This window comes from Sphingomonas sp. Leaf9 (assembly GCF_001421355.1).
Lineage (GTDB): Bacteria > Pseudomonadota > Alphaproteobacteria > Sphingomonadales > Sphingomonadaceae > Sphingomonas.
Map to the genome: position 1 here is coordinate 282,656 of NZ_LMKC01000004.1, position 56,173 is coordinate 338,828.

Sequence of the window (56,173 nt, forward strand, 5' to 3'; positions counted from 1 at the left end):
GCGAACTGCTGGGCTTCGTCGACGGCCGCACGCTCGACCTGGACTGGTCGTTCAGGCTGATCCGCGAGAGCGTCTTCGCCGACATGGTGGATCACGGTGTGTCGCTGCACGTGGCGCAGGCGCAGGCCGGACTCGGTTTCGGCGAAACGGACGACCTACGTGAACAGCGCGCCGCTGCGGACTGGTGGTCGTACCGCATGGGCATAGTGCCGCCGCCCGCATTCGCCCTGGTCGATGCATTGAGAAGGAATGGGACCTGGTCGCCTCGCGGAGACGGCATATCGCCGGAGCGGGGCGGCGGTACGCGCTGAGCCGTCCTGCGGAGGCTCCGCCCACACGGTCCTGCGACCGGTCGCGGAGTGATCAGCGGCGGGACCATCTGTCCCGCCGGCAGGAACTTCGAGGAAAGCGGCGGAAGCGGAGGGCCGAAGAAAATCTGGCCCCCGATCCACCGAGAGCGTCGCGAGTGACGTGAGATCTAGAAGGATCATGACATGAAGAACGGATCGAACGCGTGGACCGTCGGTCTGCCGGCACGCTACGTCAGGGCGGACGGGTCGGTCGACACCGCCAGGCTGAAGGCGGAGGTGTCGATCGCGGAGATCGCGGCGGAGGCTACCGACCTCAAGCGTGTCGGCAGCGAGATGCGGGGACTGTGTCCCTTCCATCAGGAGGAGCGGCCCAGCTTCTTCGTCAACGACGACAAGGGCGTGTACCACTGCTTCGGCTGCGCGCGGCACGGCGACGCCATCGACCTGCTGTCCCGCATTCAGAAGGTGGATTTCCTGGAGGCCTGCCGCAGGCTGGTCGGAGCGGAGCATGCGGGGCTAAAGCGGGCAACCGACAGGAAGCAGGATGCGGCGACCAGAGCGGTGAACCGTGGTCGGGCTCGCGACGAATGGCGCAGGGCGACCGCGAGCGAAGGCACGCTCGTCGAGACGTATCTGATGGGCCGCGGCATCGGACATTCCGTGCCCGGCAGCATCCGCTACGGCAGAACGCCCCGCTACTGGCGGGAGGACGGCGCCGAAGGTCCGCGCCATCCGGCGATGATCGCCGCCGCGCAGGACGCGCAGGGCAGGATCGTCGGCATACAACGCACCTATTTGGACCGTGAGGGCAGGAAGCTGTGCGGCGTATCGCCCCGGCTCAGCCTCGGGCGGGTACGCGGTGCAGCACTGCGGCTGGGTCCGGTGGCGCCGCGCATCATGCTAGCGAGCGCCGTGGAGGATGCGTTGTCGCTGCGGCGGATGTTCCCCGGTGCGGTGGTCTGGGCGGCGTTCGGGGACGCCAACCTCCCCTACGTCGAGGTGCCGCGCGGCATCTGGCATGTGACGGTGTGTGGCGACGCCGACGAGTCCGGCAGGGCGGCGGTGGCCGCGACGCGCAAGGCGCTGGGCGGTCGGGGGATCGTGACCGACGAGCTGTTCCCGCGTGCGGGCAAGGACTTCAACGAGGAGTGGCTGCTGCTCCTCGCCTAAGCAGGCCGTCCAATCACAAAGGAGGACGACATGAGCGTCGCAGCCGGACCCGGCCGCGGCGGACGCCCGGGCCATGCCCGCGATCCGCCGAACGCCGACGACGAAGACCAGAGTAATCGACCATCCGCGCATCGTCTCGGACGTGCGCCCAACGAGGACATCGAAATGGGTAAGAAGAAGAACACCACGGCGATCACGACGACCGGCACGTCGTCGAACGCGCTGGTCGTCAAGCGGGACGTGCCCTTCCGCTTCGAGCGGCGGCTCGTCGTCGCGGAGGCCGTGTACCGCGTGTCGGCATTGCGCCCCACCGAGGCCGGCCCGTGGTCGCAGGAGGCGGACAAGATCGCCTGGACCGACGCCGACACCGGATACGGAATCATCATCCGCCGCTCGCCGCTGATGCTGAACCTGTGCGGCTACGTCGGCGTCAACCCCAATCACCCGCTGTTCGGCTTCGATCGGTCGTCCATCCGGGCGGTCGGCGTCGATGCGCACGGCGGGATCGACTATGCGTCTCCATGCCAGAAGCACGAGCCGGAGCACGTCTCGATCTGTCATGTCACCGAGAGTCTGCTTCCAGCGGGACAGACGCAGCGGGTATTCGCCAACGAAGCGGCAGACCATGACGACGCCTGGTGGATCGGTTTTTCCTGCGACAAGGCGGGGGACCTCGTGCCGCGGCCGAACGGCATCGGACACGGATCGATGGCCGATGCTCAGGCGGGGCTGCTGGAACAGGCCTACCGTGACGAGGCGTACGTGTACCACCAGTGCATGTCGCTCGCCATGCAGCTGCGCGCCATCGAGGAGGGGCGTGCGCCCGAACCCCATGCGATCGACGTGCCGCCCGTCGGCATCGCCTTCGGTGCTGAGAGGGGCTGATCATGGACAGGACCAACACCGCCGGACCGATCTGGGGCGAGCACCTCGTGGTCGATTACGTCAACACCACCACCCCGTTCGTCGACGCACACGGCAATCGCTTCCGCTCGATCAGGGACGCATTCTGGCGGGGGCGGCTCGGCATGGGCGATCACAGCCGGGAAATCGCCGAGGCGATCATGGAGACGATCCATGCCGCCCTCGTCGCCCGCGCGTTCCACAGGCGGCTCGGCAAGAGCGAGGCGACGGACATCTACGGAGGGAGCATCCCCTTCGGCCGTTTCGTCTTCCAATGGCTGTACAGCGTCGGGTTCATCGCGGACAAGGGTTCCGGCGATCCCGCCCACGGTGACGTGTCCGAGGAGGGGATGGCCGTCATCCGGATGCTGGAGGCCACCAGACCGGTGAACCTCGCGTTGCAGCCGCTCGGGCGCACCTCGGTCGCCGCGCTGAACGACGCCATCGACGGCCCCGAGGTCGGCGAGGAGCGTCGCATGCGGGTCGAGGAGGTGTCCGCCGGATGGCCGAGCCGGTTCGTCCGACGCACGATCGCCGACAAGCCGATGATCGTCCTCGTCTGTCACCCCGAGGAGCGGAGCATGCGGATCGCGCGTACCGTGTGGACGGTCGCGTTCGAGAACGAAGCGATCCGCAACGACCTGTTCGACTGGCTGTGCGATCACGTCGATCGATGGGACGAATGGGCGCGTACGGCCTATCGGGGCGGCGGAGCGGCGCTGACTCGTCACCTGCTTGTCGTGATGTCCTCGCAACAGTCGTCGTACAAGGTCGACGCGTGTTCGGCGGTGCCGACGGACCCTCGTCTCCTGCCGAACGGCGGATAAGTCATCAATCCAGACTAAGGGCCGATGCGACACGATGTTGTCGCATCGGCCTGACGATCATGTTCGAGTTTGGTGAATCCCTTTGAACTTGGCGTTCGAGAAATCGTCATCTCCGCTGTCAATTCCGCTCCTGAGAAACACCGATGGTCAGGGTCGGCAAGAACCCACGATCACGTTGCTGATCATGGATTAACAGTGGAAGATCGGCTTTGGGCATCCAGACGCGTCCCGCTTCTACGGCCAACGACGCGGGCAGCGCCGGAAACACGTTGATGACGGCCGCTTCGCCGTGCCTCGCCTTAATCTCGTCATAGAGGGATCGCAGGGTCGTCCTGAATGCGGCAAGGTCCTCAGGCCTACGCACGACATCGTTGCCGGGTATTGCGATCGTGACCGACCAGATCGCCGCGTTTTCCCCAAGTACGGCCGTTAGACGCTCATCGTTGACCGTGGCGCTCACGGCCAGCTTCAAGGCGACCTTGCCATCAGCGCCGCTCGGCGGGCGTGACACGATGTACTCAAGCGGTGGACGATCTCGCTGCCAATTCCAGGTGGCGGGTTCACGATGCCGGTTGTGTACGGTGATGGGCACGATCTCGTTCAAGAGACGACCCAATTCGATAAGGAGCGGTTGGGGCGCAAGCGCGAAGACGCTGAGATGCCTGATCTCCTGACGTTCGATCCTGCCCCCGACCTTGTCGGCGAACAGCCGATCAAGATTGCGCCGCTGCAGTTCCCAGTATTCGGGTTCATCATCCCGGAATGCCTGGTTCAGCATCTCCAGATCAATGGTTTGGCTTGATGCGGGATGGCGGTCAGGCGGCATCGCCGAGAAGATCGCCTGAGTGGAGACCAACGCCTCATGGTTCCCGATCGTCGCCCCGAAACGGAGCACATGGGAACCGTACTCCTCAGCGATGCCGGTGTTGATGGCGATCCGGGTCTCGTGGGCGTCCTTCATTGCCAGCAGGACGTCGACCGGGTGGTCGTCCACGCCATCCACATCCACCACCTTGTGGTGCTTGCCGCACAACAGCATCAGATTAGCGAGATCCTTCGCCAGTTTTGGTGATTGGACGGGGTCGCCTCTCGGACCATCAGGACTGTCAGCGACGATGTGGGCAATGAAACCGAACAGTGCGTTCTTCCTGTTCGAGATCAAGTCGCCGACTAGATCCTCGTTGCATCCACGATACTGGCACCTACCGCCCGCCCGCGCCCACAATGCGGCAGCTATCCTAGGCGGTATGCTCGTCTTCGACATTCCTACTCTCCTTCCCCGTTACATGGCAGGTCGCACATCGTCACAGGTACGGGTCTTTTGCCCCTCTCGAAGAGGGTCGCGGAGGAGGCAAGCGTTGCGCTCGCCGCTTGGACGATCAGTAGCACCGCGAAGGGGATGTCGCGTTCGCCGCAAACCAAGCTCTCCATCGAGGTTATGTCCTCGAAACTCGGGACAGGCGGATGGTTCGGATGTGAGTGCCACTCCCCGAGATAGTTGAAGCGTCCGAAGTCGGATCCCGTCCCACTGAAGAACTCCGTCAGCGCAGCGCGGTGGTCATCGACGGATCGGACGAAGTGCGCGGCACCGCCCGTCCGACCATCGACCGTGAAATCCACGATGTGGAAGTGTCCCGGTGCGATCTGTTCCGCCATCAGGACCCCTCCGATCTCCAGGCATCCCGCCGCACGGACTGAGCTGTGCAGCCGTTGTCGGACGTCCGCGAGCAGCGCCACCTTCATAGAGTGTGGTCGACTTGCACGGTGGGAAACAGTTCCGCCGCCAGAGCAGCGAATTCACCGTTCAGGTCATCATCCTTCTGGGAGCCCCAGCATCCTTCTTCGCGCAAAGCGATCGGCCACGTGTCGAAGGGGCCGTCGAAAATCCATTCGCGTTCGAAACCAATGGCGTATGCCGATTGTGGGAAGGCGCTATCATCGCGCATTAATGAATCTATAGCGTAACGAGCCATGTGGGCGGCTACCAGGCTCACGGCCGCATCGTCGGCTATCAATGGCAGAGAGCCTTCTTCCGGCGCCAAACCGTACCCGGCCTCGGCGGCGTGCGGGAACGACCTTCCATGATCCGTACACCAATCCATGATCTGGCGCCGCGCCGCATGAGGCACCGGGTCACCTTCGGGGCGCAGTCGCATCACCAGTCCGCCGATCCCTCCTGCGAGCACCTCCCCCCAAACCATGATCTTCTTCTCATTGCGGGCGACTGCGCCGCAAAGATTGAAGATTTGCCCATCGGCGGTGGCGTCGATGATCACGTCGCATTTGCCGATGGCGACCAGCGCCGCATCAGTGGCGGCGGAACTCTCCTGTCCACCCAGCAGGACGCGCCTCGTCTCTACAACGATCGCAGGCCCGATGTCGTGAATTCGCTGGGAAACCGCGTCCGGTTTGTTGAGGCCGACCGCCCCCCAGTCCAAGTCGTTACGGACCAAGTTTCCGGGATAAAGGATGTCACCGTCGACGAGGACGAACCGTCCGATGCCGGCACGGGCCAACGTCGCGGCAATCTTTGAGCCTACCGAACCACAACCTACGATGGCTATGGATGCCCGAGCCAAGCGGTCGTACCCAGCTGCCAGCCGCCGCTCGGCATCGGGGAGGTTGATCAATTGGTACTGATACACGTACCGCCTGCCGTCCCCTGGTGCCAACGACATGACGTGTATGTCGCCGCCGCACTCGATGAGAAACACGTTCTCCTCGATCGAGGAAGCGACGATCCCAGCAAGCGCTTCGTAGCTGGCGACGCTTCCGAGCGTTACGAGGAAATCGTACGTCGGCCTGACTCTGTCCTGAAGCTCGTCCGGGAGCCTGACCACGTAGCCGGTGCGGCGTCGGTTCTGCGGTGTTTCAGGGCCGCATGACCACAATGGTGCGATCTCCTCGCCGAATCGGCGGGGAACGGCGAGCCAATGCCCTGCCTCGTAGCGTTCGGACATCTCGAACGACACCAAAATGAACTCGGGTAGGCTTTCCAGCCCGATACGGGCATCCGGAGAAAGCATGAAACGGTACTTGGCGCTTCGCACCTCCTGCGCGGTCGTGACGCGGTGCGCCGTATCGACAACGGCGGTAACACCCTCGGAGGGAGTTTCACCGCTTAGCAGCCGATGGGCGCTTTCGATCATCATCGCGCCCGTATAGGCCGGATCCCAGTTGTCCGGTCGGTATTCCAGACACAGTTCGCCGCCGCTGCCGTACTGATGACCGGACAGCCTGACCTCCTCCCGCGGACACACCTGTGGTGGTACGTCGGGGAAGAAGCTCGGAAAGGTGATCGTCATAGCGATCGACCGTCCTAGATGTTCGATCTCGAAGTCAGCGGCGAGACGAGCCTCCTGCCTGACCTCCCACTTCACGCCCCGCAGCCAGCCGTGCCGCTCCTCCAGCTCGGCGATCGCCAAGCGCTCGCTGCGAGCACGGCTCGGCTGCGAGAGCCACCAGATCATGCGAATCCCTTGGGCTTGCTCGGAACCCTGGGAACTGAGCCGAAGGACGGAGACGAACTCGCAGCGGCCGCCGTAACCCCTCTCAGAAGCGGAGACGACCCACCACGAAAGCGTGTTTCGGCTCGCTTCGCCAATGCCGTACCCATCTGCGGTGAAAGCGTCTCCGTGATCAGTGCGCCACTCTCCAGCCCGGCGACTTTCAGATAATCAGCCTGAGCCTGACGAAGCCATTTGAAGAAGGCCCTCTCCCGTTCGGGATGCTTCTCCCACTTGTCCGCGAAGTTCTCCATCGGATCGGTCGGGTTTGGAATAAGCGCCCGCCCATTCCGGTCACGCAGGATGTACGTCTCCATGCCGGTCAGAATGGCCAGCAGAGCATCGCCGACGTCCTCCTGACCACCATATGCGTGAGCCGCCAACGTGGTTATGATGATAGAGATCGGACAGCAGTTGATTGCATCCTTCTCAAACATAATGTCCCGATGCCTCTTCAAGATCATGATCGAAGCCTGAAGCGGTGTGCGAACCTTATAGTCGGGGATCTTCTCGACGCTGGCGTTAAGCGATTTGGCGAGAACCCGCTTGCGCTCGTTGAGGACGACGATTATCCGTGACTTGAACCATTCGAGATAACCTTTCGGGTTCGATCTCGGCCAGTCGTCGGTAATCTGACGGTAGTCGGACCGCTCGTTGTCGGTGATTGCGATGGCAGTTCCGGTCCACTTGGCATCCATCCGGTATGTCTCGAGGAGCTTCCGAACAGCAGCGCCGTTCGGAAGAGCGGGTACAATATCCATGTGGAATTGTGCCTCATCCGCGTAGTTGAGCGTCCAACAGCGCCTTCCCTCATGCAAGGGCTTCACCATGGTCTTCGACTTCCTGTAGGCTTCGATCTCCAATCCGAGCAGCATCTTCAACTGCTGCTGAGTCTTCTGGTTCTTCGACAGGAGCTTCAGTTCGCAGACCGAATCAACATCGTACTCCTCAGCCTCATTTAGCGGCCGGATGACCGTGCCCAGCCCGAACGAGCCCTGCACATACACGACAGGATCATAGCGACTGATCGTCGAATCCGGCCGGTTAAGCCACTGCCCGAGCGACATGTAGCTCTGCTCAGCCTGCCGATAGCGGGTGTCGCTGATGTCGAGTTCGTCGGCCAAGGCTTCAATGTATCGTCTGGATGAAGCGGTTAATGAGTTGGGCACGATGAGACTCTCCAAAGCAGATTCATTTTCCTGCTTTGTTCTATGCTCCGCCGGCAAACGCCCTGCAACCATCATTTATAATCAACGACATGAGGTGAATGACTAGGTCAATCGGCCGGAAAGCATACCGGATGAACCCGAGTTTCGTAGGAATGCTATCGGGTGGCTAGAGGCTTCTCAGGCCGCATTCCGCTGCGGCATCTCGTTCCATTCCCTACCATCCAACTCGCGTCCCCCCGTCTTGGGCCGCAGACCGCCCCATTGCTTGAAGAAGAACGCGACGCCCTGCCGTGAACATTCGTTCCTGACCTCGCGAGCCCAGTCGATGTGCATGGGGCGGGCGCCAGGGCCACTCTCACCTCCCGCGATGACCCAGTGGATGCCGGTTAGGTCCATCGGGCCGACCTCCGCGATCAATGGCTCTATGGATAGGAATCGTACAGCCGCGGGTGCTTGGCGCAGATGTTCGATTCTGGACTTGGCCGCCGCCGCTTCGACGGAAACCCCGAACCAGATGTTCGCTGGCGGCGACCGATCCGAATACCGCCGCTGGAGATAGTCACGCATCAGAGAGCTGCGCTTTGTCAGCACCTGGAATACGTGCCAGTCCGCCTGCTCCATCGTGTCGAACACCTGGTCGACGAAGGCGAGAGGCACCTCCTTATGGAAGAGGTCGCTCATCGAATTGACGAAGATCATGCGCGCGCGACGCCAGGATAGCGGCTGGCGAAGCCGCTCGGGTCGAAGCGTCAGGTCGAAGCCGCTTTCGAAGGGGTGACCCGGCACTCCCCGGAAGCGCTCCGAGAAGCGGGCGGCATAGCAGTTGTCGCAACCGGCCGTGATCTTCGTGCAACCCGTCACCGGGTTCCAGGTCGCATCCGTCCATTCGATCGCGCTGCCGTCCGCCACAAAGGTCCTCCAGAGAACATTGTGCGAACGATGGCATATGCCGAATCGTGACGCAACACGCAAGTCGCTCGAGCGGGTCGATCGTGCGGTGATCCGCGGGTACTGGACAAAGCGGCTCCGATGGTTTTCATTCTGTTCTGGATCAGGGCTAAGTCCTTGGCCGTCGGAGACATCCAGTTGTCATTACCGCCAACGCCGTCGCTGCCCTTCCTCGACCTCGGTGAAGTCGCAAGACCACGCAGGACCGATGGCGATGGGCGCAATGCCCAATACCATTGGCGTACGGGCCACCCGTTGCCGGATCTGGGCAAGCACAGCGTCGCCAAGCACAACATCTACGAGCATTACCTGGGCCGCTACATCGATACGCTGACGCGACATCATTCGCAGACCAACCTGACGTTGACGATCATCGACGGCTTCTGCGGCGGCGGCCTGTACAATCTGGACGGCGTCGAGGCAGATGGATCGCCCCTTCGGATGCTCGCGGTCGTCGATAATGCCCAGGCGAAGCTCGCCGAGGCGCGGGCGAAGGGCTTCACCATCAAGTGCGACTTCATCTTCATCGATCAGGACCCGGATCATCTGGCGTTCCTGCAAGAGCTGCTGAAGCAGCGAGGGTATGGGGATCGTATCGGCAAGGACATCATTCTCACCAGATCGACGTTCGAGAACGCCGCTCCCGGCGTGATCGAGAGGATCAAACGTCGGGGCACCTCTCACCGCTCGTTGTTCTTCGTGGATCAGTACGGCTGGAGCGCGGTGAAGCTGGTCACGATCAAGAGGATCATGGAGGAACTTGCCAATCCCGAAGTCGTGCTGACGTTCATGGTCGATGCCCTCATCAACCTGATGCACGAGAAGTCCTCCGTTCGGGCGCTGGCGGCGATCGAGCTGGCGCGTGGCGATGTGCAGGAGATGATCCGCGAGCGCGGCAAGCCGGGGTGGAAGAGCCTCATCCAGAACACCCTGTACCGGCACATTCAGGCGCACACCGGCGCCAACTTCTATTCGCCGTTCTACATCCATCCCCCGGAATCCCATCGTGACTATTGGCTGCTGCATCTGTCGAAGCACCACACCGCCCGCGAGGAGATGGGCAAGGTATACTGGGCAGAACAGAACACGATGGAGCATTTTGGCGGCCCGGCACTGAACGCTCTGGGCTACGATCCGCTCGTCGACGTGCGGCAGGGAGAGTTCGCGTACGTCTTCGACGATGATGCGAAGCAGCGGTCGGAGAACAGGCTGCTCGAGCAGATACCTCGATTACTACATGCTCTAGGATCGGATGGTCGATCCGTTAGCAGGCGCGACCTGTTCGCGGGCCAGGCTAACGACACCCCTATTATCACAAGCATGTTGGATAGCCGCTTGGCGCTGCTGCGCGACAGCGGTGAGATCACCATCCAGGGGCGACGGAAAACCGCTGATGGTGCGATCCTCCCGACCGACCGGGTAAGCGCCTCCTCATACGAATGGCACGACGAGTTCACGCTCACGCCCCAACCCGCGATGTTCCTGATGCCCCGGATGCGCGGTCCGGCAGACAAGCACTGAAGGTGGGTTCGACAGTCGGTCGGCCTCAGGCGGCAGGAAGACCCGCATCGGCGTCGCGATCAGCTAGGGTCGCGGCAGACGCCCCTTTTGGACTCGCAATGTGTAGTCGTGCTCGCTTCCGCCGGCCAGAAGAGCCTGGCAATTCACCAAGTCATTCGTCCAATCAGTTGGTTATGGTTGGACGGCAATGAATAGCGAGGATGACTAACAGGTGACATTCGAATCCAGCTGGCTTTGGAGAACGGCGTTCGTCGAGGAGCGATCGGATGCGTCCACCGCCGAGCAGATCTTCTTCGCGGAACGCTATCGCAGTCTGCGCGACAAGGCGGGGGCGCTGGTAGGCAGAATCTCGACCGATATGCCGGACATGACCGTCCACGATCTCACTCATCTCGATGCCTTGTGGGAGATGGCGTCCATCGTGGCCAAGGGATCGGTCGATCTCAATCCACCGGAAGCCTTCGTGTTCGGCGGCGCCGTGCTTCTTCACGATGCGGCCATGACGCTGTGCGCCTATCCGGACGGACTGGTCGGCCTGAGACGTGAGACCGCTTGGCAGGACGCATTCGCTCGGCTCCGTCTCGCGGTCGAGGATGGTGGCAGGCTGGCCGCATCCCCTGAGAAACTCGCCGATGCCGAGGCGTTGCGGAAGCTGCATGCGCGCCAAGCCGAGGCGCTGCCAACGATGTCGTGGTCGACCGGAACCGGTCACGTCGAACATCTCATCGACGATCCGGAGGTCAGACGCTTCTATGGCCCGAAGATCGGGCGCATCGCCCACAGCCACTGGTGGCCGATCGCCCGCGTGGAGGAGGAACTGTCGAACGACCTCGGCCCGCTCGGCGGGCGGACGGGCAACCGGATAGACCTCGTCAAGATCGCCTGCCTGCTGCGGGTCGCCGATGCGATGCATCTCGATCGCCGGCGCGCTCCTGCCTTTCTGCGGGCTCTTCTGAACCCAGCCGGGGTATCCAGCGATCACTGGGCTTTTCAGGAGCGCATGGCGGTCCCCTACGTCGAAGCGAAGGCGCTGGTCTATTCGGCAGCACCTGCCTTCGATGTCTCCGTCGCGGAAGCGTGGTGGCTCGCATACGACGCGGTGAACATGGTCAGCCGAGAGCTCCGAGGTGTCGATCTGCTGCTCCAGAAGCGAGGGTCCGACCGATTGCTCGCCAACCGAGTGGAGGGAGCCGATCTGCCGACCGATCTCGCACGCTATGTCGAGACGGAGGGCTGGTCGCCGGTGGATTCGACCGTCCGTGTATCCGACGTTCCCAAGATCGTCTCCAGCCTGGGTGGTTCGAAGCTCTACGGCGACAACCCGCGGGCGGCGTTGCGGGAACTCGTCCAGAACGCGGCCGACGCCGTATTGGCGCGAAGGCAGCTACAACGGCGTGGAGCTGATTGGGGAACGGTGACCGTATCGATCGAACGACGATCGGACGAGCATTGGCTGGTCGTTCAGGACGACGGCATCGGAATGTCGCCAGCGGTTCTGACGGGACCCTTGATCGACTTCGGAAACTCGTTCTGGCGATCGCCGATGGCGGCGGAGGAACTACCGGGACTGCAAGCCGGAGGGATCGCCGCCGTCGGAAAGTACGGCATCGGATTCTTCTCCGTCTTCATGCTGGGTCAACACGTTCGCGTCACCTCGCGGCGCTACAACATGGCATCGGACACGATCCGCTCCCTTGAATTCCGTAACGGCCTCGGATCCCGCCCGATACTCTATGATCCCAATCAGCCTGATCTTCTGCCGGATGGCGGCACCCGCGTCGAGGTGCTGCTCGAGAGCGATCCTAAAGAAGAGAATGGGTTGGTAAACTTCAAGAGGGGCTACCAGCCGGGGTCTGACGCACGTGCACTTAGCATCGTGCTCGCCGCGCTTGCGCCTGCGGTTCCCGTACGGCTGATGACCGTGGAAGATGCAGTGCCCACCCAAGTCGTCAGTGCCGATGACTGGCTGACCATGCACGAACCCCACCTTCTCGCCCGAGTGGCGGGCGCTGATCCGAAGAAGATCGGAGAACAGGAAAGCCAATCGCGACTTCGCCCGGTGGTCGGGGCGGACGGACAGATTTTCGGACGCGCGATGATCGAAACGACGATCTGGGGTAGTCAACGTGCCGGATGCTTGACGGTCGGTGGCCTTCGCGCATCCGAATTGAATGTGATCTGCGGCGTCCTCACCGGACGGGAGACGACCGCTGCTCGCAACGAAGCTGAGCCGCTGGCCTCCGGTGAAGCCATGGCGGCCTGGGCGACCGAACAGGCCGCACTCCTCGAGGAAGCACAGCTCGACGAGGAGGACAAGGCTCGTGGCGCGATGGTGGTCCTGCTGTGCGGCGGCGACATCGGTGGTTTACCCATGGCCCGCCTCGGTGGAAAATGGCTATCGAAGGATGATCTCGCGTCCGCTCTTCAGGGTCTCGACACGATAGACGTCTTCACGGGTCAAATACGCTACGATGAGGACGTCGACGACGTGCATCCGCGTGATTTCTCACACCACTTCGAAGAAGCGGAGGATGTTCTGTTCGTCCCCGACGCGCTCCCCGGTTTCGGCTCTGCCTCCGCCCAACGTATCCTTGCGAAACAACTTCCAGCCGAACATCCCGCAACGCTCATCTCACTCGTCATCATGGTGATCAAAGCCAGTTGGGGCCACATGCCGGACGAGGGGGATGCGAACGCCGAGGTCGGACGTGTGAACGGGGAGACGATCCGCCGTGACGTCACCTCCTACTGCCGAGTCGATGCTTCAACGCAATAAACGTCCGAAATGCCGGCAATCTGCAACGACGTCGCCTGCGGTTGCTGCAGGCGACGGCATCTGGCGGGACGGACATCGTTGGAACGCGTCGGATCCGGCTAGCTCTGCCGTTCATGACCCGCAGATCATCGAGCCTCTCGTCTTGATGATGCGTCCCCGCAAAACGACGACCAGGGTCGCGTCGGTGGTCACCGTCTCGTCGCCCATGGCGCGCACGACGGCGGTATCCAGAATCCTTATCGTCAGCCCGGGGCTCCTCCAAGCATCATACGTGAAGGGGAAGAGCTCTCGGGCGCCGGGTGCAGGCTCCAGCACGACGACGCGCCCCGCCACCCTAGTGATGCCCGTACGCCCGTTGGCGGCGAACAGGACCGGACCGTTCCTTCGGGCCGACCAGTAGCAGCCGGTTCCGTCCATGCCCGCCGCGCGCCAGTCGCGCATGGTGGTGGCTTGAAGCGGCCCGTTCCGCTTCAAGGTCGCAGCGGACGACGTCGCGGTCGTGGCGAAGCATGCCATCGTCATGAGAAGAGTCTTCAAACGCATCTGCTCCCCGTTCAGAACGCCGCGCGAGCCTTCTTCGGCACCAGCCGGTCGGCCGTCGCCATGACGGCGGCATCGTCCGCCTTCTCGGCGCGGGTGCCCCTAGTGGCGTTGATCATGACGGCGTCCGAGGTGTCGATGATGACGGTCGGCCCCTCGCTGAAGACGATGCTCTCGCCGCAGCGGTAGCCCGCGTCGCACCACGATCCCCGCAGCTCCGTGCCCACCATGGGACGCCCGTATTTGGCCGCCAGTTGTCTGCGCAGCGCCGGCAGATCCACCGTCCTGCCGTCGATGCGCAACGAGAAGTCGTCGACGATGGAGCCCGACTGCACCTGAGCGAAGTGGATCGTCAGCCCTTCGCCGTTCGGCCCGGTGCAATCGATCTGCATCGTGCCGGTGGTGTAGGGAACGGGACCGCGTGCACGGGTCCGGTCCTTGACTTCGGCGGCGACGCGAGCGGCGAAGTCGGCCTCGTTGCCGAACGGCTTGCAGGTGTAGTTCGCGGCCGTGAGCGCGGTCCGGGCGTGTTCGATCGGCATGCCCAGGCGGACGCCCGCGACGTCCATCCTCAACGGACTCATACCGGTGGCTGCCGGCTTGATGGGTGCGGCCGGCGTCAGCGGCATGGCGGCGGCGAGCAGGACGGCGATCATGGGGATCATGGCGTGGTTCTTTCGGAATATGGTGGATGAAGGTCGGAAAGAGGTGCGTTTCAGCGCATCGACGAGGCGACGAACCCGACGATGGCGGCGGCATCGGCGGCGTGGCGAGCATCCGAGGCGCGGGCGCTGCCGAACCATGATGGGGCATCCACGGTCGGCATTGCCTGCAGGGCCGTCACAGCGCGTCCCAACCGGCGTTCGTTCGTATGAGCGTGACGGTCCGTTCCTCGGGCTGAGTGATCTTCGAGCGCACGCTCTCGGGCAGGCCCGGCAACGGTTCGAGACCCCGATAGGTGAAGGTGACCTGCGACACCGTGCGGCCCAAGGCATCGGCGGGGTCGGTCCAGCGAACCACGTCGACGATCTCGCCCCTGGCGGCACAGACCCCCGGAAACGCGCGCATGCCGCTCGACGTCTTCGCCTCGATCGGGCGGAAGTACGCCTTGCCCCGGTCGGTCGGCGTGTAGCTGATCAGCGCCTGCCGGGTCAGCGGCAGGGTGAAGTCGGCACGCTTCGCTGGCGCGTTAACTTCAGTGCGCTTCAGCAGGCCGTCGCGTGCGGCCTCCTCGACCAACGTGCGGCTCCGGGCGTCGTCCAGTTCGGCCCCCTCGACGGGAGCGACCGGCACGATGATCGGAAAGGGCTGCGCCAGGCCGTCGTTCAGGCTCATGCGCTGGATCGGGATCGTGCGGCAGAAGATGTCGCTCACCACCGGTTCCAGCGCCTTGCGGAAGTTCGCATCGTTCGGCGTCTTCGTATCCGAGCAGGCGGACAGCGCGAGCACGGCCGCCACCGTGCCGGTGAGCGGTGGAAGAGCGTGTTTCATCGGTGACATGCGTGGTTTTCCTTTCCGATCGGGTACGGTCAGCGGATGGTCAGGGTCGCGAAGCCGGCGGTGTCGACGGCACCGGCCACGTGACCGGCATCGAAGGCATGGGCGACTCCGAACCGGACCGAGGAGTTCGGCGACAGCGCACGGGACCAGCCGAACTCAAGGTCCAGCTCCCGCGCGTCCGGGGTCAGATCGATGGTGCCGGTCCTGGTCGTCAGCGTGCCGGAGACAAGATCGTACGATACAGGCATCAGCATCATGACGCGGGCGCGCTCGACGCGGAGCGGCGATGACAGGCCGAACGTCGCCGTGCCGCCGAACAACCTGTGCGTACCCTCCACCGCGAAGGCGGTGCCGATGACCGGACCGGTGAAGCGCATCGTGTCCGATCCGCCCTCCACTCTGGTGGTGGCTGCGGTGACGCGTGCGGAGACGGGGATGCCGACGACCATGCGTCGCACCGTAAGCGAGGCCATGGTGGTCCTCGCCCCACGCTGTCCAACACCGACGTCCTGGCTCATGCCCAGCACGCGACCGTGTTCGGCAAGATCGGAAAGTTCGAAGCCGAAACCGGACGGCATGGCGAAGGAGGCGGAGCGCAACGATGCCCGTCCGTCGCGCGACGAACCGGACGAGAAGCCGGCGGACCATCCGTTGCCGGACCATGCCGAGGACATGCCGACCGGGGCCGCGACGACCGCGCGCAGCGGAGATCCGGCGACGCCGCCGCTACCGCCGACGACGACGTTCGCGCCCAACGTCACCGACTGGCCGGGGGCGGGCGAGAACGAGAGCATGGCCGGCCGGTTCGGGCGGGCCTGCCGCCAATAGTCGGGAACGGTGGAGGTGAAGCCGAGACGGGCATCGGTGCTCGTGGAGGCGGACGTCAGCCACAGCGGGTCGATCGGCGCGAGCATGCCGCCGGCCAGCAGCCCGGTGCCGCGCGTGCGGACGCGGGTCGCCCCCGTCATCCGGTAGTCGCGGCCGTAGCGGTCGAACACGGTCATGCCGCCGACGCTGCGGCCGATCACGGATGCGCCGCCGAACGGTGCCGACATGGTCACCGAGGAGAACTTCGCCAGCGCCGTCTGCGCAGCGACGAAGGAAGCGGCGGGCGCCTGCGCCTGCATCGCCTGCCCGACGTCGAGCAGTCCCACTCCATAGAGTTGATCGACGCCGGGGGTTCCGAGATCGGTGGCCGTGTCCAGAAGGATGCGACTGATGGCTTTGCCGCCGAGCTGCGGCCAGTGCTGCTTGAGCAGGGCCGCCGCGCCGGCGATCGCAGGTGCCGCGAAGCTGTTTCCCGTGACGGTCGTGATGGAGCCGTCCTTGTCCACGACGTCGATGTTCGATGCGACGACCGCGAGCGTGCGATCGGCCAGCGCGCCGGGGGTGCCGTTGCGGCTGGGGGCCTGCAGGTTCCGGTCGACACGGATGCCGAACAGGAACCAGTCCTTGTTGGTCATGTCGGTGCCGACCATGTTCTCGGTGACCTGACCCGCGAAGCTGTCCACGCCGACGTCGTTCGAGACGGATTGCACGAACAGACGGTCGCTGGTCCGCACCAGATCCATCGCCTTGCGCTGCTCGATGGCAATCTGGCCGCCAGCGAAGCCGTTCAGGCTCATGGTGATGACGAACGCGCCCTTCTCGACCGCGTAGGTGATCGCGGGAGCGATCAGCGCCGAGTTCGGACCGCCGCCCTCGGGAACGGGGCCGGACGTCGGACTGACGTTCGACATGTCCGGGCCTGCGATCTTGAGCGCGAGCAGGGTCGCCTCCGGCGCTACGCCCTGAATGCCCTTGGCGTCACGGGCCGCCAAGGCGACCGATGCGGTCCCGCTGCCGTGACCGTTGTTGTCCTTCAGGTCGTAGCGGACGATCTCAGCGTCGCAGGTGGCGCAGCGGGCGATCTTCTGGTCGAACGAGGTGCTGTCGGCCGAGATGCGGCCCTTGAATTCGGCCTCGCCGACGTTGATGCCGGTGTCGATGACGGCGATCGTCACTCCCTTGCCGGTTATGCCGCGATCATAGGCATAGGCCGCTTTCATGCCGACCACTGCACCCGACGCCCTGTACTCCGCCGTATCCGCAGCCGAGGTCGGCGTGGGTGTGGGTGTGGGCACCGGAGTGGGCGTCACCGATGGGGTGGGAGCCGGCGCAGCTCCGCCAGCCGAGTTGACGCCGCCACCGCCACCGCAAGCGGCGAGCAGCATGGCCGCGGTCACGGAGGCTGAATTCCTGATGATGGCGAGCCGCCTGCTGCGGCATCCGATGAGTTCACCCACGCGCGAGTCCCCGTTCGCGTCGGTGCCGATCGGCTCCTCCAGCCGGCGGCACCGCCCTGTTGCCGAGGCGCGGTGCCGGCCCGTGAGCCGGAAGTTGAGAACCCGTGACAAGACGAGCGCGGACGTCTTTAAGCCGAAGCCCTGGACATACACGTCCGCCTCCCGGCCGAAACTGGTTCGGGCCGGGCATACGGCTACTTGTCATCGGGGTTCTCACGCCCCGGTCCGCCTGCTGGCGAACGGACCTGCAATACGCGGAAGGTGTTAACAGGATCAATCCGCGAAACGTTCAACCTCGCGTATTCGTGGCGCCTCCCTCTTCCCGTAGTCGATGCACGACCATGACTGCTCCACCTGGGAATGGATCACCCGCTGATCGCAGGGTTATCGATCATGTGGCAGGGTCCCAACGGGACGAACTCCCGTCCGGTCCATACCAACGAATCCGACCAGGTTCACGTTCACGATGATGGAACCGGGCGCACATCTAGCCGAAGGCGGTACGGCCGAGGTACGCGAACCCGACTCAACCCGATCCGATGACTTTGTTCTGTTAAGGGTGACATGTACGTCACCCTAGGGCGACATGCGTGTCACCCCTCTCTTCGGATGCGAGGCGGACGGGTCTCAGCCCTTAGGCGCCGACCTTCGTTGATCCTCTCTGCATAAGCCAAGCGCGTTTCTGCGACATGGTCCAGCGAGTCATTGTCGGACGACCCTGGTCGTGCTCGGACGACGTGATCGCGTCGTCCGCTCCCGTCCTTCCCGAGGAAAATCCTCTTGGGCACTGGAATGGACGAACTGTGCGGACTGTGATTCCTCGAATACGGCTCTATAGTGAAGTGATGAATACTGGCCCGGAACTGGCGGACACCCTCACGTCCATCGAGAGCATCAGGACTTATCTCGCGGGCGCCATCGGCGCCGCGTCGCAGGCGCGTTCGGGTGCGCCGGTTCGACTGACCTTCATCGGAGGGGAGTTCAGGAAGGCGGTGGGCGCGCCCTTCGAGGAACATCTCAACCGTCTAGCGGATGAGAAGCTCGTTTCCCTACCACGGAGCTCCCGTAAGCTGGCCACTTTCGTGAAGGTCCACTGCAGTGATCTGATCGCACTCGACGAGGATGCCGGCGGCATTCATTTCGTCAGCCCCGCAGCTGCGGAGCAGCACGGAAGGCAGCCGTTACCTGAGCCGGTGCAGACCACCGCGTCCTTACGGTTCAATCGTGCGGTATGGGCCGCGTTCATCCGCCCCCTCGAAGGCAGGAGACGATTTCTCAATCTCGACAAGATCGGTTTCACCGATGCGGCAGAACCGCCCCCAGGTGAGGGCTGGCGGGAAATCGAGGCGCGGTTCGTCCTTGGGCTGCCAGCACGCGCTCCGGTGGACGGAATAAGGCTACAGAGGAACATAGAGGATTGGGCGACCCACGCCGGTGTACCAGTCTCAACCCTGGTGCTCGAACAGAAGACTCCTACCCGCAAGCGTACCCGACTGGACCATCTGCTGGAACTCATAGATCTGCTGCCGACGTCGGTCGCCGCGACGTGGAGCATCCCGGCCAGCGTTCTGATCCATCTGAATGATCGCGACTAGCCGCGGCCATACGGCGAGCCCACGACCATGCTGAGACGACTCTACATCCTCGCCGGTTTCGACGATCGTGACGTTGAGCGCCGCGCATCGACGCTCCAGAACAGCTATGAAGAAGGGGGCGTACGCGTCCTCGCACGTCCGTATCCTGCCAAGAATCATCTGCGCGACCAGCATCTTCGCGGTTTGATCCGTGACGCGAATGACATCATATTCGGGGTCGATGGCGCGACGAACTTCTGCCGCAAGCTCGATCAGCGCTGCTCGCGTCAACCACCGGGTGAGGGACCGCGTGGCAAGGCATGCGAACCGCATCCTGCCGGTCCTACCGCATGCGCGAGAGCCCGGCCTCAGATGGTCGTGACCGTGTGTGCAGAACATATCGAAGCGGAGGTATTCGAAGTTCTGGGACGTGCGACGCTGATGCTGCGGTTACCCGGCCGCGTATTGCCGTCGGATGGGCAGTTGCGCGCCGCTTTTGACGATTTTGATGAGACCGTCCGAGCGGTGCTCCTTTCCTCTTCGAACAGGCCCAAGTCGCTCCACGCGCCCCTTATGCCCGATCGCAACTTCCAGAAGCTCGGAGGACATGGGATCGCCCGTGACGTTCAGGCCGATCCCGCGAAGTTCGATGAGATTGTTAGGGGATATCACGGCGATCTCTACAAGTCCGACTTCAGGAACCCGGAGAAGCGCAAGCTAAGGGGTGCCTACATGCTAGATGAGGACACCGCGTTTCAGGCCGACCGCCTACACACTAGCGTCCAGACGATCGGACAAGCCAGCCGCATGGACGCGTTCCACCTCTTCAACGCTCACCACTCGTTCGGAGCCAAGACCGACCCCGGCCTGCACTTCGATGTCATGAACAAGGATGGAGACGGTATTGGACACGTACTGCGGGACGTTCTTACCGGTATCGCCGACGGAGGTGACACCAAGCACCTCAACGCCACTCCCTGCGACCGACTGGTATGAAAACAGTGGAGTCCTTCTCGAAGGACTAAGATGAGCTTCTGAACTGTGCCTGCATGGCGTAGCCCCCGCGGAAACGCCCTATGTGTCGGAATCCCGACTACGACGCTCCACAGGACACCCACAGACGGCCCGAATCGCAATCCGAACCGACCGAACGTCCACTCTTGTATTCCCTTAGTGGTGGAACAAGCCCCGAAAGTCAATAAGTCGGGAGGATTCTAATTTTCGGAAGGAAACCGGACTCTCGCCACTTGAATCTGAGAATGCGGTCGACCCCGATCGCCACCACTGAAGCGGGTCGGGTTCATCGTTGCTCACCTCCAAGACCTGCTCGCAACGGATATGCACATCGCCCCAAGAGCCCTGTGCGCCATGTGGCCGCCCCTTCAGTCATCGTCACCACATTGGGGGTACCATGTCGTGAACCCATAACATGTAAGTGTCGGGCAGCCTTGAGTGCGCGACGCAGGGGGCCTTGCGGGTGAAGGAGGACGGGGATGATCGGCCTTTGGGCCCGATGGAGGACGTGAGATGAAACCCAAGGTCAGGATCGAAGCAACGCGCGGATACCCGCATCTGGTTACTCTGGGAGTGGGGCGGAACATCCGCTGGGCGATCGACGTCGCCAATTCGCTGGTCGCCGCCGATGACCGCCGGGCGCATGCCTTCCATGCGCCCGGAGCGATCTCCGCCGACGGACGGCTGACCGACACCGGTCGACGCGTGATCATCGATGCGCTCGCACGGAAGGCGCCTACCTCCAAGTCGACGATGTGCATGGTATGGGCGCCCGACGACTGCACCTACTTCATGCCGGACGGGACCACCGTGGACGGTCGCACGCCGCCCGAGGGCGAGCCGATCTATCCGGAGGAGTACGAAGCCGTGGCCGCCGCCATCCGCGACGTCCGTTACATCGTGCTGCCGGACGATTGCGATGTCCCGTACGTCTGCATCCGGCGTATCGATGCCGACCACGTCGAGGTCGCTTCGGGTGCGCGGATGATCCTCGGCCACTTCGACGAGCTTCCCTTCGAGGGACCCGGCAGCGAACTGCGCCGACATCTGGATGCCTCCGGCTCGCTCGTGCTGCCGGACACGTTCCGGGGAACGCGCCCGACCGGCGTAGGTGGGGACGCCACGATGCTCGGACCGGTGCAGCCTGACGGGGGCACCGTGACGATCGTGCTGCCTTGGCCGCAGAAGGTGTTCGAAGCGTGCGAGACGATCGCCGGCCGGCGACTTCCGGCAGAGATGCTGCAGGCGGCATGGCGCGCCGTGGATCCGCCCGAAAAGGGCATGATGCTGGTCGGCGCGCTGGAGGCGGCCTGAAACCATTCCAGGATTTGGTCGCCGGCAAGACCAAGAAATCGGCAGTTCTCGGCAGTCGATAGCCGAGTACTGCAACGATCGACGGGTCGATTTGATGGCCCTGAAGATGCTCGGCCCATCGTCCGAAAACCTTCGAGAACGAGGTAGAGATAGGGAGGTGCAGGAAGTCGACGGGAACGATTTGGCAAGGGAAAATCAGCAATGACATCGGAATGCGTATCCCGATCAAGACCATCGCCTCCGCCGCCGCGGGTGCGGTCGTGAGCTATCATTTCTCGGCCGCTCTCGACCTGTTCGGTGGGAAAGAACACATCAATGCATTGATGGATTGGCTTCCCGGCGCTTTCTTAACTTTCATCGCCATGAAGTGGGTGCTGGCGATTTCAACCTTCGTCTTGGGAATGATATTTGCAGACTGGATGATCCGGCGAACGGTCAAGAGCGAGACCAGGCCGGATTTCTTCACGGGACTCTGGTTGAATCACAAGAAGCGCATGCTGCTGCTGGGCCTCAAACACCCCAGCTTCGTGCCGTTGGACCTGCGCTACGAACTGCTCACCATGAACGCCGCGCTCATCTCTTCCGGCATCGATATGCCCGCTCTGCCGACAACGAACCCTGCCGACCCTCGCATCAGCGAGACGCGCATGTACCTTTCATCGATCGGTTCGCTTCGTCCGGGGCGACTTCCCGAGGCAAGAAGAATTGCTCTGGCGATGGTCGAGGCTTTCCCGCCGTCGAACTCCGCGCCACCGGGCATCGTGCGGAGGTTTCGCCAGAAAATCGGTGGGCTGCTTGGGCGACAATCAGGTCGTCCCTGACTTGATCTGATCAACGATGGCGGTTTTTTCAGAACCGCCACATAGTCAGAGGGACGTGGACGAAGTCGCCCGGGGGGGCTGCAGGGCTGACGACTCGATCGGCATCGGACGACGTTGACATGATGAACAGCTAGAACGCCAGGATAAGGCAGTCGTTAACGTCTACAGGCCTACCGACCCTACCGTGAGGCCGGCTCCCGTCAGTGGGACCCGAAAAGGGCTCGGGACCGACCGCCTACTCCAGACCCGTCATGGCTTTTCACGTCATGCCGGACTACGTTTGATGCATGACCACGGGCTTCATCTCATACACCCACGCCGACAGCGCCCTGAAGGACCAGTTCGTCCGGCATCTCGCCCCGCTTCGTCGCGAGGGCCTCATCGACATCTGGCACGACGGCATGCTGCGCCCGGGCGAACATCTCGATCCGACTGTGCAGGCCGCGCTGGCGGCATCCGACATCGTGATACTCCTCGTATCCTCCGACTTCATGAATTCGGAATACTGCTACGAGCAGGAGATGCTGAGGGCGTTCGAACGCCAGCGGGCCGGAACCGTCCGGGTCGTTCCCGTCATCCTGCGCCCCTGTCAGTGGAAGGGCGTCCCGATCGGCCACGGACAGACCCTTTCGGAGTTCGTGGCGCTGCCCAAGGACGGCAGGCCGGTCACTCAATGGCCGGATCTCGATGCCGCGTTCGACGATGCCGTCGGAGCGATCCGCGCCATGCTCAAGGCAGATCATGCCGCCGCCGGCACGGGCGACGGGGGAGTGAAGGCCACAGTTGTCACCCCTCCACCACGTTCGGCGGTGTCCGTCCCTTCCAACCCGCTCGGCATCCCGGTCAAGCCCACCGATCTGGACCGCGATCGTTTCCTGCGCGCCGGATTCGCTGCGACGGCAGGCCTGTTCGAGCGAAATCTGACGCAACTGAAGGCGTCCGATACTCGGATCGATACCGACTTCGAGCGCATCGACAGCCGATCGTTCGCCGCGAGCGTCTACCTCGACAGCAAGCGCGTGGGACAGATCGGCATCTGGTACGGCGGAGGAACCTTCGGGAACGCCCTCTGCCTCAGCTACGATGGCATCTCCAGTAGCCGGAACTCCATGAACGACTGGCTTCCGGTGGAGGACACTCGGGAAGGCCTGGCGTTCAGCGCCCGCAGTGCCATGTCGCACAGGCACGTGGACGGACCGCTCGATGCGGAGGGTGCCGCCGCGTACTTCTGGGACGGCTTCCTCGACCACGTCCGGGTCCGCATCGGCTGAATGTGCCGCCGCCAAGCCGGCGGTGTTGGTGATGCTGCACGACGCGAGCACCTTAGGCAGGAAGCGTCGGGGGCAATTTCAGGTGATCCGTCCGGCATGGTCTTTGTCGCCGCAGAAGATCGACAATGGCGAATACAGCGGAAACTCGTGTCAGTTAGATCGCAATTCAGCCGCGACACACGATTGCCTGATGATTGCTCGGTAATCTGACCAAGCTGGTCGCCACGCAAAACCCGCGGAAATTCGCGCTTTCTGAAGCGCTGATCAGCGCGATACGTAGAAGGCGTCCATGTCGACATGGATGATCTTGCGGGTGGGGTCCGACATTGCGTGGGGTTACAATGGGCTGACGCGAGCGGCGGCGCAAGAACAAAAGGCGAATGGATTGCCTTCGCCACTCCGGGCTTGACCCGACGTTCCGCTTCTTACCGACGCTGGAGAAGAAGAAGCGGGACCCCGGATCAAGTCCGGGGTGACGGAGTGGCCTGGTCGTGCGTCTCAGCTGTTCGTCAGGTTGAGGAACACGTCCTCGAGGTCCGCCTCGCGGGTCACCACGTCGACGATGCCGTAGCCTTGCGCGCTGACCGCCGCGAGGACTTCGCCGGCATTGGCCACATCCTTGCGATAGGTGATGGCGAGCAGGCGGTCGCCCTTGCGCTCGACCTTTTCGAAGCAGTGCGCGTCGGGCAGGTCAGTGAGGTCGCGGTCGAGGGTCAGTTCGACCGCCTTTTCCTGCGCCATGCCCAGCAGTTCGCGGGTCGGCTGGTTGGCGACGACGCGGCCATGGTTGATGATGGCGATGCGGTCGCACAGCTGCTCGGCTTCCTCGAGGTAATGGGTGGTCAGCACCACCGTCACCCCGTCGGCATTCAGTTCGCGCACATAGTCCCACAGCTGGTTGCGCAGCTGGATATCGACGCCGGCGGTCGGTTCGTCGAGGACGAGGACGGGCGGCGCATGGACCATCGCCTTCGCCACCATCAGCCGCCGCTTCATGCCGCCCGACAGCGTGCGGGCATAGGCGTTGGCCTTGTCCGCCAGATGCACCGCGCGCAGCAGGTCCATCGTGCGGCGCTTGGCCTTCGGCACGCCGTAGAGGCCGGCCTGGATTTCCAGCGTTTCGGCAGGCGTGAAGAACGGGTCGAACAGGATTTCCTGATTGACGATGCCGATCGACGCCTTCGCATTGCGCGGATGCTGGTCGATGTCGAAGCCCCAGATCGACGCGCTGCCGCTGGTCTTGTTCACGAGGCCGGCGAGGGTGTTGATGAGCGTCGACTTGCCCGCGCCATTGGGGCCGAGCAGGCCGAAGATCTGCCCACGCGGCACGTCGAACGACACGCCGTCCAAGGCGACCTTGGCAGGCGCGCCGCCCTTCCCCGCTGCATAGGTCTTGCACAGGTCGCGGATCGAGATGGCGGCTTGGGTTTCCATGGGATCGGCCGATACGCCGGTGGTGCGGCCAAGGGAAGCATCGACTTGTCGAGGACGATGGCGATTGCTATTCGCGGGGCCATGTTGCCTCCGCCCGAACTCCTCCGCGTCACCACCCCCCGCGTCGCCTGTGATGGCGGCGGCGAGATCGCCCCTGCGCTGGGCCACCCGCGCGTGTGGTTGCAGATCAACGACACGGGCTATGTCGATTGCGGTTATTGCGACCGGCGTTTCGTGCTGGTCGGTGGGCCGGCGGATGGGGCGGATCACAGCCAGTTGAAAGACCATGGGGACGGCGCGGGCCGGTAAGGCCGAACGCAGTTCGGACGACCGACCAGGCCCGCGCCCGGCCGGCGGCGGGCAAGCTCGCCCTTGCCTGCCGACCGACGACGCGGCTTTGCCGCGGCGGTGCTGCACCCGGCCGCGCCACGACACCAGCCAGGACTCCGCTTTACGACGATGCGGAGAAGAAGCGGGACCCCGGGTCAAGCCCGGGGTGACGACGAGAGGGCGCTTTCCCTCAGGAGCCGTGCGGGAAGGTCGATCCGTCCTGTATCCGCTCGTTACTTATGGCGGGCAAACAGCGCCCGCTGCGCCGGATTGATGGAGGACGGGTCCCAATCGACCTCTCGCTTGCTAACCGGAATCTCGCGATCCGCGTTGTCGTAGAACAGCGTTCCGTGAATACCCTGCGCGTCGCGCTTCAGGATGGGGCGTTTCCATAGCGGCCCGAGGACACGTCCCGCTTCCTCCTGACCCAGCCGGGCGAAAAGGTCTTCGCTCAATTCCATGTCCGTTCCACCGGGAAAGATCGCTGCGAATTCCTCGTCGGTTGCCTAGAAAATGCTGAAGGTCGCATTCAATGCGCCGTCGATGACCTGAATATTCTTCATGCAGACAGTGTGACGGATATCGGGCTGCTCGCAAGGGTGCAGCCATGCCCCCCATTCCCCCACGCCGCCGCCGCCCTATATTGGCCGGATGACCCCGACCGATCCCCGCTCGTATCTCTATTCCGGCGACCTCGACCCCGCCGCCGCCTTGCGCGCCACGCAGGCGACGCTGGCAAATGCCGAGGATGGCGAACTCTATCTCCAGTATCGCCGATCCGAAGCGTTCGGGTTCGATGACGGACGGTTGAAGACCGCATCCTACGACACCCATGCCGGGTTCGGCCTGCGCGCGGTGTCGGGGGAGACAACCGCGTTCGCCCATGCCAACGAGCTGTCCGAGGCGGCGATCCGCCGCGCAGGCGAGACGATGGCGCTGATCGATCCGGCGAAGGGGGCGAAGGCGCCGCCGCCGCGGGGCAACAACCGGCACCTCTATACCGCCGCCGATCCGCTCGACCTGATCCCGTTCGCCGACAAGGTGGCGCTGTGCCAGTCGATCGACGCCGCGGCGCGGGCGCGGGACCCGCGCGTCGTGCAGGTTTCGGCGAGCCTGCTGGGATCGTGGACGGTGGTCGAGATCGTGCGGCCCGATGGCTTTATCGCGACCGACGTGCGCCCGCTGGTGCGGCTGAACGTGTCGATCGTGGTCGAGGCAAACGGACGGCGCGAGAGCGGCAGCTTCGGGATCGGCGGGCGATACCTGTACGAGTCGCTGTTCGCGCCGGAGACGTGGAACCGGGCGATCGACGTGGCGCTGCGCCAAGCGCTGGTGAACCTGGAGGCGGTCGATGCGCCGGCGGGCGAGATGACCGTGCTGCTGGGCGCGGGCTGGCCGGGGATTTTGCTGCACGAGGCGATCGGCCATGGCCTCGAGGGCGATTTCAACCGCAAGGGCACCAGTGCCTTTTCGGGCCGGATCGGCGAGCGGGTGGCGGCACCCGGCGTGACGGTGATCGACGATGGGTCGATCGCCGACCGGCGCGGGTCGCTCAGCATCGATGACGAGGGGACGCCGACCCAGGAGAATATCCTGATCGAGGACGGCATCCTGAAAGGCTATATCCACGACCGGCTGAACGCGCGGCTGATGGGCGTCGCGCCGACCGGCAACGGGCGACGGCAGGATTTCTCGCACGCGCCGATGCCGCGCATGACCAACACCTTCATGACCGGCGGCAGGGACGATCCGGCCGAGCTGCTGTCGCGGGTGAAGAACGGCATCTTCGCGAAATCGTTCGGCGGCGGACAGGTCGACATCGTGTCGGGCAAGTTCGTATTTTCGTGCACCGAGGCGTACCGGGTCGAAAATGGCCGGATCGGCGCGCCGATCAAGGGCGCGACGCTGATCGGTGACGGGCCGGAGGTGCTGAAGCAGGTGCGGGGCATCGGCAACGACTTCGCGCTGGACGAAGGGGTCGGCATGTGCGGCAAGGCCGGGCAGTCGGTGCCCGCCGGCGTCGGGCAGCCGACATTGCTGATCGATGGCCTGACCGTCGGCGGCACCGCCTGATGCCGCTGGCCGAACTGGGGCGGTTTCCGCGCGTCGAGGCGCAGATCATCGTCGGGCGGCTGGAAAGCGAGGGCGTACCGGCGGTCGCGTTCGATGGCGAGGCAAGCATCGGTGACGGCAGCTGGCTGCTGATCCCGGTGCGGGTGATGGTCGACGAAGACGATCTGAACGCGGCGCGCGCGATCGTCGACGCGGCAGATGGCACTGCCTGAAAAACGGGCAGTTTTGACGCGCTGCACAAATTAACCGCTCGTTAAGCTGCCTACCGGGGCGATAACCCCCGGTAAATGCTGTTGCGCGTATTTGGCACGGTCGTTGCGATACTCCTTGTCGAGCAACATGCGACACGGGGGGCGACATGAAATTAGTCATCGCCATCATCAAGCCGTTCAAGCTGGATGAGGTACGCGAAGCACTGACCGAGATCGGCGTCGCCGGCATGACGGTGAGCGAAGTGAAGGGGTTCGGGCGGCAGAAGGGCCAGACCGAAATCTATCGCGGGGCCGAATACAGCACCAACATGGTGCCCAAGATCAAGATCGAGGTCGTGTGCGACAGCGACATCGCGCCCCGCGTGGTCGAAGCGGTGCAGGCCGCGGCGAACACCGGCGCGATCGGCGACGGCAAGATCTTCGTCCTCGACGTGGGCCAGGCCGTGCGCATCCGCACCGGCGAAACCGATCTGACCGCTTTGTGATGGGGGGCATCATGCAACATCCGAAGACCTTGCTGGCCGGGCTGAGCCTGGGCCTGTTCGCCGCGCTGCCGGCCTGGGCGCAGACCGCCGCCACCGCCGCGCCCGTCGCCACCGTGAACAAGGGCGACACCGCGTGGATGATGGTGTCGACCGTCCTCGTGCTGATGATGATCGTGCCGGGCTTGGCCCTGTTCTATGGCGGTTTGACCCGGACCAAGAACATGCTGTCGGTGATGACGCAGATCGGCGCGGTCGCGTCGCTCGCGATGCTGATCTGGGTGATGTACGGCTATTCGCTGGCGTTCGGCCCCGATGTCGCCAACGCCACGCTGTCGGGCTTCATCGCCAGCCCGGGCAAGGCGTTCCTGGCCGGCGTCACCGCCGCGTCACAGGCGGCGACCTTTACGCCGGGCGTCGAAATCCCCGAATATGTCTTCATCAGCTTCCAGATGACCTTTGCCGCGATCACCATCGCGCTGGTGCTGGGGTCGGTGGTCGAACGCATCAAGTTCGCCGCCGTCATGGTCTTTGCGATCGTGTGGCTGACGATCACCTATTTCCCGATCGCGCACATGGTGTGGGCGACCAGCGGCTATTTCTTCAAGGCGGGTGCGCTCGACTTTGCCGGTGGCACCGTGGTGCATATCAACGCCGGCGTGTCGTCGCTGGTGCTCGCCCTGCTGCTGGGCAAGCGGCTGGGCTTTCCGACCGAGCGCATGGCGCCGCATTCGCTGACGCTGACCATGGTCGGCACCGGGCTGCTGTGGGTGGGCTGGTTCGGGTTCAACGCGGGTTCCGCGCTGGAAGCGAACGGCACCGCCGGTCTGGCGATGATCAACACCTTCGTCGCCACCGCTTCGGCTGGCCTGTTCTGGATGCTGGCCGAGAAGTTTTCGGGGCACAAGGGGTCGGCGCTGGGCTTCTGCTCGGGCATCATCGCGGGCCTCGTCGCGGTGACGCCGGCGGCGGGCAATTCGGGCCCGTTCGGTGCGATCGTGCTGGGTGCCATCGCCTCGATCGTCTGCTTCTTTGCGGTGACCGTGCTCAAGCCAAAGCTCGGCTATGACGACTCGCTGGACGCCTTTGGCATCCACGGCGTCGGCGGGATCATCGGCGCGATCGGTACCGCGGTCGTCTGTGCCCCGTCGCTGGGTGGGCCGGGTGCGGCCGACTACGACATGGGTGCCAAGCTCGGCGTGCAGGTGTTCGCGGTGCTGGTCACCATCGTCTGGGCCTCGATCGGCACCACCATCGCATGGTTCGTCGCCAAGGCGCTGACCGGTGGCCGGGTGTCGAAGGAAGTCGAGCTGGAAGGCCTCGACCTCGGCGAGCACGGCGAGCGCGCCTATAATTACTGAGTTTCTCCTCTTCCGGGCGGCGGCCTAGTCCCCTGCCGCCCGGTCACCACTTTCCTCCTGCGGAAAACACCTGGGCCGGTGCGGCGACGCATCGGCCTTTTTTTGTGCATCGAACCGGTTGGATGTGTATCCGCTACACACCCCGTTCGTGCTGAGTAGGGGCTGAGCGCAGTCGAAGACCCGTATCGAAGCATCCGACCACTCGCGGTCCTTCGATACGCCCTTTCGACAGGCTTAATGGCTACTCAGGACGAACGGCCGACCAGACGCAGGTGCCCAATGACCCCCTATCTCGACCTGATGCAGCGCGCCTTGACCGACGGCGTTCCGACCGATGACCGTACCGGGGTCGGCACGCGCTCGGTGTTCGGGCACCAGATGCGTTTCGACCTGTCGGCCGGGTTTCCGGTGCTGACGACCAAGAAGCTGCACCTGCGATCGATCATCATCGAGCTGCTGTGGTTCCTGCGCGGCGATACCAATGTGCGGTGGTTGCAGGAACAGCGGGTCAGCATCTGGGACGAATGGGCCGACGCCAATGGCGACCTGGGCCCGGTGTACGGCAAGCAGTGGCGCGACTGGGTGGCGGCCGACGGGCGGCATATCGACCAGATCGCCGAGCTGATCGCGACGATCCGCAGCAATCCCGCATCGCGCCGCCAGATCGTGACCGCGTGGAATCCGGGCGAACTGCACGCCATGGCGCTGTCGCCCTGCCACTGCCTGTTCCAGACCTATGTCGCCAATGGCCGGCTGTCGTTGCAGCTGTACCAGCGCAGCGCCGACATCTTTCTGGGCGTGCCGTTCAACATCGCGAGCTATGCGCTGCTGACCCATATGCTGGCGCAGCAATGCGATCTGGAGGTCGGCGAGTTCATCTGGACCGGCGGCGATTGCCACCTGTACGAGAACCACCTCGATCAGGCGCGCGAGCAGTTGGGGCGGACGCCCGGCCCGCTGCCCCGGCTGGAGATTGCGCGGAAACCCGATGCGATCGATGGCTACGTCCTCGAAGACTTCGTGCTGCACGATTATGTCGCGCAGCCGCATATCAAGGCGGCGGTGGCGATATGATCGACGTGATCCTCGCGCGGGCCGATAATGGCGTGATCGGGGTCGATGGCACTCTGCCGTGGCACCTGCCCGCCGACCTGAAGCGGTTCAAGGCGCTGACCATGGGCCGGGCGATGGTGATGGGGCGCAAGACGTTCGAGAGTTTCCCCAGCCCCCTGCCCGGCCGGCGGCACATCGTGCTGACGCGCGATCGCGACTGGCAGGCAGCGGGCGCGGAGGTGGCGCATGATCCCGATGCCGCGCTGGCGCTGGCCGGGCCGGATGCCGCCGTGATCGGCGGGGCGGAGATTCTCGCCCTGCTGCTGCCCCGCATCGAGCGGGTCGAGCTGACCGAGGTCCATGCCGCGCCCACGGGCGATGCGATCGTCCCGCCCTTCACCGGCTGGGTCGAGGCGTGGCGCGAGGACCACAGTGGCGAGGGAGAACGCCCGGCGTACAGCTTCGTCACATTGCTCCGCCCCGCCCCCACCGCGTAAGGGACCGGCGGCCCCGCAACGGGTGCCGCAAGGGGGAGCGGATGCGCAGGGCGATCTGGTGGGGCGTGGCGTTGCTGGCGATCGTGGCCGCCGCCTTCTTTACGCTGGCGCCCGGCATCGTCGAGCGATCGATGAACAAGGTCGAACCGACCCCGGCACTGGCCCAGCGCATGGCCGCCAAGCCGCGCCCGGTCGAGGCCGCGCCGATCGTCGACCTGCACGCCGACACGCTGCTATGGTCGCGCGACCTGCTGAACCGGGGGACGCAGGGACAGGTCGACCTGCCGCGCCTGCAGGACGGCCATGTCGCGCTCCAGATATTCTCGTCGGTGACCAAGACGCCGCGCGGGCAGAATTACGACAGCAATGGCGACGACAGCGACAATATCACCCCGCTGGTGATCGCGCAGTTGCAGCCGGTGCGCACCTGGGGATCGCTGCTCAACCGGTCGCTGTGGCATGCGACGAAGCTGCGCCGGGCAGCGGCACAGTCGAACGGACAATTGTGGCTGATCCGGTCGGCCGCCGATCTCGATTCGCTGCTGATCGAGCGCGAGGCAAAGGCATTCCGCCTGCACGACAACCGCCCTGCCCCGGTCGGTGCGCTGCTGTCGATCGAGGGGCTGAACGGGCTGGAGGGCAGCCTCGCCAATCTCGACCGGCTGGTTCGCAGCGGGTTCCGCATGGCGGGCCTGACCCATTTCTATGACAACGAGGTCGCCGGATCGATGCACGGCCGCGCCAAGGGCGGGCTGACCCCGTTCGGGCGACAGGTGGTCGCGCGGATGGAGGACCGGGGCATGATCGTCGATGTCGCGCATCTGAGCCATGCCGGCATCGCCGACGTGCTGAAGGTCGCGCGGCGGCCGGTGGTGTCGAGCCATGGCGGGGTGCAGGCGACGTGCCGGGTCAACCGCAACCTGACCGATGCCGAGGTGCGCGGGATCGCGCGGACCGGCGGCGTCGTCGGCATCGGATATTGGGCGGGCGCGGTGTGTTCGACCGATCCGGCGGCGATCGCCAAGGCCATCGTCCATGTCCGCGCCATCGCCGGCATCGACCATGTGGCGCTGGGGTCCGATTTCGACGGGGCGGTGACGACCGGGTTCGATACCGCGTGGGTCGGACTGGTCGCCGAAGCGCTGCGACAGGCGGGACTCGGCCGGGACGAGGTGGACAAGGTGATGGGCGGCAATGCGATCCGGGTGCTGCGCGCCGGGATGCAGCCCCTTTCGCCGGCAGCCCCCGCCCGCTAAGGGGCGGCGATGCAGCGTCTGGACGGGGGCGCGGCGGTGCCCGGTCCTTTGCGCGGCGGCATCGTCGCGCTGGGCAATTTCGATGGGTTTCATGTCGGGCACCAGGCGGTGGTCGGGCGCGCGGTCGACCGCGCGCGGGCCGAGGGGCGGCCGGCGATCGTCGCGACGTTCGACCCGCATCCCCGCCGCTATTTCCAGCCGGGCCTGCCGCCGCTGCGCCTGACCAGCCTCGACCAGCGCGAGCGGCTGTTCGCCGCCGCCGGGGCCGATGCGATGCTGGTATTCCGCTTTGACGCGGCGCTGGCCGGGCTGTCGGCGGCGGATTTCGCGGCCGAGCGACTGGTCGGGCTGATGGGGGTCGGCGGAGTCGTGACCGGCACCGACTTCACCTTTGGCAAGGCGCGCAGCGGCGATGTGGCGACGCTGCGCGCGCTGGGCGAGGCCCATGGCTTCACCGCTGAGACGGTGGCCCCGGTCGGCGACGGACAGGCGGTGGTGTCGTCGTCGCGCATCCGCGATGCGCTGCGCGACGGCCGCCCGCGTAAGGCGACGGCGCTGATGACCCGGCCGTTCGCGGTCGAGGGCGTGGTGGAACATGGCGCGAAGCTCGGCCGGCAGCTGGGCTATCCGACCGCGAACCTGTCGATGGGCGGCTATCTGCGCCCGGCCTACGGCATCTATGCGGTGACCGGGCGGCTGCCCGACGGGCGGATGCTGCAGGGGGCCGCGAATCTGGGCATCCGGCCGACGATCGAAGGGGAGCCGGTCGAGCTGCTCGAACCCTATTTCTTTGATTTCGACGGCGATCTGTACGGGCAGGTGATCGAGGTCGCGCTGATCGAGTTTCTGCGCGGCGAGGCGAAGTTCGAGTCGCTGGATGCGCTGAAGGTGCAGATGGCGGCGGATTGTGAGCGCGCGCGGGCTATCCTGGCCTGCTGAATCTACGGCCAAAGTTCACGAAGTTCACACTCGCCACGGTTTGCGCGCGGTGCGATTGCCGGGTGTGGCAGACGCCGCTTGAGCGGCCGGCCTACGCTGCGGCGACGATGGGGGCTGAACGGTGCAAAGAGCGCGGCGATCCTGCGCTTGCCCGCCGGTGTAGGAAAGCGGTTTGCGTGCGCGCCCGCATCGGCTAATCGCGGGCATTCCTATGACCGACACGCCCGAACCGACGCGCGACTGGCGCGACACCGTCTTCCTGCCGAAGACCGACTTCCCGATGAAGGCCGGCCTTGCCGCCAAGGAACCCGCGATCCTCGATCGCTGGGCGAAGATGGGGCTGTACGATCGCCTCCGCGCCGAGCGGCAGGGTCGCGAGCGCTTCTTGCTGCACGATGGCCCGCCCTACGCCAATGGCGACATCCATATGGGCCATGCGATGAACAAGGTGCTGAAGGACATCGTCGTCCGCACCCAGTCGCTTATGGGCAAGGATGCGCCGTACATCCCGGGGTGGGACTGTCACGGCCTGCCGATCGAATGGAAGATCGAGGAAGCGTACCGCGCCAAGAAGCGCAACAAGGACGAGGTGCCCCCGGCGGAGTTCCGCGCCGAATGCCGCGCCTATGCCGCCAAATGGGTCGACGTGCAGAAGGGCCAGTTCCAGCGGCTGGGCATCCTGGGCGACTGGGAAGACCCGTACCTCACCATGAAGTTCGACGCCGAGGCGACCATCGCCGAGGAACTGTTGAAGTTCGCCATGTCTGGGCAGCTCTATCGCGGGGCCAAGCCGGTGATGTGGTCGCCGGTCGAAAAGACCGCGCTGGCCGAGGCCGAGGTCGAATATGAGGATGTCGTGTCGACGCAGATCGACGTGGCGTTCGAGATCGTCGACGCGCCCAGTGATTCTTCGTTCGGCCGTTGGCTAAGTGGCGCACCCACATATGCCGTAATTTGGACAACGACGCCTTGGACGATTCCGGTCAATCAGGCGCTCGCGTTCGGATCTGATATTCAATATCAAGTCGTTAGCGTAGAAGGGAAGAACCTTCTGATCGCAGCGGATCGGGTAACGGACACTCTTGCCCGCATGGGTAAGTCGGCCGAAGCTTGGGGATGGGTCGGTAAGGGTTCCGACCTTGCCGGCGCGACCGCCCGCCACCCGATGCACGCGCGCGGCGGCTTTTTCGCCAAGCCGCGCCCGCTGCTGGCCGGCGATTTCGTGACGACCGATGCCGGCACCGGTCTGGTCCACATGGCCCCCGATCACGGCGAGGACGATTTCGAGCTGTGCAAGGCGAACGGCATCGAGCCGGTGTTCGCGGTGCAGGGCGATGGCCGCTATCGCGACGACTGGGCGTGGCTGGGCAGCGAAGGCAGCGTCATCAACCCGAAGTTTGTCGCGGCGGGACGTGGCGGCAAGCTGGAGGAAGGGCCGATCTGTCGCGACCTGCGCGAGGCCGGCGCGCTGCTGGCGGCGTCGGACGACTTCGCGCACAGCTATCCGCATAGCTGGCGGTCGAAGGCGAAGGTGATCTTCCGCGCCACGCCGCAGTGGTTCATCCCGATGGACCGGTCTTCTAAGCCCTCTCCCCTTCAGGGGAGAGGGCTGGGAGAGGGGCTGTCGGGCGATCCGCTGCTCTCAGTCACGCACCTCGACGGACTTCCCCTCTCCCCGGCCCTCTCCCCTGAAGGGGAGAGGGAGACGAATGGTGCGACGCTGCGCGAAATCGCGCTGGACGCGATCGAACGCACGCGGTTCGTGCCCGAAAAGGGCCGTAACCGGATCGGAGCGATGGTGTCGGGGCGGCCCGACTGGGTCATCAGCCGCCAGCGTGCGTGGGGCGTGCCGATCGCGCTGTACGTCAACCGGGCGACCGGCGACTATCTGCGCGACGACACCGTCAACGACCGCATCCTGACCGCGTTTCGTGAGGGCGGGGCCGATGCGTGGTATGCGGCGGATCATCAGGCGCTGCTGGGGCCGGATTACGACCTCGCCGACTATGAGGTCGTGACCGACATTCTCGACGTGTGGTTCGATTCGGGCTGCACCCATGTCTTCACCATCGAGAAAAGGTTCGGGGCGGGCACCCGCGCCGACCTGTATCTCGAAGGGTCGGACCAGCATCGTGGCTGGTTCCAGTCGTCGCTGCTGGAGAGCAGCGGCACGCGGGGCCACGCACCGTACAAGGCGGTGCTGACCCACGGCTTTGCGCTGGACGGCAATGGCCGGAAAATGTCGAAGTCGCTCGGCAATGTCGTCGATCCGTTGAAGGTGATCGGCGAATCGGGCGCGGACATCCTCCGCCTCTGGGTCGCGCAGACTGATTATTTCGAGGATGTGCGGATCGGCAAGGAAGTGCTGGCCGGCACCGGCGATGCGTATCGCAAGCTGCGCAACACCTTCCGCTATCTGCTGGGCGCGCTCGACGGGTATAGCGAGGACGAGCGGGTGCCGGTCGAGGCAATGCCGGGGCTGGAGCGCTATGTCCTGCATCTGCTGGGGACGCTCGACACCGAGTTGCGCTCGGCGGCGGAAGCGTTCGAGTTCAATCGCTATGCCCGCGCGCTGACCGATTTCGCGAACGAGGATCTGTCGGCGTTCTTCTTCGATATCCGCAAGGATTCGCTCTACTGCGACGCCGCCGACGACCTGCGGCGGCGGGCGTATCGCACGGTGCTGGACACGCTGTTCCACGCGCTGGTCCGCTATGCCGCGCCGATCCTGGCGTTCACCGCCGAGGAAGTGTGGCAGGCGCGGTTCCCGAGCGAGGACACGTCGGTCCACCTGCTCGAATGGCCCGAACTGCCGCAGCTGCCCGCCGACCAGCCGCTGGGCACCGCCTGGGCCGAAGTGCGCGTGCTGCGCCAGCAGGTCACCGAGGCGATCGAGCCGCTGCGCCGGGCCAAGACAGTGCGATCGAGCCTGGAGGCCGAGGTGACGGTACCGTCGCTGCCGCTGCCGGCGGACGAATTGGCCGAGCTGTTCATCGTCGCGAAGGTGACGGAGGCTGATGGCCCGATCACGGTGACGCGGACGGAGGCGGCCAAGTGCGGGCGCTGCTGGCGGCATCTGCCCGACGTGGCAACCGATGGCGACCTGTGCGGTCGCTGTGCGGAGGTGGTGGCATGAGCGTGCGCAAGGTCGCGGTCGTGGTCGCGCTGGTCGTGCTGATCGTCGATCAGTTCGTCAAATATTGGGTCACCGGGCCGATGGGGATCGATTATCCCGGCGCGGAGCTGAACCTGTTGCCGGTGTTCACGCTGCGCTTCGTCCAGAATTTCGGCGTGTCGCTGGGGCTGTTGCAGGCGGGCAGCGAGTTCGCGCGCTGGGCCTTGGTCGCGATGACCGCGATCATTGCCACCGGCGTGGCGGTGTGGATCCGGCGCGAGACGCAGAAGCCCGAGCTGATCGGCCTGGGGCTGGTCTTGGGCGGGGCACTCGGCAACATCATCGACCGGGTGCGCTTCGGCTATGTCGTCGACTATGCCGACTTCCATATTTTCGGCTACAGCCCGTTTCTGGTATTCAACATCGCCGATGCGGCGATTTCGATCGGTGTCGTGATCCTGCTCGTCCGCGCGCTGTTCACGCCGAAGCCGAAGCACGATGTTCCTGTGGAGAAGGCCAATGCGTAAGTTTGTCGTCATCAGCAGCCTCGGCCTGATCCTTGCCGGGTGTCAGGGCAACGCCCTGAACCGCCAGCGTCCCGACGAATTCGCCGTCGCGCGCCAGGCGCCGCTGGTGATCCCGCCCGATTATGCGCTCGTCCCCCCGAAGCCGGGCGCGCCGCGTCCGCAGGACACCGCCGCATCGACGCAGGCGATGCAGGCACTGTTCGGTGGCCCGGCACAGCGTAGCGCGACCGAGCGGCTGACGCTGGAACAGGCCGGTGGGTCGGGTGCGGCCGATGCGGGCATCCGGTCGGGCGTGGCCGATCCGGGCACCAACGTCGTCGACAAGGGTGCGACGACCCGCGACATCATCGCCGCGCCGGCAGGCGACGGGCAGGCCGCGAAGACGACTACGCCGTAACCGGGCGGGTTTTTCGGATGTGGGAAAGGCCGGTTGCCCCATGGGGTGACCGGCCTTTTTTTGTCCGCTACCCGCTCCGTTTTGCTTCGAGCCTGTCGAGAAGCGAACGGGAGGGTGAGGTATGATGCCTATTCGATCCGTTCGTCCTGAGTAGCCACTGCGCTTGTCGAAGTGGCGTATCGAAGGACCGCGCAAAGGGCAGGTACTTCGATACGGATCTTCGACAGGCTCAGCCCCTACTCAGCAAGAACGTTTCAGGAGGCTTCCGCCCCCGGATCAGAACGCCGCGGTCAGCGATACGACGACCGTGCTGGCCGCGATCGGGCTGCCGTTGGTCGTCTTGCTGAAGTTCGGCGTGATGTACGCCGCTTCGCGGTTCGAAATGTCGGTGTCGACATAGGCGACGCCCAGCGTCAGGTTCTTGTAGGTGAAGTCGGTGCCGAGCGACCAGTCCCAATAGCTGCCGGTCGGCGACAGGCTGGTGCCGTTCGGCCCCAGGCCCGGATTGCCGTCCGAATAGCCGATATGCGCCTTCAGCGTCAGCGGGGTGTTCGGCACCGCGCCGACCGCATCGCCCGACAGGTAGATATTGTCGTCGCGCTTGCCGCTGCCGACGACCAGCGGCGTCGCCGAGGCGAAGGCGCGGCTGAGCGAGGTCTGCTTGGGCGCGTAGAAGGCACCGGCGGTCAGCGTGGCGGGACCGGCGGTGCCCGACAGCTTGCCATAGAATTCGACGACATCGGTTTCGTCCGCGCCGCCCGGATAGGTGTACCAGGTAACGCCGGCATCGACCGTCGCGGTGCCGAACGTCTTCTTGTACCCGGCGATCAGGTCGAGTTCGAGATTGGCGCCGCCGAACGTGCCCCAGCCGGCGAGGTTCGACCCCCAGGTGCCGATATAGACGCCGCTTTCATGGGCGATGGTGATGCCGCCCTGTACGGCGACGTTCTTGTCCGATTGCGACACGCCGCGGAAGCGATAGTCGGAGGTGACGCTGGCGCTGCCGCTGATGGTGACGGGCGGCGGGGGTGCGGTGTCCTGCGCAAAGGCGGGCACGGCGGTGGTGGCGGCGAGGATCGCGGCCGGGAGGAAGGTCGAGAATCGCATCGTAAACCCTTTCTGCGGTTACGTGGTGATTCTCCTGCGTTCGAGGGTCGCCGCGATTGGATGAGCCTTGTGGCTCGAGCGGTCTGGCCCTCTGCGACCGAATATGTCGAACCATGCCGCGCCGCACAATCGAAATTGCTCCGACGCCGGATACGACACACCCGCTGTTGCAGCGTGGCAACAGCGGGTGTGCTGGAAACGAAAAAGAACTCAGGCGCGGATGGCGAGGATCGCGTCGATCTCGACAACGGCACCCAGCGGCAGGACCGGCACGCCGACCGCGCTGCGGGCGTGGCGGCCGGCATCGCCGAACAGTTCGACCATCAGTTCCGATGCGCCGTTGGCGACCTTCGGCTGGTCGGTGAAGCTGCCCGCCGAATTGACGAACACGCCGAGCTTCACGACACGCTCGATCCGGTCGAGGCTGCCCAGCGCCTTTTCCGCCTGTGCCAGGATCATCAGCGCACACTTCTGCGCGGCCGACGTGGCATAGGCCAGGTCGCGGTCTTCGCCGGCGCGGCCGGTCATCAGGTTGCCATCCTCGAACGGCAGCTGGCCCGACAGGTGGAGCAGGCCACCGGCCTCCACGGCGGGGACATAGGCCGCTACGGGCGCGGCGGCGACGGGGAGCGACAGGCCGCGTTCGGCCAGCTTTGCGGGGATATCATAAGCCATGGTGCGTTCCTCTCGTGGATAGCGGATCGGGTCAAGCCTTCGCCGGCTGCCCCTCGGCAAAGCGGGCCTCGATCCAGGCCTGTGCCGCCACCCAGTCGTCGATGCGGGCATGGGCGGCGGGGGCGGCGGGTATGTGGACGGCAAGGTCGGGTTCGGCGACCATGTGCAGGCGGAAGACGCCCGGCGCGCTGTCGGCGACCGATTCGTGATGGACGGCAAGGTCGTCGACGAACACCGCGACGCTAGGAGTATATTCGGCCAGCAGCCGGGCGACCGGCGGGCCCTTGCCCCCCTGGTTGCAGTCGACGCGATGGACGATGCCATGGGTCGCCAGCTGCTCGATCCGGTGGGTGCGGCAATGGTCCTGCAGGTTGGTCAGGACGACGATATCGGCCTGCTGCGCCAGCGCCGCCAATGCTTCGCGCGCATGGGGCACGAGGGTCTGGCGTCCCATCTGATCGGGGAAGAAGCCGTCGAGCATCCCCCACATCTCGTCGCGTTCCAGCGTGGTGCCGTCGGCGCGGGTCATCGAGCTGGCAAAATCACCGCCGGCCATGTTGAAGTCGATCGCATGTTCCTCGCCCAGCCAGTGCCCGAAATGGCGGACCATGTGCAGCAGGACTTCGTCGCAATCGGTGATGAGCAGGGGTTTCATGCAGTCTCCAGTTCGGCGCGGGCGCGGACCAGGGCGGTCGGGGCCACGGCCAGCGCATCGGCACAGGCGATCAGGTCGGGTTCGTAACCCTCCAGATGGCCGAGCAGTTGCGCGAGGAAGGCGGGATCGCCGGCCCGCGCGCGCAGGTCGGCGGGGTCGATGCCGGTCAGCGCCAGGAACCGGTCGCGGCGGGTGTCGTCGCCGATCACCCAGACCAGCGCATGCAGGCCAAGCGTCGCCGCGTCTTCATTTGTTTCCGGCCTGCGCATCGCCTAGACAGCCTTTCGAACTTCCAACGGGATGCAAAGCGCGTGGCAAAAAGGGTACTCGTTGTCGAGGACAACGAACTGAACCTGAAGCTGTTCTGCGACCTGTTGCGCGCGCATGGCTTCGAAACCGAACCGGTGCGCGACGGACGCGAGGCAGTGGCAAAGGCGCGGGCGTTCCTGCCCGACCTGATCATCACCGATATCCAGTTGCCGCACATGACGGGGCTGGAACTGATCCAGATGCTGAAGGCCGATCCGCGCCTGCGCGCCGTGCCGATCATGGCGGTCACCGCCTATTCCGGCCGCGACGACGAGGACCGGGTGCGCGCGGCGGGGGCCAATGCCTATGTCACCAAGCCGATTTCGGTGGTGCGGTTCGTCGGTGAGGTGCGAGCGTTGCTGCCGGTCGAGGAGGTTCGGGGGGAGGATGGCGAATCGGGGGCGGACGATTCGCCCTTCCCGTCACCCCGGACTTGATCCGGGGTCCCGCTTTCCTCCGGTCGGCGTAGCAGAAGAAGAAGCGGGACCCCGGCGCAGGGCCGGGGTGACGATCGGGGGGCGTGCTGCCTGCCCCCTCACTCCCAATCCACCTTCGCCACCAGCATCGTCAGCAACGCCGCGAGCGCCGCCACGACCCAGAGCGACGCGAGGCCCAGCCAGTTCCACGCCAGCGCGCCGATCGTCACGCCGACGACGAAGCCCAGCCATAACAGCAGGTCGCGGCGCGGCCCGGGTGCGTCGCGCTCGCCCATCAGGCGGCGGGCCAGCCGCTGGCCGATTCGCACCAGCGTGCCGGTCATGTAGGTGAGGCCGATCCGCACCTCGCCATCGGGCGCGACGACGCCGTTCTGCGCGCCCATCGCAGCGGCGAGCAACAGCATGGCGAGGGTGAGCGGGGCGAAGGTCGACAGCGCCGCGCCGAGCGCGAGCAGGATCGTGACGAGGCCCATCACCGCCTCCGCCCGGCGCCCCTGCCCCAGCCGCTCGGCCGCGGCCGCACCCGCGATGGTGCCGAACATCGCCCCCGCCACGAACGACAGCACCAGCGCGGCGGCAATGGCCGACGCGCCGTTCCAGCCATGGGCAAGGCCGACGCCGAAGCGGGTCGAGTTGCCCGACATGAACGAGGCGAAGAATCCGCCAAGGCCGCTGAACGCCAGCGCATCGACGATACCCGCCAGACCGGCGAGCAGGACGGTGACGAGGGTGGCGGCGGGGGTAAGACGACGCATGGAATTCCTATTGCCCGATCGACGGGGGGCGGGGCAATGCCCCCTCGCCTATCGCCCATCCGTACGATAGCGAGGCGGGATGGTTCCCTCTCCGCAGGCGCTGGGGCAGATGCTCGGCGCACTCGACATGATCGGTATCGCGGTGTTCGCCGCGTCGGGCGCGCTGGCGGCGACGCGCGCGGCGCAGACGTTCGTCACCGCCGCGTTCTTCGCGCTCATCACCGGGGTCGGGGGCGGCACGGTGCGCGACCTGCTGATCGGTGCGCCGGTGTTCTGGGTACATGGCTCGCCGGTCGCGGCGATCTGTGTCGGGGTGGCGGGGCTGGTGTGGATCACGCCGCAGCATTGGTGGCGGGACAAGGCACTCGACTGGCTCGATGCCGCGGGCCTTGCCGCCTATGCCGTGTTTGGCGCGGCGAAGGCGCTGAGTTTCGGGGTCCCGCCGCTACAGGCGGGGATGATGGGGGTGCTGACCGCGTGCGTCGGGGGGATCATCCGCGACGTGCTGGCGGGCGTGCCGTCGATCCTGATGCGGCCGGAACTGTATGTGACGGCGGCAGCGCTGTCGGCGGGGCTGCATGTCGTGCTGGTCGCGTGCGGGCTGCCGCCGTTCGTGGCGGCGCTGCCGGCGGCGGCGGCGGGGTTTGCGCTCAGGGGCGTGGCGATCCGGTTCCGGATCGCGCTGCCGGCGTATCGGGGGAAGCGGTAGAGTTAGCCTCTCCCCTTCTCCTTACCCGCCCCCGTTTGCTTCGAGCGTAGGTTCGAGCCTGTCGAAAACCGAAGTCGAGAAGGGGGTGCCAAGAACAACCGAGTTCTCGACGGACGCTTCTCGACAGGCTCGAAGCTGCTCGAACCGAACGGATTGGGTGGGGGTAAGGTAGCGCGAGGCTACCCCCGCACCACCCCCGTCTCACTGAACGGCTTCGGCTCGCGGGGCGGCACCGCGCTGTCGTTCAGCTCGCATTGCCAGAAGCCGACATCGATCCAGCGGCCCTGCTTGAAGCCAATCTCGCGGTACACCCCGGCGCGGCGGAAGCCGACCGCCTCGTGCAGCATGATCGACGCGTCGTTGGGCAGCGACAACACGCCGATCGCCTGGGTAAAGCCCTGCGCGCGCAGCGTATCGACCAAGGCTTCGTAGAGCAGCCGCCCGGTCCCCTTCTGCTGCGCGCCGCCCGCCATGTAGATCGAGGTTTCGACGACATAACGGTACGCCGGGCGGTCGCGGAACTTCGTTGCATAGGCGTAGCCCAGCACCGCATCGCCATCCGCTTCGCCGGTGGTTGCCACCAGCCAGGGATAATAGCCGTCGCTGTGCGCCATCCGGCTGCGGATCGCACGGGCGTCGGGGGCTTCGGTTTCGAACGACACCGTGCCGCCCAGCACATAGGGGGCATAGATCGCGGCGATGGCGGCGGCGTCCTCGCTCCGCGCGGGGCGGATCGCGATCATGCGAACCACCGCGCGACGATCAGGTCGAACAGCGACGCATCCTCCGCCGACGCCCGAACCGGCCCCAGCCCGGCACATTCGATGCAGCGCGCCTGCACGCCGGTCGGCGCGGTCAGCATCCGCCGCGCATCGCCCAGTGCCTGCGCCAGTACCGCCCGCTGTTCGATCGCGACACGGCCGAGCATGTCGGTCGCCGCCTGGTCCGGCGCATCGCCGCGTTGCCGGTCGGCAAAGCCCTTCAGCGCCTTTTCGAGGGCTGAGGGTTCCTTTTCGAGATAGACGGTCTGCACCGTCGCCGGGTCGAGCTTGGCAAGGCGCGCGGCCTCGGCCACCGCATCGCCCAGATTGCCGAAGCGGTCGACCAATTTAAGCTGACGCGCGGTCCCGCCGTCCCACACCCGGCCCTGCCCGATCTGGTCGACGCGCGGCTGCGGCAGCTTGCGCGATTGCGCGACGAGGCCGGTGAAGCGGGCATAGATATGCTCGACCCCGCTCTGCATGATCGCGTCGAACGCCGGGTTGGTGCCGCGCAGCACGTCGGGCTGGCCGCTAAGCGGTGTGGTGCCGACGCCATCGGCCGACACGCCGATCTTCGACAGGCTGTTTTCAAAGGTCGGGATGACGCCGAACACGCCGATCGACCCGGTGATGGTGTTGGGTTCGGCAAAGATCACGTCACCCGGCGTCGACACCCAATATCCGCCGGATGCGGCGAGCCCGCCCATCGACACGACCACCGGAATCTTCGCGACGTCCTTCGCCTGCAGGATCGCCTGGCGGATGCGTTCCGACGCCAGCACCGATCCGCCCGGCGAATCGACGCGGACGACCAGCGCCTTCAGGTTCTTGGTCGCGAGGCCATCGAGCAGCAGCTTGGCGATGGTGTCGCCGCCCGCCGTGCCCGGCTTCGCCTCGCCATCGACGATCGTGCCGGCGACGGTGATGACGCCGATCGCATCGCCCGAGGCCGATACCGGATTGGCCGCCAGCCAGCTGGCATAGCTGATCGTGCGGAAGCTGCCCGCCGCCTTGCCGGCATCCTCACCCGCCAGCGCCGCGACGCGCTTGCCGAAGGCGACGCGGTCGCCCAGTTGGTCGACCAGCCCGCTTTTCAGATTGGCCTGCGCGACGTCGCCGCCCGCCGCCTGGATCACCGCTTCGGGACGGGTCAGGAATGCGTCGAGCTGCGCCTTGGGCCGCGCCTTCTGCACCGCCGAACGCCATTGGTCGAAGATCGCGCCGTACAGCGCCTGGTTGGCGGCGCGGGCCGGTTCGGACTGGTCGGCGCGGGTGAAGGGTTCGACCGCCGACTTGAACTGGCCGACGCGGTAGACATGGGCGTTGACGCCCAGCTTGTCGATCAGGCCCTTGTAATAGAGCTGCGGGCCGCCGGGGCCGCGAAACATCGTGCCGCCGAACGGATTTTGCCACACTTCGCTGGCGTTCGACGCGATGCGATAGCCGCCATCGGTATAGAGCGTGGCATAGGCCAGCACCGGCTTGCCGCTGGCGCGGACGCGGGCGACGGCATCGCCGACCTCGGCCAGCGCCGCGGGATAGCCGCCGGCGAACTTGTCCATGTCGAGGACCACCGCCTTGACCCGCGTATCGCCCTTTGCGGTGTCGAGGGCGCGCACCACGTCGCGCAGCCGCAGTTCCTGTGCCGCCGGCTGGCCGCTGAGCAGCGCGACCGGATCGGCCTCGGCCGGTTGTTCGACGATCGATCCCGACAGGTCGAGCACCAGCGCGCCATCGGTGATGCGGGTGTTGGGCTTGGCCGACAGCGCGGCGAACAGCGCGCCGAAGAACAACAGCATCAGGAGCAGCACCAGGCCGTCCTTGATCCCGACCAGCAGCTTCCACGCACCCCGGACCAGTTTCACGGCAATTCCTTCGAGCTTATCGTCTAGCGATAAATAATCGGATGGCCGGGGGAGTAAAGCACCGATGGTCCCGACCGGATACGAAAAGGCCCCGCACGCAACGCGCACGGGGCCGATTGGACGACGACCGTGCGCGCGTCAGACGCGCATCGGCATCAAAACATAGAGCGCGGGCGAGGCGTCGTTCTCGCGGATCAGCGTCGGCGCGGCGGCGTCCGACAGGTGGACCTCGCACAGATCGCTGTCGATCTGCCCCAGAATGTCGAGCAGGTAGCGGCTGTTGAAGCCGATCTCGAACGGCAGCGCGGTGTATTCGCCGGGCACTTCCTCCGCAGCCGCGCCGTTTTCGGGCGAGGTGACCGACAGCGTGATCTTGTCGCGATCCAGCGCCATCTTGACCGCGCGGGTCTTTTCGGTGGCGATGGTCGACACGCGGTCGACGCCGGCCATGAAGCTCTTCGGATCGAGCTTCAGCAGCTTGTCGTTCGCGGTCGGGATGACGCGCGAATAATCGGGGAAGGTGCCGTCGATCAGCTTGCTGGTCAGGATCGCCTGTCCCAGATCGAAGCGGATTTTGCTGCCCGACAGCGACACGCCGACCGACCCGTCGACTTCATCCAAGAGCTTGCGCAGTTCGGCGACGCATTTGCGCGGCACGATGACGTCGGGCATCTTGTCGGCGCCCTCGGGCCGCTCGACCGTCATGCGCGCGAGGCGGTGACCGTCGGTCGCGGCGGCCTTCAGCACCGGCTTCCCGTTATCCTCGGCGACATGCAGGAAGATGCCGTTGAGGTAATAGCGCGTTTCCTCGGTCGAAATCGCGAAGCGGGTCTTGTCGATGATCGCCTTCAGCGTGGTCGCGGGCAGTTCGAACTGGGTCGGCAGCTCCCCTTCCGCGATCACCGGGAAATCGTCGCGCGGCAGCGTCGACAGGTTGAAGCGCGCGCGCCCGGCGACGATGGTCAGGCGACCTTCGGCGGCCGACAGCTGCACCTGCGCGCCGTCGGGCAGCTTGCGCGCGATGTCGAACAGCGTGTGTGCCGACACGGTGATCGCGCCGGGCTGATCGATCGCCGCGGCGATGGTTTCGTCGATCTGCAGGTCGAGGTCGGTCGCCATCAGGCGGATGCTCGATTCGCCCGCCTCGATCAGGACGTTCGACAGGATCGGGATGGTATTGCGCCGCTCGACCACCGACTGGACGTGGCTGAGGCCCTTCAACAGGGTCGCGCGTTCGATCGTCGCCTTCATGATGTTCCCCCGCGCGGATGCGCATCGCACTCGGGCCAGCGGATTCGGTGCCGACCCCATAGAAAACCGAGCAGTGTGTCTAGCGCAAAGAAGGGCCGGAGCAAACCGCTCCTACCCTCCTCGCGCAACTTGGTTACTGAGAAGTAAACAGGTGCGTTTTGGTCGCGCTTGCGCACGACTTGCGGTGACTGCGGGAACGCGCCCTTACGCGCGTTCCCGCCAAACATCAGAACCGGATGCCGACGCCGGCGACGACCTGGTGCCGGTCGGTGTCGATGTCGAACTGCGAGGTGGTGCTGCCGTCGCGGAACTGAAAATCGGCGTTGTTGTAGTTCGAATAGCGATATTCGAGCTTGGCATAGGCGCGGCTGCCGATCGCCTGCTCGACACCGGCACCCAGGCGGTAGCCGTTCAGTTCGTAGTTCTGGCGCGTGTCGACGCTGCCGTCGCTGGCAACGACGTTCAGGCGGGCATTGGTGTAGCCGCCCTTCACATAGGCGAGCGTGGTCGGCGCGACGAGCAGGCCGGCACGGGCACCGACATAGAGGTCGCGGCCGGTCTTCACGCTGCCGAAGCCGAAGAAGTTCGGGTCGGTGCGCGCGGTTTCGACCTTGCCGGTCGATCCGGTATATTCGCCCTCGACCCCGATCAGGAAGTTGCTGAGCGCGAAGTCGTAGCCGGCGTCGACGCCATAGACCATGCCGTTAACGGTCTGGTTATCGCCGTCCAGGTCGCTATCCTGGGTGCTGCCCGCACGGATACCGTCATAGCCGGCCAGCGCGCCGACGCGGAAACCGGTGAAGGCGGGGTTCACGTCCTGCGCCAGCGCAGGGGTCGCCAGCATCGTGCCGGCAGCGGCAAGACCGAGGATGAGGGTACGCATACTAAAAACTCCATTGTCACCGCCCATGGTCAGGGCGCGGGGGATCAATGGACGGTTTGCCGGCACGTTGCATGAACCTCACCTAAACAGCGAAATCCGTTGCAATTGCGCAACACCGGCTTGAAAGCAGGATGATGACGACCCAATCCCCCGCCCCCCGCAACGGCCGCGACTTCATCGCCCGGCATGGCGAGACGGTCTATAATATCGCGCAGCGGATGCAGGGCGATCACCTGCACACCCCGCTGACCCGCGCCGGCTTTGCCCAGGCCGATGCAATGGGCGCGGCGCTGCGCGAGATGCTGGGCGCCCGGCCGAAACTGACGCTGTGGGCGTCGAGCGCGGGGCGGGCGTTGCAGACGCTGGCGATCATCGCCGAGCATCTGGAGCTGGACTGGCACGCGGCGCATCGCGACGACCGGCTGGTCGAGATCGGCATGGGCGACTGGTCGGGCCGCTATTATCGCGAGCTGACCGGGGCGGATGCCGACTTCCTCGATGTCGAGGCGCGGCTGTATCGCCGCCCCGCGCCGGGCGGCGAATGGTATGACGCGATTGCCGCACGCGTGGGAAGCTGGGCCAAGGACACGGCGGACGATCCCGGCGACCGGCTGGTCATCATGCACGGCATGTCCAGCCGGGTGCTGCGCGGGGTGCTGACCGGCGCGCCGGTCGATCCACGCTTTGCCGCGCCGATCGCCGACGATCTGCCGCAGGGGTCGATCGCGCTGATCGAGGGTGGGCGGGAGAGCGTGCCGCATGTCGGGCGCGGGCGGGCCTCGCTCGCCGCACCTGCTTGATCGCGCTGCTGCTGGCGGTGGCGGCACCGCAGGCGATCGGGATTCACCAGCGCTGGGGTGCGTTTCGGGGCGATGGCCCGACGCGCTGCTATGCGATCAGCCGCCCGGTGCAGGGCAAGACCGGCGCGCCATTCGCCAGCGTCGCGACCTGGCCCGGCGCGGGCGTGCGGAGACAGCTGCATGTGCGGCTGAGCCGGCCGAAGAGCGACCGGGCGCGGGTCGTTCTGACCATCGGCGAGCGGCGGTTCGACCTGACCGCCGGGCGGATCGATGCATGGAGCCCCGACGCGGCGACCGACCGCGCGATCGTCGCGGCGATGCGCGGCGGGCGGTCGATGAGCGTCGAGAGCGTGGCTGCGAACGGGGCGGCGTTCGTTGATGTATATGCGCTGTCGGGGGCGGCGACGGCGATCGATGCGGCGGCGCTGGGGTGTTTGTAGCGGCCACCCATCAACCAGGAAAACGCGTCACCCCGGACTTGATCCGGGGTCCCGCTTTTTGCCCGCCGCCGCAGTAGAAGAAGAAGCGGGACCCCGGATCAAGTCCGGGGTGACGATGGTGTGGTGGAGCGATCGTGGGCCAGTGGAAATCCCACCCGAAATCGGCTATATCCCGCCGATGCTGACAGTATCGACGCCGCCCATGCCGATTCCCGGCCATGTCGACCCCGTGCCCGTGCCGCGCGGCCTTGCCCCGCGTCCCGATGGTCGCATCGATCTGGTCGGGCTGACCAAGCCGGAGATTCGTGCCGCACTGGAAACGGCCGGCTTCGATGCGCGGCAGGCGAAGCTGCGCGCCAAGCAGCTGTGGCACTGGATCTACAATCGCGGCGCGACCGAGTTCACCGCGATGACCGATATCGCCAAGGCGCAGCATCCGGTGCTGGAAAAGCACTTCGTCGTCGGGCGGCCGGCGGTGAAGGAAGCGCCGGTGTCGACCGATGGCACGCGCAAATGGCTGCTCACCTCGCCCGACGGGCAGGATTATGAGATGGTGTTCATCCCCGACGCCGATCGGGGGACGTTGTGCGTGTCGAGCCAGGTCGGCTGCACGCTCAACTGCACCTTCTGCCACACCGGCACGATGCGGCTGGTGCGCAACCTGACCGCCGGCGAGATCGTCGGGCAGGTGATGCTGGCGCGCGATTCGCTGGGCGAATGGCCGAGCCAGCCCGAGGGGCGAATGCTGACCAACATCGTGATGATGGGCATGGGCGAACCGCTGTATAATTTCGATGCCGTGCGCGACGCGCTGGGCGTCGTCATGGACGGCGACGGCCTTGCCCTGTCCAAGCGGCGGATCACGCTCAGCACGTCGGGCGTGGTGCCGATGATGGCACGCGCCGGCGCGGAGATCGGCGTGAACCTGGCGGTGTCGCTGCACGCCGTGACGAAGGAAGTGCGCGACGAGATCGTACCGCTCAACCGCAAATACGGCATCGAGGAGCTGTTGCAGGCGTGCGCCGACTATCCCGGTGCGAACAATGCCCGGCGAATCACGTTCGAATATGTGATGCTGAAGGACAAGAACGACAGCGACGACGATGCGCGCGAGCTGGTGCGGCTGCTGCGCAAATACCAGCTGCCGGCCAAGGTCAACCTGATCCCGTTCAACCCGTGGCCGGGTGCACCGTACGAATGCTCGACGCCCGACCGCATCCGCGCGTTCAGCGACATCGTGTTCGAAGGCGGCATCTCCGCCCCCGTCCGCCGCACGCGCGGGCAGGATATCGGCGCGGCCTGCGGTCAGCTGAAGACCGCGGCCGAGAAGAAGAGCCGGGCGGAGCTCGATCGGGAAGCGGCGGAAGCGGCAGCGGCCTGATCAGGTGGCGGCGCGCGGCAGGCGCTTGACCAGCCAGTCGCGGATCATCGCCGCCTCCGCTTCGTCCACGCCGCCGGCAAAGCCGATCGTTCGCGCGCCATGGTCGAACTTCACCGCGCCCATCCAGTTGAGGAACGGTGCGAACCCCACCTGCGACCGGTCGAAGATCGTCTGCACGCTGGCGCGCAGGTTGCGTACCTCACCGCCGCGATAGGCCCGGGTGCGCGAAAACGGCCCGGCGCGCAGGCGCAGCAGCAGGTCGCCGCCGACGACCGCAATCTCCTCGCGCCCGGCCAGCTGCCACAGGATCGACGCCGCCGCGAACAGCCATGCCACCGCCCAGCCGATCAGCCAGATCGCGAGGAACGCCTCTCCGGTTCGCAGCAATTCGGTAGCGGCCATCACCCCGCCCATCGTCCAGAAGCTGATCCAGACGCACAGGAACGGCAGCGCGAACCAGCTGCGCCGTGCCGGCACGACGAGATGCTCACCCGATTCGTCATGGACGATGCGGTGCCGCGGCGGGCGCGGGGCGACGTAACGCGGGATCACGGTCATGGCGCGATCGTACCGCACCGACGCGCCTGCCGTCACCACCTCTCGACAGCACTCCCGCGATAGTATCTAGCGCAACGATGCTCGATGCGACCTCCCTTGCCCTTGCCGCCGGTGCCGGCGTGCTTGGCGGTGCGATGAACGCGCTGGCCGGGGGTGGCACCTTTGCGACGATGCCCGCACTCATCGGCCTGGGCCTGCCCGGATCGATCGCCAATGCGACCTCCAACGTCGCGTTGCAGCCGGGCGCGATCGCCAGTGCCTGGGCATTCCGCCGGGGGTTGGGGCCGCTGGGCGGGATACCGATCCGGGTGCTGGCGAGCATCACCTTCGTCTCCGGCCTGCTCGGCAGCCTGTTGCTGGTGTGGACGCCCAGCAGCCTGTTCGACGTGATCGTGCCGTGGCTGTTGCTGATCGCGTTCCTCGCCATCGCGTTCGGGCGGCGGGCGGCGGACTGGCTACACGACAAGGTGACGATCGGCCCGGCGACGCTGGTCGTGGCACAGGTGCTGCTGGGCATCTATGGCGGCTATTTCGGCGGTGGCGTGGGGATGATGGTCACCGCGACCTATGGCCTGCTCGCCGGGCAGAGCGTGAAGTCGATGGCGGCCCCGCGCACATTGATGCTGGCGACGGCCAACAGCGCGGCGGCGATCATCTTCGTCGCGACCGGCATGGTCGCATGGGCCGCGTGCGTGCCGATGATCGTGGGCGGCATTCTGGGCGGATGGCTGGGCGCGAAGCTGGGCGTGCGGCTGACGCCGGGGCAGATTCGCGCGTGGACGCTGCTGGTCACGTTCAGCGTGACTGTCGTGTTCTTCGTCCGCGCCTACGGCTAACCCGGCCGGCGCATGTCGAAGCGTTCGCCCGGCTCGAAATAATCGCCCGCGCCGCCGCCGCGCAGGATCGGGCGGGCGCGTTCGGTGCGATAGATGCCGTCGTCGAGCAGCGCCGGGTCGATATGCACCTGCACCACCTCCCCCAGCACCAGCCACGTGTCGATATCGCCGCCATGGCTGTCGCTCAGGCGGACGATCTGCGTCGTGCGGCATTCGAACTGGACCGGCGATCCGGCGACGCGCGGCGGCGCGACCGTGGTCGAGGGCAAGGTGTCGAGCTTTGCCAGCGTGAACTCATCCATCTCGGTCATCGCCGAGGTGGCGTTCATCGCCTCCGCCTGATGCCGGGTCGCGAGGTTCCACACGAACTCGCGCGTGTCGCGGGCATTGGCCAGCGTGTCCTTCGCACCCGTAGAGGCAAAGCCGATGATCGGCGGGCGATAGTTGAACGCGTTGAAGAAACTGTAGGGTGCGAGATTGCGTTTTCCATCGCGCGACAGGCTGGAAATCCAGCCGATCGGGCGCGGCGCGATGATCGCGTTGAATGGATCATGGGGCAGGCGATGGCCATCGGCCGGGGCATAGGAATGGAAATCGGTCATGGGGTTCCCCAACGCACGATCCGGACCGGGGGTGCAAGGCCCCTTCGCACCGGGCGCGTGGCGGCATAGGATGCGGCCATGACATCGCCAACGATCAAGCGCCATGCGCTGGCCACCCGGCTGTGGCATTGGGTCAATGCCGTCGCGGTCATCATCCTGATCGGCAGCGGGCTGATGATCCTGAACGCGCATCCCCGCCTCTATTGGGGGCGCTATGGCGCGAATTTCGACCATGCGTGGATCACGTTCGACCGGTTTCCGGGATGGGTGACGATCCCGCAGACCTACAATCTCGCGCTGGCGCGCAACTGGCACCTCACCTTTGCGCTGGTGCTGGGGTTCGGGCTGCTGGCCTATATGATCGCGAACCTGCTCAATCGGCATTTCCAGCGCGATCTGGCGCTCAGGCGGCGGGAATTGTCGCCGCGCCACCTGCTGGCCGATATCCGCGCGCATCTCGCCTTCCGCTTCCATGATCCGGAGGCGCCGGGCGACTATAACGTGTTGCAGAAACTCAGCTATGTGCTGGTGATCTTTGGATTGCTGCCGCTGGTCATCGTGACCGGCATCACCATGTCGCCGGGGCTGAACGCGGCGTTTCCGTGGTTGCTGGAGCTATTGGGCGGGCGGCAGTCGGCGCGGTCGATCCATTTTCTTGCGGCCAGCGGCATCACGCTGTTCGTGATCGTCCATCTGGTGCTGGTGATCCTCGCCGGTGCGTTCAACGAGGTGCGCTCGATGATTACCGGTCGCTGGCGGGTGCCCGAATGAGCCGGCTGATTTCGCGGCGCTCGGCGCTGGTGGTCGGGGCCGGCGGGCTGGTCGCGGCGTGCGACAAGGTGGCGCAGCTGCCCACCGCGCAGACGCTGCTGGGCGGGGCGGAGGACGTCCATCGCGGGCTGCAGCGCGCGATCACCGCGCGCGACGCGCTGGCGGTCGAATATCGCCCGGAGCAACGCTCGCCGATCTTTCGCGCCAACGGGACCAACAACCCGAATACGGCCGATTACAACGCCCATGCCGCGAACCGTTTCGCCGATTGGCGGGTGTCGATCGACGGGCTGGTCGCGCGGCCGCTGTCGCTGCGGCTCGACCAGATTCGCTCGATGCCGTCGCGGCAACAAATTACCCGACACGATTGCGTCGAAGGCTGGAGCGCGATCGGCAAATGGACGGGCCCAAGGCTGTCACGGTTGCTCGACCTTGCGGGGTTGCGGCCGACCGCGCGCTATCTGGTGTTCCACTGCGCCGATGCGATCGGCGGGCGGCCCTATTATGAATCGATCGATCTGGTCGATGCGTTTCATCCGCAGACGATCCTGGCGTGGGCGCTCAACGACCGGTTGCTGGGGGTGCCCAATGGGGCGCCGCTGCGGCTCCGGGTCGAACGACAGCTAGGGTACAAGCACGCCAAATATGTCCAGCGGATCGAGGCGGTCGCGGCGCTGGGCGGGATCGCCGGGGGCAAGGGCGGCTTCTGGGAGGATGTCGCGGGCTATGACTGGTATGCCGGAATCTAGCGGACGGCGTCCTGCAACAAACGGCAGCGCTGGTGGCTCTGCATCCCCGCCTGCGCAGGGGTACGGCGCATAGAAAAAGGGGCCCGCGTTGCCGCGAGCCCCCTTCCCTTACGCCGAAGCGTACCGATCAGTTGTCGGTGATGAACGACGGCAGGCCGGCGTTGCCGCCGTCTTCCTTCGCCTCTTCGCGACGCGGAGCGCGGTCGCCACGGTCGCGGCGCGGGCCACGATCGCCGCCGTCACGACGCGGGCCGCGATCGCCACCGTCGCCGCGCGGACCACGGTCGCCACGATCGCCACCGTCACGACGGGGACCACGCGGGCCACGGTCGCCGCCTTCGCGCGGTTCGCGGGCCGGACGCGAGTCTTCCAGCTCGGCACCGGTTTCCTGGTCGACGACACGCATCGACAGGCGCACCTTGCCGCGCGGATCGACTTCGAGGACCTTGACCTTCACTTCCTGCCCTTCGGACAGGACGTCGGCGACCTTCTCGACCCGCTCGTTGCGGATTTCGCTGACGTGGACGAGACCGTCCTTGCCGCCCATGAAGTTCACGAACGCGCCGAAATCGACCAGGTTGACGACCTTGCCGTTGTAGATCTTGCCGACCTCAGCCTCTTCGACGAGGCCCTTGATCCAGTTAATCGCGGCTTCGATCTGCGCCGGATCGCTCGACGACACCTTGATGACGCCCTCGTCGTCGATGTCGACCTTTGCGCCGGTGGTGGCGACGATCTCGCGGATCACCTTGCCGCCGGTGCCGATCACTTCACGGATCTTCGACTTGTCGATCGTGAAGGTTTCGATGCGCGGCGCGTGCGCCGACAGCTCGCCACGGGTTTCGCCCAGCGCCTTGGCCATTTCGCCGAGGATGTGCGCGCGGCCTTCATTCGCCTGCGCCAGCGCGACCTTCATGATCTCTTCGGTGATGCCGGCGATCTTGATGTCCATCTGGAGCGAGGTGATGCCTTCGCTGGTCCCGGCCACCTTGAAATCCATGTCGCCGAGGTGATCCTCGTCGCCCAGGATGTCGCTGATGACGGCATAGTCCTTGCCTTCGAGGATCAGGCCCATGGCGATGCCCGACACCGGACGCTTCAGCGGCACACCCGCGTCCATCATCGACAGCGACCCGCCGCACACCGTCGCCATCGACGACGAGCCGTTCGACTCGGTGATGTCCGACAGGACGCGGATCGTGTACGGGAACTCGTCCTTGGTCGGCAGCACCGGGTTCAGCGCGCGCCAGGCGAGCTTGCCGTGACCGACTTCGCGACGCCCCGGCGCACCGAAGCGACCGACTTCACCGACCGAATAGGGCGGGAAGTTGTAGTGCAGCATGAAGCGTTCGTAGTGCAGGCCGTTCAGCCCGTCGATCATCTGCTCGGCGTCCTTGGTGCCCAGCGTCGTGGTGCAGATCGCCTGCGTCTCGCCGCGGGTGAACAGCGCCGACCCGTGGGCGCGCGGCAGGAAGTGGACCATCGCCTCGATCGGGCGGACCGTCTTGGTATCGCGGCCGTCGATGCGGCGGCCGTCCTTGAGGATGGCGGTGCGGACGATCTCGGCTTCCAGCTTCTTCACGAGCTTGAGCGTGCCGAGATAGGCGGCCGGATCGGTCTCCTTCAACTCGGCATAGGCTTCGCGCGCCTTGGTGCGGGCATCGTTGATCGCGTTCTGGCGGGCCTGCTTGTCGGTCAGCTTGTAGGCCGCCGTCAGGTCCTTGCCGATCAGCGTCTTCAGCTTCTTCTTCGCGGCCGACTGGTCGGCGACGGGGCTGAGTTCCCACGGGTCCTTGGCGGCCTGTTCGGCCAGGTCGATGATGCAGTCGACGATCTTCTTCGACGCGTCGTGCGCGAACACGACGGCGCCCAGCATGACCTCTTCCGACAGCTCCTTGGCTTCGGATTCGACCATCATCACGGCGTCACCGGTGGCGGCGACGACGAGATCGAGCTCGCCTTCCTTCACCTGGTCCAGCGTCGGGTTCAGGATGTATTCGCCGTCGACATAGCCGACGCGCGCGGCGCCGATCGGGCCCATGAACGGCACGCCCGAAATGGTCAGCGCGGCCGACGCGGCGATCATCGCGACGATGTCCGGCTCGTTCTCGCCGTCATAGCTCAGCACCTGGGCGATGACGTTGATTTCGTTGTAGAAACCTTCGGGGAACAGCGGACGGATCGGACGATCGATCAGGCGGCTGGTCAGCGTTTCCTTTTCGGTCGCACCGCGCTCACGTTTGAAGAAGCCGCCGGGGATGCGGCCCGCGGCCGAATACTTCTCCTGATAGTGGACGGTCAGCGGGAAGAAGTCTTGGCCCTCCTTGACCGAGCGGGCGGCGGTGACCGCGCACAGCACCACGGTTTCGCCGAGCGTCGCGATGACCGCGCCGTCGGCCTGACGCGCCACGCGGCCCGTTTCGAGGGTCAGCGTCTTGCCGCCCAGGTCCATGGTGCTTTTCTTGATATCGAACATGTCGTTTCCTTCGCGTCCGGCGGCCCTATGCGCGCCGGGGCAGCTTGGGTGGCGAACCACCCCTTTGGTCAGGCCGTTTCGGCCCGGTGTCCCGTGTCGCCGGATTGCGACGGGACGGCTTGGCCGGATACCCGGTCGCCAAGCCTATACCCCGTTTTGCGGGGAATTGGGTGGCGGATTATGTGCCGCCCCACATGGAAAAAGGGCGGCCCGTCGGACCGCCCCTTTGTCGTTACTTCCGAAGCCCGAGCTTCGCGATCAGCGTCGTATAACGCTCCGCGTCCTTCTTCTTCAGATAGTCGAGCAGCGAACGCCGCTTGTTGACCAGCATCAGCAGACCGCGACGCGAGTGATTGTCCTTCGCATGGGTCTTGAAGTGCTCGGTCAGGTTCTGGATGCGGGTGGTCAGGATCGCAACCTGGACTTCCGGCGAACCGGTGTCGCCTTCGGCGCGGGCATGCTCCTGGATCAGGGCCTGACGGTTTTCAGCAGTGATCGACATCGTAATCCTTTCTATTCGAGGTTGAAGCCGCGCACGACACGGGTTTCCCCGTCGAAGGTTTCGACCAGCGCCACCGGCACATCGTCCAGTGTCGCAAAGCCCAGACCGTCGTCCGCTGCAAACCCGATCAGTCGAAGCCCCTTGCGGAGCCGCCCTGCCTGATCGGGGTCGAGGGACAGAGCCGGGATGTCGTCCAGCCCCGCCCCCAGTGGCAGGAGCGTTTCTTCAAGCGCGTGGCCCTTACCCAATTCCGCCAGTTTGTCCAGCGAAATGGCCGATTCGAGCGTGAACGGGCCTGCTTTGGTGCGGCGGAGCATGGTGACATGGCCGACCGTGCCAAGCGCCAGCGCGATGTCGCGCGCGAGGCTGCGGATATAGGTGCCCTTCGAGACGAAGGCGGAAAGGGTGATTTCATACAGTTCCTCCCCGGCACGGAGCATCAGGTCGGCCATGCCCCGCATGGCCGAGGATCGTCCGGGGGACGATCCGACCTGATGCTGGGGACCATCCGCAGGATGGTGGAGG

At 65.4% G+C, this 56,173-nt stretch carries 56 protein-coding genes and 1 pseudogene (2 of these 57 cut by a window edge); 31 read left to right on the plus strand and 26 right to left on the minus strand.

What is annotated here, in order from left to right; genetic code table 11:
- The 4 genes from ASE58_RS12285 to ASE58_RS12300 form a co-directional block, all read left to right on the plus strand.
- Positions 1 to 311 carry the 3' end of a hypothetical protein gene (locus tag ASE58_RS12285; protein ID WP_055821695.1) on the plus strand. It extends 358 nt beyond the left edge of the window, so the window shows 311 of its 669 coding nt (coding positions 359-669); its start codon lies beyond the left edge, outside the window; the stop codon is at positions 309 to 311.
- 183 nt (positions 312 to 494) lie between these two features.
- A complete protein-coding gene (locus ASE58_RS12290; RefSeq protein WP_055821698.1) occupies positions 495 to 1,481 on the plus strand; it encodes a CHC2 zinc finger domain-containing protein in 987 nt (328 codons plus the stop codon).
- Positions 1,482 to 1,511: 30 nt separating this feature from the next.
- Positions 1,512 to 2,366 (plus strand): hypothetical protein, encoded by an 855-nt coding sequence (locus ASE58_RS12295; protein WP_055821701.1) that lies wholly within the window; start codon positions 1,512 to 1,514, stop codon positions 2,364 to 2,366.
- 2 nt (positions 2,367 to 2,368) lie between these two features.
- Positions 2,369 to 3,211 carry a hypothetical protein gene (locus tag ASE58_RS12300; protein WP_055821704.1) on the plus strand — a complete coding sequence of 281 codons (843 nt, stop codon included), beginning with the start codon at positions 2,369 to 2,371 and terminating at the stop codon, positions 3,209 to 3,211.
- A gap of 118 nt (positions 3,212 to 3,329) precedes the next feature.
- On the opposite strand, the gene ASE58_RS12305 is transcribed toward ASE58_RS12300, so the two are convergent.
- From ASE58_RS12305 to ASE58_RS12325, 5 genes are all read right to left on the minus strand, one after another.
- Complete coding sequence (locus ASE58_RS12305; RefSeq protein ID WP_200909357.1) at positions 3,330 to 4,373, minus strand: SAVED domain-containing protein; 1,044 nt, start codon at positions 4,371 to 4,373, stop codon at positions 3,330 to 3,332.
- A gap of 104 nt (positions 4,374 to 4,477) precedes the next feature.
- Positions 4,478 to 4,954, minus strand: a complete 477-nt coding sequence (locus ASE58_RS12310; protein WP_055821709.1) for a Mov34/MPN/PAD-1 family protein — start codon at positions 4,952 to 4,954, stop codon at positions 4,478 to 4,480.
- Positions 4,951 to 6,681: a ThiF family adenylyltransferase gene (locus ASE58_RS12315; protein WP_055821712.1), complete on the minus strand. Its 1,731-nt coding sequence runs from the start codon at positions 6,679 to 6,681 to the stop codon at positions 4,951 to 4,953. Before ASE58_RS12315 ends, ASE58_RS12310 begins: the two co-directional genes overlap by 4 nt.
- Positions 6,678 to 7,886 (minus strand): nucleotidyltransferase domain-containing protein, encoded by a 1,209-nt coding sequence (locus ASE58_RS12320; RefSeq protein ID WP_055822388.1) that lies wholly within the window; start codon positions 7,884 to 7,886, stop codon positions 6,678 to 6,680. The genes ASE58_RS12315 and ASE58_RS12320 overlap by 4 nt, the downstream gene beginning before the upstream one ends.
- A 177-nt stretch (positions 7,887 to 8,063) precedes the next feature.
- Complete coding sequence (locus ASE58_RS12325) at positions 8,064 to 8,795, minus strand: DUF5131 family protein (protein ID WP_055821715.1); 732 nt, start codon at positions 8,793 to 8,795, stop codon at positions 8,064 to 8,066.
- Between the two features lie 120 nt (positions 8,796 to 8,915).
- Between ASE58_RS12325 and ASE58_RS12330 the strand changes: the two genes are divergently transcribed.
- Together ASE58_RS12330 and ASE58_RS12335 are read left to right on the plus strand one after the other, a co-directional pair.
- A complete protein-coding gene (locus tag ASE58_RS12330; protein WP_082467998.1) occupies positions 8,916 to 10,355 on the plus strand; it encodes a three-Cys-motif partner protein TcmP in 1,440 nt (479 codons plus the stop codon).
- Positions 10,356 to 10,566: 211 nt separating this feature from the next.
- Positions 10,567 to 13,131, plus strand: a complete 2,565-nt coding sequence (locus ASE58_RS12335; RefSeq protein ID WP_055821718.1) for an HD domain-containing protein — start codon at positions 10,567 to 10,569, stop codon at positions 13,129 to 13,131.
- Between the two features lie 111 nt (positions 13,132 to 13,242).
- Here ASE58_RS12335 and ASE58_RS12340 read toward each other — a convergent pair whose 3' ends face one another.
- The 5 genes from ASE58_RS12340 to ASE58_RS12355 are packed head-to-tail and all read right to left on the minus strand — an operon-like array spanning position 13,243 to position 17,609.
- Positions 13,243 to 13,674 carry a hypothetical protein gene (locus ASE58_RS12340; protein WP_055821721.1) on the minus strand — a complete coding sequence of 144 codons (432 nt, stop codon included), beginning with the start codon at positions 13,672 to 13,674 and terminating at the stop codon, positions 13,243 to 13,245.
- Between the two features lie 11 nt (positions 13,675 to 13,685).
- Entirely contained in the window at positions 13,686 to 14,336 is a 651-nt protein-coding gene (locus ASE58_RS12345) for a hypothetical protein (RefSeq protein ID WP_055821724.1), read from the minus strand.
- 50 nt (positions 14,337 to 14,386) lie between these two features.
- Entirely contained in the window at positions 14,387 to 14,515 is a 129-nt protein-coding gene (locus ASE58_RS18450) for a hypothetical protein (RefSeq protein WP_268795074.1), read from the minus strand.
- Complete coding sequence (locus ASE58_RS12350) at positions 14,512 to 15,171, minus strand: hypothetical protein (protein ID WP_156347723.1); 660 nt, start codon at positions 15,169 to 15,171, stop codon at positions 14,512 to 14,514. The genes ASE58_RS18450 and ASE58_RS12350 overlap by 4 nt, the downstream gene beginning before the upstream one ends.
- A 29-nt stretch (positions 15,172 to 15,200) precedes the next feature.
- Entirely contained in the window at positions 15,201 to 17,609 is a 2,409-nt protein-coding gene (locus tag ASE58_RS12355; protein WP_235513611.1) for a S8 family serine peptidase, read from the minus strand.
- Between the two features lie 692 nt (positions 17,610 to 18,301).
- On the opposite strand from ASE58_RS12355, the gene ASE58_RS12360 reads away from it, so the two are divergent.
- The 5 genes from ASE58_RS12360 to ASE58_RS12380 all read left to right on the plus strand — a co-directional run bounded on the left by ASE58_RS12360 (position 18,302) and on the right by ASE58_RS12380 (position 23,450).
- Positions 18,302 to 19,051: a hypothetical protein gene (locus tag ASE58_RS12360; protein WP_055821731.1), complete on the plus strand. Its 750-nt coding sequence runs from the start codon at positions 18,302 to 18,304 to the stop codon at positions 19,049 to 19,051.
- Between the two features lie 27 nt (positions 19,052 to 19,078).
- On the plus strand, positions 19,079 to 20,026 hold the full coding sequence (locus ASE58_RS12365) for a hypothetical protein (RefSeq protein ID WP_156347725.1): 948 nt from the start codon (positions 19,079 to 19,081) through the stop codon (positions 20,024 to 20,026).
- Positions 20,027 to 20,557: 531 nt separating this feature from the next.
- Positions 20,558 to 21,358 carry a hypothetical protein gene (locus ASE58_RS12370; protein WP_156347726.1) on the plus strand — a complete coding sequence of 267 codons (801 nt, stop codon included), beginning with the start codon at positions 20,558 to 20,560 and terminating at the stop codon, positions 21,356 to 21,358.
- A gap of 212 nt (positions 21,359 to 21,570) precedes the next feature.
- Complete coding sequence (locus tag ASE58_RS12375; protein WP_055821739.1) at positions 21,571 to 22,179, plus strand: hypothetical protein; 609 nt, start codon at positions 21,571 to 21,573, stop codon at positions 22,177 to 22,179.
- Between the two features lie 287 nt (positions 22,180 to 22,466).
- Entirely contained in the window at positions 22,467 to 23,450 is a 984-nt protein-coding gene (locus ASE58_RS12380; RefSeq protein ID WP_055821742.1) for a toll/interleukin-1 receptor domain-containing protein, read from the plus strand.
- Positions 23,451 to 23,948: 498 nt separating this feature from the next.
- Here the strand turns inward: ASE58_RS12380 and ASE58_RS12385 are convergent, their stop codons facing one another.
- On the minus strand, positions 23,949 to 24,884 hold the full coding sequence (locus ASE58_RS12385; protein ID WP_055821745.1) for an ABC transporter ATP-binding protein: 936 nt from the start codon (positions 24,882 to 24,884) through the stop codon (positions 23,949 to 23,951).
- A gap of 81 nt (positions 24,885 to 24,965) precedes the next feature.
- On the opposite strand from ASE58_RS12385, the gene ASE58_RS12390 reads away from it, so the two are divergent.
- On the plus strand, positions 24,966 to 25,193 hold the full coding sequence (locus ASE58_RS12390) for a zinc-finger domain-containing protein (RefSeq protein WP_055821748.1): 228 nt from the start codon (positions 24,966 to 24,968) through the stop codon (positions 25,191 to 25,193).
- Between the two features lie 254 nt (positions 25,194 to 25,447).
- Here the strand turns inward: ASE58_RS12390 and ASE58_RS12395 are convergent, their stop codons facing one another.
- On the minus strand, positions 25,448 to 25,675 hold the full coding sequence (locus ASE58_RS12395) for a hypothetical protein (protein ID WP_200909358.1): 228 nt from the start codon (positions 25,673 to 25,675) through the stop codon (positions 25,448 to 25,450).
- Between the two features lie 190 nt (positions 25,676 to 25,865).
- Here ASE58_RS12395 and tldD point away from each other — a divergent pair, with 190 nt between their 5' ends.
- The 11 genes from tldD (at position 25,866) to ASE58_RS12450 (ending at position 37,126) form a co-directional block, all read left to right on the plus strand.
- Positions 25,866 to 27,287, plus strand: a complete 1,422-nt coding sequence (gene tldD / locus ASE58_RS12400; RefSeq protein ID WP_055821757.1) for a metalloprotease TldD — start codon at positions 25,866 to 25,868, stop codon at positions 27,285 to 27,287.
- Positions 27,287 to 27,499: a putative signal transducing protein gene (locus ASE58_RS12405; RefSeq protein WP_055821760.1), complete on the plus strand. Its 213-nt coding sequence runs from the start codon at positions 27,287 to 27,289 to the stop codon at positions 27,497 to 27,499. Before tldD ends, ASE58_RS12405 begins: the two co-directional genes overlap by 1 nt.
- Positions 27,500 to 27,645: 146 nt before the next feature.
- Complete coding sequence (locus tag ASE58_RS12410; RefSeq protein ID WP_055757464.1) at positions 27,646 to 27,984, plus strand: P-II family nitrogen regulator; 339 nt, start codon at positions 27,646 to 27,648, stop codon at positions 27,982 to 27,984.
- Between the two features lie 11 nt (positions 27,985 to 27,995).
- Positions 27,996 to 29,342, plus strand: coding sequence for an ammonium transporter (locus ASE58_RS12415; RefSeq protein ID WP_055822395.1), 1,347 nt, complete (start codon positions 27,996 to 27,998; stop codon positions 29,340 to 29,342).
- 279 nt (positions 29,343 to 29,621) lie between these two features.
- The gene (locus ASE58_RS12420; protein WP_055821764.1) at positions 29,622 to 30,416 is read left to right on the plus strand and encodes a thymidylate synthase; all 795 of its coding nucleotides are present in this window, start codon (positions 29,622 to 29,624) and stop codon (positions 30,414 to 30,416) included.
- A complete protein-coding gene (locus ASE58_RS12425) occupies positions 30,413 to 30,892 on the plus strand; it encodes a dihydrofolate reductase (RefSeq protein WP_055821766.1) in 480 nt (159 codons plus the stop codon). The genes ASE58_RS12420 and ASE58_RS12425 overlap by 4 nt, the downstream gene beginning before the upstream one ends.
- A 41-nt stretch (positions 30,893 to 30,933) precedes the next feature.
- Complete coding sequence (locus ASE58_RS12430; RefSeq protein WP_055821769.1) at positions 30,934 to 32,148, plus strand: dipeptidase; 1,215 nt, start codon at positions 30,934 to 30,936, stop codon at positions 32,146 to 32,148.
- A gap of 9 nt (positions 32,149 to 32,157) precedes the next feature.
- Entirely contained in the window at positions 32,158 to 33,087 is a 930-nt protein-coding gene (locus tag ASE58_RS12435; protein ID WP_055821772.1) for a bifunctional riboflavin kinase/FAD synthetase, read from the plus strand.
- A 211-nt stretch (positions 33,088 to 33,298) separates the two neighbouring features.
- Entirely contained in the window at positions 33,299 to 36,223 is a 2,925-nt protein-coding gene (gene ileS / locus ASE58_RS12440) for an isoleucine--tRNA ligase (protein ID WP_055821775.1), read from the plus strand.
- Positions 36,220 to 36,729: a signal peptidase II gene (gene lspA, locus ASE58_RS12445; RefSeq protein ID WP_156347727.1), complete on the plus strand. Its 510-nt coding sequence runs from the start codon at positions 36,220 to 36,222 to the stop codon at positions 36,727 to 36,729. Before ileS ends, lspA begins: the two co-directional genes overlap by 4 nt.
- Complete coding sequence (locus ASE58_RS12450; protein ID WP_055757451.1) at positions 36,722 to 37,126, plus strand: DUF3035 domain-containing protein; 405 nt, start codon at positions 36,722 to 36,724, stop codon at positions 37,124 to 37,126. Before lspA ends, ASE58_RS12450 begins: the two co-directional genes overlap by 8 nt.
- Positions 37,127 to 37,402: 276 nt before the next feature.
- Here ASE58_RS12450 and ASE58_RS12455 read toward each other — a convergent pair whose 3' ends face one another.
- The 4 genes from ASE58_RS12455 to ASE58_RS12470 form a co-directional block, all read right to left on the minus strand.
- Positions 37,403 to 38,233, minus strand: coding sequence for a TorF family putative porin (locus tag ASE58_RS12455; protein ID WP_055757449.1), 831 nt, complete (start codon positions 38,231 to 38,233; stop codon positions 37,403 to 37,405).
- A 210-nt stretch (positions 38,234 to 38,443) separates the two neighbouring features.
- Positions 38,444 to 38,908: a RidA family protein gene (locus tag ASE58_RS12460; protein ID WP_055757447.1), complete on the minus strand. Its 465-nt coding sequence runs from the start codon at positions 38,906 to 38,908 to the stop codon at positions 38,444 to 38,446.
- A 31-nt stretch (positions 38,909 to 38,939) separates the two neighbouring features.
- Positions 38,940 to 39,563, minus strand: a complete 624-nt coding sequence (locus ASE58_RS12465) for a hypothetical protein (protein ID WP_055757445.1) — start codon at positions 39,561 to 39,563, stop codon at positions 38,940 to 38,942.
- Positions 39,560 to 39,832 (minus strand): DUF3572 domain-containing protein, encoded by a 273-nt coding sequence (locus ASE58_RS12470; protein WP_055757442.1) that lies wholly within the window; start codon positions 39,830 to 39,832, stop codon positions 39,560 to 39,562. The genes ASE58_RS12465 and ASE58_RS12470 overlap by 4 nt, the downstream gene beginning before the upstream one ends.
- A 42-nt stretch (positions 39,833 to 39,874) precedes the next feature.
- Between ASE58_RS12470 and ASE58_RS12475 the strand changes: the two are divergent.
- Positions 39,875 to 40,234: pseudogene (locus ASE58_RS12475) on the plus strand (response regulator); the annotation flags it as partial.
- Positions 40,235 to 40,407: 173 nt separating this feature from the next.
- Here ASE58_RS12475 and ASE58_RS12480 read toward each other — a convergent pair.
- On the minus strand, positions 40,408 to 41,064 hold the full coding sequence (locus ASE58_RS12480; protein ID WP_055757441.1) for a YoaK family protein: 657 nt from the start codon (positions 41,062 to 41,064) through the stop codon (positions 40,408 to 40,410).
- Positions 41,065 to 41,143: 79 nt separating this feature from the next.
- Between ASE58_RS12480 and ASE58_RS12485 the strand changes: the two genes are divergently transcribed.
- The gene (locus ASE58_RS12485; RefSeq protein ID WP_055821778.1) at positions 41,144 to 41,773 is read left to right on the plus strand and encodes a trimeric intracellular cation channel family protein; all 630 of its coding nucleotides are present in this window, start codon (positions 41,144 to 41,146) and stop codon (positions 41,771 to 41,773) included.
- A gap of 179 nt (positions 41,774 to 41,952) precedes the next feature.
- Here ASE58_RS12485 and ASE58_RS12490 read toward each other — a convergent pair whose 3' ends face one another.
- The 4 genes from ASE58_RS12490 to ASE58_RS12505 form a co-directional block, all read right to left on the minus strand.
- Positions 41,953 to 42,516 (minus strand): GNAT family N-acetyltransferase, encoded by a 564-nt coding sequence (locus tag ASE58_RS12490; protein ID WP_055822397.1) that lies wholly within the window; start codon positions 42,514 to 42,516, stop codon positions 41,953 to 41,955.
- A complete protein-coding gene (sppA, locus tag ASE58_RS12495) occupies positions 42,513 to 44,399 on the minus strand; it encodes a signal peptide peptidase SppA (RefSeq protein WP_055821782.1) in 1,887 nt (628 codons plus the stop codon). The genes ASE58_RS12490 and sppA overlap by 4 nt, the downstream gene beginning before the upstream one ends.
- Positions 44,400 to 44,537: 138 nt before the next feature.
- Complete coding sequence (gene dnaN, locus ASE58_RS12500) at positions 44,538 to 45,650, minus strand: DNA polymerase III subunit beta (protein ID WP_055757434.1); 1,113 nt, start codon at positions 45,648 to 45,650, stop codon at positions 44,538 to 44,540.
- A 226-nt stretch (positions 45,651 to 45,876) separates the two neighbouring features.
- On the minus strand, positions 45,877 to 46,533 hold the full coding sequence (locus ASE58_RS12505; protein ID WP_055757432.1) for an outer membrane protein: 657 nt from the start codon (positions 46,531 to 46,533) through the stop codon (positions 45,877 to 45,879).
- A gap of 134 nt (positions 46,534 to 46,667) precedes the next feature.
- Between ASE58_RS12505 and ASE58_RS12510 the strand changes: the two genes are divergently transcribed.
- From ASE58_RS12510 to rlmN, 3 genes are all read left to right on the plus strand, one after another.
- A complete protein-coding gene (locus tag ASE58_RS12510) occupies positions 46,668 to 47,333 on the plus strand; it encodes a histidine phosphatase family protein (RefSeq protein WP_055821784.1) in 666 nt (221 codons plus the stop codon).
- The gene (locus ASE58_RS12515; protein WP_055757430.1) at positions 47,330 to 47,773 is read left to right on the plus strand and encodes a hypothetical protein; all 444 of its coding nucleotides are present in this window, start codon (positions 47,330 to 47,332) and stop codon (positions 47,771 to 47,773) included. Before ASE58_RS12510 ends, ASE58_RS12515 begins: the two co-directional genes overlap by 4 nt.
- Before the next feature lie 202 nt (positions 47,774 to 47,975).
- The gene (gene rlmN / locus ASE58_RS12520) at positions 47,976 to 49,154 is read left to right on the plus strand and encodes a 23S rRNA (adenine(2503)-C(2))-methyltransferase RlmN (protein ID WP_156347741.1); all 1,179 of its coding nucleotides are present in this window, start codon (positions 47,976 to 47,978) and stop codon (positions 49,152 to 49,154) included.
- On the opposite strand, the gene ASE58_RS12525 is transcribed toward rlmN, so the two are convergent.
- Complete coding sequence (locus tag ASE58_RS12525) at positions 49,155 to 49,712, minus strand: hypothetical protein (RefSeq protein ID WP_055821787.1); 558 nt, start codon at positions 49,710 to 49,712, stop codon at positions 49,155 to 49,157.
- A 77-nt stretch (positions 49,713 to 49,789) separates the two neighbouring features.
- Between ASE58_RS12525 and ASE58_RS12530 the strand changes: the two genes are divergently transcribed.
- The gene (locus ASE58_RS12530) at positions 49,790 to 50,548 is read left to right on the plus strand and encodes a sulfite exporter TauE/SafE family protein (RefSeq protein ID WP_055821790.1); all 759 of its coding nucleotides are present in this window, start codon (positions 49,790 to 49,792) and stop codon (positions 50,546 to 50,548) included.
- Here the strand turns inward: ASE58_RS12530 and ASE58_RS12535 are convergent.
- Positions 50,545 to 51,150, minus strand: coding sequence for a flavin reductase family protein (locus ASE58_RS12535; protein WP_055821793.1), 606 nt, complete (start codon positions 51,148 to 51,150; stop codon positions 50,545 to 50,547). The genes ASE58_RS12530 and ASE58_RS12535 overlap by 4 nt on opposite strands.
- 78 nt (positions 51,151 to 51,228) lie before the next feature.
- On the opposite strand from ASE58_RS12535, the gene ASE58_RS12540 reads away from it, so the two are divergent.
- Positions 51,229 to 51,921: a cytochrome b/b6 domain-containing protein gene (locus ASE58_RS12540; protein ID WP_055821796.1), complete on the plus strand. Its 693-nt coding sequence runs from the start codon at positions 51,229 to 51,231 to the stop codon at positions 51,919 to 51,921.
- Entirely contained in the window at positions 51,918 to 52,670 is a 753-nt protein-coding gene (locus ASE58_RS12545; protein WP_055821800.1) for a molybdopterin-dependent oxidoreductase, read from the plus strand. The genes ASE58_RS12540 and ASE58_RS12545 overlap by 4 nt, the downstream gene beginning before the upstream one ends.
- 127 nt (positions 52,671 to 52,797) lie before the next feature.
- On the opposite strand, the gene pnp is transcribed toward ASE58_RS12545, so the two are convergent.
- From pnp to truB, 3 genes are all read right to left on the minus strand, one after another.
- A complete protein-coding gene (gene pnp / locus ASE58_RS12550) occupies positions 52,798 to 55,146 on the minus strand; it encodes a polyribonucleotide nucleotidyltransferase (RefSeq protein ID WP_055821803.1) in 2,349 nt (782 codons plus the stop codon).
- 232 nt (positions 55,147 to 55,378) lie between these two features.
- On the minus strand, positions 55,379 to 55,648 hold the full coding sequence (rpsO, locus tag ASE58_RS12555; protein ID WP_055757416.1) for a 30S ribosomal protein S15: 270 nt from the start codon (positions 55,646 to 55,648) through the stop codon (positions 55,379 to 55,381).
- A gap of 11 nt (positions 55,649 to 55,659) precedes the next feature.
- Positions 55,660 to 56,173, minus strand: the 3' end of a protein-coding gene (gene truB, locus ASE58_RS12560; RefSeq protein WP_055821806.1) for a tRNA pseudouridine(55) synthase TruB. Its footprint extends 557 nt past the window's final position; the window shows 514 of its 1,071 coding nt (coding positions 558-1,071); its start codon lies beyond the right edge, outside the window; the stop codon is at positions 55,660 to 55,662.

Excerpts from the sequence above, each read along its gene's own strand:
- ASE58_RS12290 (WP_055821698.1), top strand. The coding sequence starts at position 495 with ATGAAGAACGGATCGAACGCGTGGACCGTCGGTCTGCCGGCACGCTAC.
- ASE58_RS12295 (WP_055821701.1), top strand. The coding sequence starts at position 1,512 with ATGAGCGTCGCAGCCGGACCCGGCCGCGGCGGACGCCCGGGCCATGCC.
- ASE58_RS12300 (WP_055821704.1), top strand. The coding sequence starts at position 2,369 with ATGGACAGGACCAACACCGCCGGACCGATCTGGGGCGAGCACCTCGTG.
- ASE58_RS12310 (WP_055821709.1), bottom strand. The coding sequence starts at position 4,954 with ATGAAGGTGGCGCTGCTCGCGGACGTCCGACAACGGCTGCACAGCTCA.
- ASE58_RS12315 (WP_055821712.1), bottom strand. The coding sequence starts at position 6,681 with ATGATCTGGTGGCTCTCGCAGCCGAGCCGTGCTCGCAGCGAGCGCTTG.
- ASE58_RS12330 (WP_082467998.1), top strand. The coding sequence starts at position 8,916 with ATGGTTTTCATTCTGTTCTGGATCAGGGCTAAGTCCTTGGCCGTCGGA.
- ASE58_RS12340 (WP_055821721.1), bottom strand. The coding sequence starts at position 13,674 with ATGCGTTTGAAGACTCTTCTCATGACGATGGCATGCTTCGCCACGACC.
- ASE58_RS12345 (WP_055821724.1), bottom strand. The coding sequence starts at position 14,336 with ATGATCCCCATGATCGCCGTCCTGCTCGCCGCCGCCATGCCGCTGACG.
- ASE58_RS12350 (WP_156347723.1), bottom strand. The coding sequence starts at position 15,171 with ATGTCACCGATGAAACACGCTCTTCCACCGCTCACCGGCACGGTGGCG.
- ASE58_RS12360 (WP_055821731.1), top strand. The coding sequence starts at position 18,302 with ATGAATACTGGCCCGGAACTGGCGGACACCCTCACGTCCATCGAGAGC.
- ASE58_RS12365 (WP_156347725.1), top strand. The coding sequence starts at position 19,079 with ATGCTGAGACGACTCTACATCCTCGCCGGTTTCGACGATCGTGACGTT.
- ASE58_RS12370 (WP_156347726.1), top strand. The coding sequence starts at position 20,558 with ATGAAACCCAAGGTCAGGATCGAAGCAACGCGCGGATACCCGCATCTG.
- ASE58_RS12375 (WP_055821739.1), top strand. The coding sequence starts at position 21,571 with ATGCGTATCCCGATCAAGACCATCGCCTCCGCCGCCGCGGGTGCGGTC.
- ASE58_RS12380 (WP_055821742.1), top strand. The coding sequence starts at position 22,467 with ATGACCACGGGCTTCATCTCATACACCCACGCCGACAGCGCCCTGAAG.
- ASE58_RS12385 (WP_055821745.1), bottom strand. The coding sequence starts at position 24,884 with ATGGAAACCCAAGCCGCCATCTCGATCCGCGACCTGTGCAAGACCTAT.
- ASE58_RS12390 (WP_055821748.1), top strand. The coding sequence starts at position 24,966 with ATGTTGCCTCCGCCCGAACTCCTCCGCGTCACCACCCCCCGCGTCGCC.
- ASE58_RS12395 (WP_200909358.1), bottom strand. The coding sequence starts at position 25,675 with ATGGAATTGAGCGAAGACCTTTTCGCCCGGCTGGGTCAGGAGGAAGCG.
- tldD (WP_055821757.1), top strand. The coding sequence starts at position 25,866 with ATGACCCCGACCGATCCCCGCTCGTATCTCTATTCCGGCGACCTCGAC.
- ASE58_RS12405 (WP_055821760.1), top strand. The coding sequence starts at position 27,287 with ATGCCGCTGGCCGAACTGGGGCGGTTTCCGCGCGTCGAGGCGCAGATC.
- ASE58_RS12410 (WP_055757464.1), top strand. The coding sequence starts at position 27,646 with ATGAAATTAGTCATCGCCATCATCAAGCCGTTCAAGCTGGATGAGGTA.
- ASE58_RS12415 (WP_055822395.1), top strand. The coding sequence starts at position 27,996 with ATGCAACATCCGAAGACCTTGCTGGCCGGGCTGAGCCTGGGCCTGTTC.
- ASE58_RS12420 (WP_055821764.1), top strand. The coding sequence starts at position 29,622 with ATGACCCCCTATCTCGACCTGATGCAGCGCGCCTTGACCGACGGCGTT.
- ASE58_RS12425 (WP_055821766.1), top strand. The coding sequence starts at position 30,413 with ATGATCGACGTGATCCTCGCGCGGGCCGATAATGGCGTGATCGGGGTC.
- ASE58_RS12430 (WP_055821769.1), top strand. The coding sequence starts at position 30,934 with ATGCGCAGGGCGATCTGGTGGGGCGTGGCGTTGCTGGCGATCGTGGCC.
- ASE58_RS12435 (WP_055821772.1), top strand. The coding sequence starts at position 32,158 with ATGCAGCGTCTGGACGGGGGCGCGGCGGTGCCCGGTCCTTTGCGCGGC.
- ileS (WP_055821775.1), top strand. The coding sequence starts at position 33,299 with ATGACCGACACGCCCGAACCGACGCGCGACTGGCGCGACACCGTCTTC.
- lspA (WP_156347727.1), top strand. The coding sequence starts at position 36,220 with ATGAGCGTGCGCAAGGTCGCGGTCGTGGTCGCGCTGGTCGTGCTGATC.
- ASE58_RS12450 (WP_055757451.1), top strand. The coding sequence starts at position 36,722 with ATGCGTAAGTTTGTCGTCATCAGCAGCCTCGGCCTGATCCTTGCCGGG.
- ASE58_RS12455 (WP_055757449.1), bottom strand. The coding sequence starts at position 38,233 with ATGCGATTCTCGACCTTCCTCCCGGCCGCGATCCTCGCCGCCACCACC.
- ASE58_RS12460 (WP_055757447.1), bottom strand. The coding sequence starts at position 38,908 with ATGGCTTATGATATCCCCGCAAAGCTGGCCGAACGCGGCCTGTCGCTC.
- ASE58_RS12465 (WP_055757445.1), bottom strand. The coding sequence starts at position 39,563 with ATGAAACCCCTGCTCATCACCGATTGCGACGAAGTCCTGCTGCACATG.
- ASE58_RS12470 (WP_055757442.1), bottom strand. The coding sequence starts at position 39,832 with ATGCGCAGGCCGGAAACAAATGAAGACGCGGCGACGCTTGGCCTGCAT.
- ASE58_RS12480 (WP_055757441.1), bottom strand. The coding sequence starts at position 41,064 with ATGCGTCGTCTTACCCCCGCCGCCACCCTCGTCACCGTCCTGCTCGCC.
- ASE58_RS12485 (WP_055821778.1), top strand. The coding sequence starts at position 41,144 with ATGGTTCCCTCTCCGCAGGCGCTGGGGCAGATGCTCGGCGCACTCGAC.
- ASE58_RS12490 (WP_055822397.1), bottom strand. The coding sequence starts at position 42,516 with ATGATCGCGATCCGCCCCGCGCGGAGCGAGGACGCCGCCGCCATCGCC.
- dnaN (WP_055757434.1), bottom strand. The coding sequence starts at position 45,650 with ATGAAGGCGACGATCGAACGCGCGACCCTGTTGAAGGGCCTCAGCCAC.
- ASE58_RS12505 (WP_055757432.1), bottom strand. The coding sequence starts at position 46,533 with ATGCGTACCCTCATCCTCGGTCTTGCCGCTGCCGGCACGATGCTGGCG.
- ASE58_RS12510 (WP_055821784.1), top strand. The coding sequence starts at position 46,668 with ATGACGACCCAATCCCCCGCCCCCCGCAACGGCCGCGACTTCATCGCC.
- rlmN (WP_156347741.1), top strand. The coding sequence starts at position 47,976 with ATGCCGATTCCCGGCCATGTCGACCCCGTGCCCGTGCCGCGCGGCCTT.
- ASE58_RS12525 (WP_055821787.1), bottom strand. The coding sequence starts at position 49,712 with ATGACCGTGATCCCGCGTTACGTCGCCCCGCGCCCGCCGCGGCACCGC.
- ASE58_RS12530 (WP_055821790.1), top strand. The coding sequence starts at position 49,790 with ATGCTCGATGCGACCTCCCTTGCCCTTGCCGCCGGTGCCGGCGTGCTT.
- ASE58_RS12535 (WP_055821793.1), bottom strand. The coding sequence starts at position 51,150 with ATGACCGATTTCCATTCCTATGCCCCGGCCGATGGCCATCGCCTGCCC.
- ASE58_RS12540 (WP_055821796.1), top strand. The coding sequence starts at position 51,229 with ATGACATCGCCAACGATCAAGCGCCATGCGCTGGCCACCCGGCTGTGG.
- ASE58_RS12545 (WP_055821800.1), top strand. The coding sequence starts at position 51,918 with ATGAGCCGGCTGATTTCGCGGCGCTCGGCGCTGGTGGTCGGGGCCGGC.
- pnp (WP_055821803.1), bottom strand. The coding sequence starts at position 55,146 with ATGTTCGATATCAAGAAAAGCACCATGGACCTGGGCGGCAAGACGCTG.
- rpsO (WP_055757416.1), bottom strand. The coding sequence starts at position 55,648 with ATGTCGATCACTGCTGAAAACCGTCAGGCCCTGATCCAGGAGCATGCC.